The 57671-nt window shown below is 62.4% G+C and carries 42 protein-coding genes and 1 pseudogene (2 of these 43 running past the window's edge); 18 read left to right on the top strand and 25 right to left on the bottom strand.

What is annotated here, in order from left to right:
• The 3 genes in view from C2H86_RS22810 to C2H86_RS22800 are tightly spaced (at most 11 nt apart) and all read left to right on the top strand, a layout consistent with a single transcriptional unit that may run on beyond the window.
• A protein-coding gene (locus C2H86_RS22810; RefSeq protein ID WP_159409944.1) for an MFS transporter crosses the window boundary here: on the top strand, window positions 1-1060 show its 3' portion. The gene continues 320 nt to the left of window position 1, outside the view; the window shows 1060 of its 1380 coding nt (coding positions 321-1380); its start codon lies beyond the left edge, outside the window; its stop codon occupies window positions 1058-1060.
• An 11-nt stretch (window positions 1061-1071) separates the two neighbouring features.
• A complete protein-coding gene (locus C2H86_RS22805; protein WP_159409943.1) occupies window positions 1072-1422 on the top strand; it encodes a cupin domain-containing protein in 351 nt (116 codons plus the stop codon).
• An 11-nt stretch (window positions 1423-1433) separates the two neighbouring features.
• Window positions 1434-1772 carry a RidA family protein gene (locus tag C2H86_RS22800; protein ID WP_159409942.1) on the top strand — a complete coding sequence of 113 codons (339 nt, stop codon included), beginning with the start codon at window positions 1434-1436 and terminating at the stop codon, window positions 1770-1772.
• Window positions 1773-1878: 106 nt separating this feature from the next.
• On the opposite strand, the gene C2H86_RS22795 is transcribed toward C2H86_RS22800, so the two are convergent.
• The 5 genes from C2H86_RS22795 to C2H86_RS22775 all read right to left on the bottom strand — a co-directional run bounded on the left by C2H86_RS22795 (window position 1879) and on the right by C2H86_RS22775 (window position 21496).
• Complete coding sequence (locus C2H86_RS22795; RefSeq protein WP_159409941.1) at window positions 1879-6966, bottom strand: SpvB/TcaC N-terminal domain-containing protein; 5088 nt, start codon at window positions 6964-6966, stop codon at window positions 1879-1881.
• A gap of 86 nt (window positions 6967-7052) precedes the next feature.
• On the bottom strand, window positions 7053-10997 hold the full coding sequence (locus C2H86_RS22790) for a hypothetical protein (RefSeq protein WP_159409940.1): 3945 nt from the start codon (window positions 10995-10997) through the stop codon (window positions 7053-7055).
• A 24-nt stretch (window positions 10998-11021) separates the two neighbouring features.
• On the bottom strand, window positions 11022-15545 hold the full coding sequence (locus C2H86_RS22785) for a neuraminidase-like domain-containing protein (protein ID WP_346266725.1): 4524 nt from the start codon (window positions 15543-15545) through the stop codon (window positions 11022-11024).
• Between the two features lie 43 nt (window positions 15546-15588).
• Complete coding sequence (locus tag C2H86_RS22780; RefSeq protein ID WP_159409938.1) at window positions 15589-20295, bottom strand: Ig-like domain-containing protein; 4707 nt, start codon at window positions 20293-20295, stop codon at window positions 15589-15591.
• 145 nt (window positions 20296-20440) lie between these two features.
• Window positions 20441-21496 carry a GlxA family transcriptional regulator gene (locus C2H86_RS22775; RefSeq protein WP_159409937.1) on the bottom strand — a complete coding sequence of 352 codons (1056 nt, stop codon included), beginning with the start codon at window positions 21494-21496 and terminating at the stop codon, window positions 20441-20443.
• Window positions 21497-21693: 197 nt separating this feature from the next.
• On the opposite strand from C2H86_RS22775, the gene C2H86_RS22770 reads away from it, so the two are divergent.
• Genes C2H86_RS22770 through C2H86_RS22760 form a run of 3 tightly spaced genes read left to right on the top strand, consistent with a single transcriptional unit; the run spans window position 21694 to window position 25512 of the window.
• Window positions 21694-23085, top strand: coding sequence for an NAD(P)/FAD-dependent oxidoreductase (locus C2H86_RS22770; RefSeq protein ID WP_159409936.1), 1392 nt, complete (start codon window positions 21694-21696; stop codon window positions 23083-23085).
• A gap of 10 nt (window positions 23086-23095) precedes the next feature.
• Window positions 23096-24064 (top strand): NAD(P)-dependent oxidoreductase, encoded by a 969-nt coding sequence (locus C2H86_RS22765; RefSeq protein ID WP_159409935.1) that lies wholly within the window; start codon window positions 23096-23098, stop codon window positions 24062-24064.
• Window positions 24061-25512, top strand: coding sequence for an aldehyde dehydrogenase family protein (locus C2H86_RS22760; RefSeq protein WP_159409934.1), 1452 nt, complete (start codon window positions 24061-24063; stop codon window positions 25510-25512). The genes C2H86_RS22765 and C2H86_RS22760 overlap by 4 nt, the downstream gene beginning before the upstream one ends.
• Before the next feature lie 129 nt (window positions 25513-25641).
• Here C2H86_RS22760 and C2H86_RS22755 read toward each other — a convergent pair whose 3' ends face one another.
• Complete coding sequence (locus C2H86_RS22755; RefSeq protein WP_159409933.1) at window positions 25642-26520, bottom strand: DMT family transporter; 879 nt, start codon at window positions 26518-26520, stop codon at window positions 25642-25644.
• A 225-nt stretch (window positions 26521-26745) separates the two neighbouring features.
• Here C2H86_RS22755 and C2H86_RS22750 point away from each other — a divergent pair, with 225 nt between their 5' ends.
• Window positions 26746-27570 (top strand): aldo/keto reductase, encoded by an 825-nt coding sequence (locus C2H86_RS22750; protein WP_159409932.1) that lies wholly within the window; start codon window positions 26746-26748, stop codon window positions 27568-27570.
• Between the two features lie 42 nt (window positions 27571-27612).
• Here C2H86_RS22750 and C2H86_RS22745 read toward each other — a convergent pair whose 3' ends face one another.
• From C2H86_RS22745 to C2H86_RS22735, 3 genes are all read right to left on the bottom strand, one after another.
• Complete coding sequence (locus C2H86_RS22745) at window positions 27613-29703, bottom strand: sensor domain-containing protein (RefSeq protein ID WP_159409931.1); 2091 nt, start codon at window positions 29701-29703, stop codon at window positions 27613-27615.
• Between the two features lie 139 nt (window positions 29704-29842).
• Complete coding sequence (locus tag C2H86_RS22740; RefSeq protein ID WP_159409930.1) at window positions 29843-30337, bottom strand: GNAT family N-acetyltransferase; 495 nt, start codon at window positions 30335-30337, stop codon at window positions 29843-29845.
• A 74-nt stretch (window positions 30338-30411) separates the two neighbouring features.
• Complete coding sequence (locus C2H86_RS22735) at window positions 30412-30819, bottom strand: RidA family protein (protein ID WP_159409929.1); 408 nt, start codon at window positions 30817-30819, stop codon at window positions 30412-30414.
• A 371-nt stretch (window positions 30820-31190) separates the two neighbouring features.
• Here C2H86_RS22735 and C2H86_RS28420 point away from each other — a divergent pair, with 371 nt between their 5' ends.
• Window positions 31191-31340 (top strand): hypothetical protein, encoded by a 150-nt coding sequence (locus C2H86_RS28420; RefSeq protein WP_240349630.1) that lies wholly within the window; start codon window positions 31191-31193, stop codon window positions 31338-31340.
• A gap of 45 nt (window positions 31341-31385) precedes the next feature.
• Here C2H86_RS28420 and C2H86_RS22725 read toward each other — a convergent pair whose 3' ends face one another.
• Together C2H86_RS22725 and C2H86_RS22720 are read right to left on the bottom strand one after the other, a co-directional pair.
• Window positions 31386-31598: a PLDc N-terminal domain-containing protein gene (locus C2H86_RS22725; protein ID WP_159409928.1), complete on the bottom strand. Its 213-nt coding sequence runs from the start codon at window positions 31596-31598 to the stop codon at window positions 31386-31388.
• A gap of 76 nt (window positions 31599-31674) precedes the next feature.
• A complete protein-coding gene (locus C2H86_RS22720; RefSeq protein ID WP_159409927.1) occupies window positions 31675-33006 on the bottom strand; it encodes a serine hydrolase domain-containing protein in 1332 nt (443 codons plus the stop codon).
• A 118-nt stretch (window positions 33007-33124) separates the two neighbouring features.
• Here C2H86_RS22720 and C2H86_RS22715 point away from each other — a divergent pair, with 118 nt between their 5' ends.
• Window positions 33125-34024, top strand: coding sequence for a LysR substrate-binding domain-containing protein (locus C2H86_RS22715; RefSeq protein WP_159409926.1), 900 nt, complete (start codon window positions 33125-33127; stop codon window positions 34022-34024).
• 46 nt (window positions 34025-34070) lie between these two features.
• On the opposite strand, the gene C2H86_RS22710 is transcribed toward C2H86_RS22715, so the two are convergent.
• Window positions 34071-34541 carry an FAD/FMN-containing dehydrogenase gene (locus C2H86_RS22710; protein ID WP_159409925.1) on the bottom strand — a complete coding sequence of 157 codons (471 nt, stop codon included), beginning with the start codon at window positions 34539-34541 and terminating at the stop codon, window positions 34071-34073.
• 139 nt (window positions 34542-34680) lie between these two features.
• Between C2H86_RS22710 and C2H86_RS22705 the strand changes: the two genes are divergently transcribed.
• Complete coding sequence (locus C2H86_RS22705; protein WP_103447900.1) at window positions 34681-35688, top strand: GlxA family transcriptional regulator; 1008 nt, start codon at window positions 34681-34683, stop codon at window positions 35686-35688.
• A 6-nt stretch (window positions 35689-35694) separates the two neighbouring features.
• Here the strand turns inward: C2H86_RS22705 and C2H86_RS22700 are convergent, their stop codons facing one another.
• Window positions 35695-36366: a TetR/AcrR family transcriptional regulator gene (locus tag C2H86_RS22700; RefSeq protein ID WP_159409924.1), complete on the bottom strand. Its 672-nt coding sequence runs from the start codon at window positions 36364-36366 to the stop codon at window positions 35695-35697.
• Window positions 36367-36538: 172 nt separating this feature from the next.
• Between C2H86_RS22700 and C2H86_RS22695 the strand changes: the two genes are divergently transcribed.
• Entirely contained in the window at window positions 36539-36787 is a 249-nt protein-coding gene (locus C2H86_RS22695; protein ID WP_159409923.1) for a CsbD family protein, read from the top strand.
• Window positions 36788-37067: 280 nt separating this feature from the next.
• A pseudogene (locus tag C2H86_RS22690) lies at window positions 37068-39149 on the top strand (TonB-dependent siderophore receptor); the annotation flags it as partial.
• A 41-nt stretch (window positions 39150-39190) separates the two neighbouring features.
• Here C2H86_RS22690 and C2H86_RS22685 read toward each other — a convergent pair.
• The 4 genes from C2H86_RS22685 to quiC all read right to left on the bottom strand — a co-directional run bounded on the left by C2H86_RS22685 (window position 39191) and on the right by quiC (window position 43226).
• Window positions 39191-39754, bottom strand: a complete 564-nt coding sequence (locus C2H86_RS22685) for a DUF3833 domain-containing protein (RefSeq protein ID WP_159409922.1) — start codon at window positions 39752-39754, stop codon at window positions 39191-39193.
• Between the two features lie 3 nt (window positions 39755-39757).
• Window positions 39758-40318: a chalcone isomerase family protein gene (locus C2H86_RS22680; RefSeq protein WP_430738562.1), complete on the bottom strand. Its 561-nt coding sequence runs from the start codon at window positions 40316-40318 to the stop codon at window positions 39758-39760.
• Window positions 40305-40943 (bottom strand): dihydrofolate reductase family protein, encoded by a 639-nt coding sequence (locus C2H86_RS22675; protein ID WP_159409921.1) that lies wholly within the window; start codon window positions 40941-40943, stop codon window positions 40305-40307. Before C2H86_RS22675 ends, C2H86_RS22680 begins: the two co-directional genes overlap by 14 nt.
• A 375-nt stretch (window positions 40944-41318) precedes the next feature.
• On the bottom strand, window positions 41319-43226 hold the full coding sequence (quiC, locus tag C2H86_RS22670) for a 3-dehydroshikimate dehydratase QuiC (protein ID WP_159409920.1): 1908 nt from the start codon (window positions 43224-43226) through the stop codon (window positions 41319-41321).
• Between the two features lie 475 nt (window positions 43227-43701).
• Between quiC and C2H86_RS22665 the strand changes: the two genes are divergently transcribed.
• Window positions 43702-45075 carry an MFS transporter gene (locus C2H86_RS22665; RefSeq protein WP_159409919.1) on the top strand — a complete coding sequence of 458 codons (1374 nt, stop codon included), beginning with the start codon at window positions 43702-43704 and terminating at the stop codon, window positions 45073-45075.
• A 36-nt stretch (window positions 45076-45111) separates the two neighbouring features.
• On the opposite strand, the gene C2H86_RS22660 is transcribed toward C2H86_RS22665, so the two are convergent.
• The 4 genes from C2H86_RS22660 to C2H86_RS22645 all read right to left on the bottom strand — a co-directional run bounded on the left by C2H86_RS22660 (window position 45112) and on the right by C2H86_RS22645 (window position 49826).
• A complete protein-coding gene (locus C2H86_RS22660; RefSeq protein ID WP_159409918.1) occupies window positions 45112-46524 on the bottom strand; it encodes a DOPA decarboxylase in 1413 nt (470 codons plus the stop codon).
• An 81-nt stretch (window positions 46525-46605) separates the two neighbouring features.
• Window positions 46606-47550 (bottom strand): LysR family transcriptional regulator, encoded by a 945-nt coding sequence (locus C2H86_RS22655; RefSeq protein WP_159409917.1) that lies wholly within the window; start codon window positions 47548-47550, stop codon window positions 46606-46608.
• A 123-nt stretch (window positions 47551-47673) separates the two neighbouring features.
• Window positions 47674-48384 carry a YebC/PmpR family DNA-binding transcriptional regulator gene (locus tag C2H86_RS22650; RefSeq protein WP_060513203.1) on the bottom strand — a complete coding sequence of 237 codons (711 nt, stop codon included), beginning with the start codon at window positions 48382-48384 and terminating at the stop codon, window positions 47674-47676.
• A gap of 125 nt (window positions 48385-48509) precedes the next feature.
• The gene (locus tag C2H86_RS22645; RefSeq protein WP_159409916.1) at window positions 48510-49826 is read right to left on the bottom strand and encodes an MFS transporter; all 1317 of its coding nucleotides are present in this window, start codon (window positions 49824-49826) and stop codon (window positions 48510-48512) included.
• Between the two features lie 243 nt (window positions 49827-50069).
• Here C2H86_RS22645 and C2H86_RS22640 point away from each other — a divergent pair, with 243 nt between their 5' ends.
• Both C2H86_RS22640 and C2H86_RS22635 read left to right on the top strand, forming a co-directional pair.
• Complete coding sequence (locus C2H86_RS22640) at window positions 50070-50939, top strand: LysR substrate-binding domain-containing protein (RefSeq protein ID WP_159409915.1); 870 nt, start codon at window positions 50070-50072, stop codon at window positions 50937-50939.
• A 141-nt stretch (window positions 50940-51080) separates the two neighbouring features.
• Window positions 51081-51446, top strand: a complete 366-nt coding sequence (locus C2H86_RS22635; protein ID WP_159412979.1) for a DUF2784 domain-containing protein — start codon at window positions 51081-51083, stop codon at window positions 51444-51446.
• On the opposite strand, the gene tam is transcribed toward C2H86_RS22635, so the two are convergent.
• Window positions 51443-52219, bottom strand: coding sequence for a trans-aconitate 2-methyltransferase (gene tam, locus C2H86_RS22630; RefSeq protein WP_159409914.1), 777 nt, complete (start codon window positions 52217-52219; stop codon window positions 51443-51445). The genes C2H86_RS22635 and tam overlap by 4 nt on opposite strands.
• 97 nt (window positions 52220-52316) lie before the next feature.
• Here tam and C2H86_RS22625 point away from each other — a divergent pair, with 97 nt between their 5' ends.
• On the top strand, window positions 52317-52496 hold the full coding sequence (locus C2H86_RS22625; RefSeq protein ID WP_159412978.1) for a hypothetical protein: 180 nt from the start codon (window positions 52317-52319) through the stop codon (window positions 52494-52496).
• Window positions 52497-52499: 3 nt separating this feature from the next.
• On the opposite strand, the gene C2H86_RS22620 is transcribed toward C2H86_RS22625, so the two are convergent.
• On the bottom strand, window positions 52500-53912 hold the full coding sequence (locus C2H86_RS22620) for an amino acid permease (protein ID WP_159409913.1): 1413 nt from the start codon (window positions 53910-53912) through the stop codon (window positions 52500-52502).
• A 325-nt stretch (window positions 53913-54237) separates the two neighbouring features.
• Between C2H86_RS22620 and C2H86_RS22615 the strand changes: the two genes are divergently transcribed.
• Complete coding sequence (locus C2H86_RS22615) at window positions 54238-55662, top strand: PLP-dependent aminotransferase family protein (protein ID WP_159409912.1); 1425 nt, start codon at window positions 54238-54240, stop codon at window positions 55660-55662.
• 314 nt (window positions 55663-55976) lie between these two features.
• On the opposite strand, the gene C2H86_RS22610 is transcribed toward C2H86_RS22615, so the two are convergent.
• Window positions 55977-56264 (bottom strand): hypothetical protein, encoded by a 288-nt coding sequence (locus C2H86_RS22610; RefSeq protein ID WP_159409911.1) that lies wholly within the window; start codon window positions 56262-56264, stop codon window positions 55977-55979.
• 406 nt (window positions 56265-56670) lie between these two features.
• Here C2H86_RS22610 and C2H86_RS22605 point away from each other — a divergent pair, with 406 nt between their 5' ends.
• Window positions 56671-57297 carry a hypothetical protein gene (locus C2H86_RS22605; RefSeq protein WP_159409910.1) on the top strand — a complete coding sequence of 209 codons (627 nt, stop codon included), beginning with the start codon at window positions 56671-56673 and terminating at the stop codon, window positions 57295-57297.
• A gap of 88 nt (window positions 57298-57385) precedes the next feature.
• On the opposite strand, the gene C2H86_RS22600 is transcribed toward C2H86_RS22605, so the two are convergent.
• Window positions 57386-57671 carry the final stretch of a histone deacetylase family protein gene (locus tag C2H86_RS22600; RefSeq protein ID WP_159409909.1) on the bottom strand. It continues 722 nt past the right edge of the window, so only the last 286 of its 1008 coding nucleotides appear in the window; its start codon lies off the right edge, out of view — the gene reads right to left on this strand; it ends in the stop codon at window positions 57386-57388.

The following is a 57671-nucleotide window of genomic DNA, read 5'->3' as shown; positions in this document are numbered from 1 at the left end:
CTGGGCGCTGTTCGCCTGGCGCTTGCTGATCGGTGTCGCGGTCGGTGCCGACTATCCGATCGCCACGTCGCTGCTGGCCGAGTTCCTCCCGCGCAAGCAGCGCGGCCCGCTGCTGGCAGCCATGGTGCTGATGTGGTTTGCCGGTGCTGCCGTAGCCTACGTGGTCGGCGAGTTGCTGCTGCGCGTGGGCGGTGACGACGGCTGGCGCTGGGTGCTGGCCAGTGCGCTGGTGCCGGGAGCACTGTTCCTGATTGCCCGCAGCGGCACGCCGGAATCGCCACGCTGGTTGCTGAGCAAGGGCCGCAAGGCCGAAGCCGACGCGGTCATCAAGAAGGTCTACGGCCCGGACTACTCGATTGCCGACCTGCCTGAGCAGAGCAGCGGCAAACCGGTGTCGCTGTGGTCGCTGTTCCACTCCGGCTACGGCAAGCGCATGGCCTTCGTCACGCTGTTCTGGACCTGCGCCATCGTGCCCCTGTTCGCCATTTATGCCTTCGCACCGAAGGTGCTGCAGGCGCTGAAACTGACCGGCGACTGGGCCGCCTACGGCTCGATCGCCATCACCTTCCTGTTCACCCTCGGCTGCCTGTTGGCGACCCTGCTGATCAACCGCCTGGGCCGGCGCAAGATGCTGATCCACAGCTTCCTCTGGTCGGGTTTGTCGCTGGTGCTGCTGGGCGTGTTCCCCGAAGCGTCGCCAACCACCGTGCTGGTCCTGTTCGGCGCCTATGCGGTGCTGATCGGCGGTGCTCAGGTGCTGGAATACGTGTACCCCAACGAACTGTTCCCTACCGAGATCCGTGCCTCTGCTGTAGGCCTGGCCACGTCGCTGTCGCGCATTGGCGCCGCCGTGGGCACCTACCTGGTGCCGATCTCCCTGGCCAGTTATGGCGTGGCCAACACCATGTTCGCCGCTGCGCTGATCTCGCTGTTCGGTGCGCTGATTTCCTGGTGGCTGGCCCCCGAAACCAGCAAGCTCGACCTGCAGCAGGCCGCTGCCCTCGGCGGGCAAGCCGCATCGGCTTCGCCAACCTATAAATCTGTCGCTCGTAAAGCCTGAAGGAACCCGTCATGAGCCAAGTCCTTACTGTTGTCCGCAATGCCCCTGCCTCGCTGCTGGGCGAGCCGGCCCCTGCCCGCCTGCCGATTGGCGAACCTGTCGCCCATGCCGCGTCTGCCCAGGACCAGACCGATCAAGCGGTGGGCGCCAGCATCGGCGTGTGGGAAAGCAGCCCGGGGGTATTCCGCCGCTTCCTCAAGAACCGCGAGTTCAGCCATATCGTCAGCGGTCGTTGCACCTTCACCCCTGATGGTGGCGAACCGGTGGAGCTGCGTGCCGGCGATGCGGTGCTGTTTCCGGAAAACTGCGAGGGCGTGTGGCATATCCACGAAACCCTGCGCAAGACCTACGTGCTGTTCTGAGGAGCCGGCAGATGATCGAACGGATCAACCCTGGCCCACGGGCCAGCCAGATGGTGCTGGTGGATGGGCGCATCGAGACTTCGGGGATCGTTGCGCTGGAATCGGGTGATATCGCTGCCCAGACCCGCTGTGTGCTGGCGCAGCTGGAGCAATGGCTGGCGCAGATCGGGGCAGGCAAGCAGCACCTTACGCGCATGCAGATCTGGCTGGCGGACATGGGCGAGTTTGCGGCCATGAACGAGGTGTATGACGCCTGGGTGGGGAGTCAGCCGCCAGTGCGGGCGTGTGTGGGTGCTGCGTTGGCGACGCCTGAATATCGGATCGAGATTCAGGCTTTCGGGCAGCTTTGAGATTCCCGGGGCCGCTTGCGGCCCCTTGTTACTACCTGACCAAAACTCCGGCGTGCCGTCATGCTGGAGGGCTAACGAGGTGACTACCATAGAGGGCCTCCTGCCTTCAGTGCAACGTCCGCCTGGCCCTGGCCCGCGCCAGCTCGATCACCTCGGCCCAAGTGTCGTTCTCGTCCTCCGACACGGTGAACCACGGGTACACCTGCACCCGCCGTTCGTAGTTGGCCCACTCACCTTCCACATCTTCGCCATTGGCGCACACCACCTTGTACTCACGGCCCAGGGCATCGTAGTAGTGGGTGTCGGCGTAGATGCCCTCGCGCGCGCTGTCGTCGCTGACCCAACGCCAGTCGTCCAGATAGAACGGTAGCCACACGCGCACCGCCTGGCCTTTGTTGTCGAACTCGGTCTTGCCGGTCACCGCCCAGCGCACCTCGGTGTCGCGGGTGACGGCCTGCTGCTTGTCGTCGGTCTCCAACCCACCCTTTTCAGTCCGCACAAAGGCTTCGCCCGGCGGGTTGAGAATGGCGGTCTGCAAGATCTGGCCACCGCCGTTGAGCACCACCTTGACCCTGACCTGCTGTTCGGGATCGCTGTCATAGCGGTCGGTCTGGATCTGGATCACATGGGGCGGCGTGCGCCCATCCATGATCGATGGCACGGCCAGCCCATCACGGCTCAGGTGCCGGGCAACGCGGCGCCAGGCCATTTCGCCACACCGTCGTGTGCCATCGACACTGCCATCGGCGTTCAGCGCCAGCGGCATCCAGCTGTCGGCGATGACGGTGAACGCCTGGGCCACCGGGACCTTCTTGCTCAGGTTCAGCGCAACCGCAGCTTCGACCGAGACAGGTGGGTCGAAGGGCACCTCCGGGGTGTAGCCGCTCATCACCGCTTCATCACTGCCACCAGGCGTCTCGGTGCCGTAGAAGCGCGTATGCCGTACCCGGCCGAGGGCATCAAGCTCGACGGTGCTGGTGTTGTCGTTGGCGTCCTTGATCTGGATCGGCATGAGAAAACGCCAGTCATGCGCCTCGACCGTCGTGGTCAGGCCTGCAGCGTCGGTGACCAGGCGCAGCGCCAGGCCATGGGCGGTGTATTCCAGCTGGATGGGCCCGGTGACCGTGTTCTCCTGTACCGTCCTGGCCAGCCAGAACTGCGCGGCACCGTGGTAGAGGCTGATACCGTGGTGCCCGCAATAGGCCTCCTCGACCAAGGGTTCGCCCAGGATACCCGGCGTACCGATACCCTCCGGGTCGTGGGGGTCGGCCAGCTCCGGCGCATCAGGAGCGCGATGCATGGCAACATAGCCACCGCGCTTGAGCAGCTCAGCCAGCGATTCGGCTTGCACGCGGCTGTTCAGCAACGTCTGGACTGCACCCAGCCAGGCTTGGTTGGCCTGCGGCAATTGCACGTCATCGACACGTGGTTGCAAGGCGTTCAGTACAGCACGCCAGAACACAGATGAGGCATTGGCGCGACCCAGGGCTTCATCGACCTTGCCGTGCAACAGGGCCAGGTCCGTGCTGCCTTCTTCCTCATAGCTGGCAAACCAGGTCAGCACCGCCCACAGCGCCGTATCCGCTACGCGGCTTTGCTTGTATACCGCTTCTTGCAGGCCGTCGGGCAAGTGAGCCGGGTCGGCATAGAGCAGACGCAGGCGTAGTGCATCCACCGAAATCACCGATTTCAAGGCTTCACGCAATATGCCACTGGCGGCTTGATCGTCTGGCGCAGTCTTCAGGTAAGCGAGCAACACCGGATAAAGCGACTCATCCTTATCCAGGGCTGGCAAGCGCTGGCGCACCCGCTGCAAGACCTCCGGGTGGTTGTCAGGCGCCTTGAGTGCTTGCTCCACCAGGTCCTGCAAGGTCTGCTCGAAGGTGGGGCGCAAGACATCCAGCGAGGCCTTGTCGAGCATCGCGGTGCGGGTATAGGCCACCAACGCCTGGGGTGACGGCATGTTGGCGACACCGCTGCCGTCGGCATCGCGCCAGACCACTTTCTCGTAGCCGGCCAGGGTGGTCTTGCCCGGGTCGGCCAGCGGCAGCCCGTTTTCCAGCAGGTACTCAAGGGTGAAACCAGCGGCCGGCTCATCGCTGAGCGCAAGGCGCACCACATCCTTGCGCTGGGTATCGGGCAAGCCGATCACCCAGCTGTCGTCGTCGACCAGATTGTGCACCGTGGTGCGCGTAAGGTTGACCCAGCAATCGTATTGCTGGGGATCGCAACTGGCGGTGATCAGCCCTTCCGGCAGCGACTTCGGATAGATCGCCCGGTCTCGCTCTTCTGCCTCGAGTGCCTCAGGCGAGAGGCGCCGCGGGTAATGGATGCTGACGCTCTCCAGCACCGTGCCGTAGGCATCCTGGCGCAGCACGATGTCCTGCTTGATCTGCGGGTCTTCGGATATGCGTTCGCAGCTAACCGTCAGGGCCTGAACGGGCGTCACCAGCGCCGCCGGGCGCTGTGGGTCGGCCGTCGCACAGGCGCGCACCTGCAAACGTGGCCGCGCCACGCTGTAGGGCCGGTCGGCGCGCTCATGGCCGTCCTCACCGTAGACTTCCACGCGCATCAGCTGCCCGCGCAGGGCGCGGAACAACCAGGCACGCTCGGCCGGCTCGGGCTCGAACGCCTGCTCACCTTCTGCCTGCCACTGGGTGAAGCGCACCGCGCCAGGGTCGAAGCCGTGCTCGGCCTCGGTATGGGCCCCTTGGGCAAATTGATCATGCGCTTCGATGCCGGAATGGAACCAGCTGCACGTGCGCGCAGGCGGCGACAGGTGCGCGGCGCCCTTGCTGGCCAGTGCATGGGTATCGGTCTGCAGCAACCGGGTGAAACCCGCGAACTCGCGCTCTTTGCCGTCCCATATCCCCCCCAGGTAAGTGGTCTGGCTGCCCAGGCACAAGCCGGTGGTGTCGTTGTAGCGGGTGATCTGGCTGACCGTGTGCACCGGGAACGGCAGGTAACTGACCGGGGTCTTGCCGGTGGCTGCGATCACCGCCGCCTTCTCGTCCAGCCAGGCCTGCGCCGAGCTGCGATAGGCCAGCTGCGTACGGCCACCGGCGTTGTCCACCACGGTGTCCAGCAACCAGGGGCGCTTTTCGTTGAAGCGGTACAGCCAGCTGCACGGTCGCAGGCCCGGGCCATGATGAGGGCTGGTAAGCAGCAGGTCCGCCGTGCCCTGGCCGAGCATGTCCGCGACCTGCAGGAAACAGGTCGCATCCAGCGTCACCCCGTGTGGTGCGGGGATGAGAGCGCCCTCCTGGTAGCGGTTGCCGCTTTGGCTGACGAACACCCGAATGCCATCAGGCTGCAGATAAAGGATATCGGTGGTACCGGCGCCATCGGTGTCGGCCAGGAACACCCTTGAGGCATTGAAGTCTTCGACTTCGAAGCCAGGGATCGCGATGGCGTCGGCGAAACGGCCATAGCCAAGTGAAGGCCACAGGGTCACCCCCTCGCCCGTGATGCGCATCAGGTGGGCCTGGCCACTGCCGGCGGGGTCGGCGAAAGCGACCAGCTGGCGCTCGGAAGGCTCAACGGAAGGCAATGGCTCGCTGCCTTCGTTCGTGAGCGCGGCCAACCAACCTGCGGTGCCGTTCGAGGGGTAAAGGCGCACACTCTTTGGCCCCAGGGCACGCAACAGCACGACATCCTGTTGACTATCGCCGGTCAGGTCGGTCATCAGCGCCTGGGGGTGATCAAACTCGGTCGGCAAGGCGCTCAAAGGCACAAGGCCGCCCCAGGTGCCATCGGGGGCCAGGGTGAAGCTGCCGCACAAGCCCGCGGTGACCAGCCACTCCGGGCGACCATCGCCGTCCAGGTCCATCAGCCTGCCAGTCGTGCTGTCTGGTTGAATCCGCAGGGGTTGAGGCTTGCCCCAGGTGATCGCGTCCTGTTCGCCGCCTTTGCGCCGTTGCGGTGCCCGGTAGTGCCAGGCGCCCTGATCGAGGTACAGCAGGCCGGGGATCCCTTCACCATACAGGTCCGCCAATTGCCAGGCCGGCGACCAGAAACCGTCCAGTTCCTCCAGCGCCTGCCAAGCCGGCTCGTTACGGCCTGGCCGGCTCAGCTCGAACTCCAGCGGCGGCATGTGGCTGCTGGTTTCATGCGTAACCTGTTGCGCCGACGCCAGCACACTGGTGACCGCACTGCTGTCGTAATCCAGGTGCACGCGGGCCACCAGGGTGGGTGTGTCGTCGCCCTCACCTTTCATGCGTGCAGTGCGGTGCCAGAGCAACACGTCGCGGCACAGGCGGCGAACGCGCACGTTGAAGCCGTAGCGCCAGAACGAGAAACGGTCCTCGCGCAGCGGCCAGGGTTTTTGGGGATCGAGCGGTGGCGGTGTGCCGGGGTTGGCGCCGCGTTCGCCGTAGTCGAACAGGGTGAAGCTGAGGAAGTCGCTTTCCTCGAAGGCGCCCTGCGGGATCAGCAAGGCGGTCGAGGGTGTGACATTCATGGCATGCACTGACGCGGGGTAGACGTGAGTGACCACGGGGTGGGCCGCCAGCTCATCGTCGCTGCAGCCCTCGGCATCCTCACCGCGATAGCGATACACCACATGCTCGCCCCGGGCGGAAACCGTCTCTTCGAGGTACCAGCAGGCGACATGCCCGGCCTGGGCCGGGTCTTGCAGCCGGGCCGACGGCGACCAGCCGTACAACGACAAGCTGCCGTCACCGGGGTAGTGCAGCCAGAAGCCCGCCGGCTGGTCGCCAGCGTCCTCCACCCAGTGCTCCAGGCGCTCCGCCGCGCTGCCACGGCGCGACTGCCACGGCGTCACGGTGTAGTTTCCCGGGGTATCGGCCAACGGCAAGCGGCTGGCCTGGCGAGGCGCGCCTGCACGCAGGATCTCCTCGCCCGACGGGCCGGCCAGGCGGTCGCTGGCGTCGTACTTCGGGAAGCCGAAACGGGTCATGCGCACCACGGCCGGCAACGCGCAGTCCCAGCCGGCGCCGAACGCGCCATTGCCGCCGCCGGAGGAGTACTGCAGGGTCAGTTCGGCGGACAGGGCGCGGCCTGCTGGCGAGGGCAGCGGCAGTTGCCAACCGGCGGCGCCGTCCGGGCCACCGGCGCTGAGCATGCCGCCGCCGATGGAGACGGTGCCGCCGCCTTTGGGTAGCGAAGGCGAAGAGAAAAACGGAGTGCGGCTCTCATCTGGCGATGGGGTTGAGGAAGATGATGGTTCAAACATTGAAACACTCCATTCAACTAGTGACTACCACTCCTACACTTACCTTTTCGCCAAGCCAAAGCCAGCCCTCGGCGTGTCCTGAAGTGTCAACCGGTATACTTGACTCGTAAAAATGCCTTGTCCGAAAAATTGACCGACTGCCCATCGATAGAAAAAGAGAAATTAATAGTCCAGGTCCTGATCCTCCATATATCTGAAGCCACCGAGTAAGAGACGCTCCCGCCAAACACACGAGGAGCAGCAGGTAATATATAAATTTTATCTTGCTCCCCTTCGACGGTGTAACTTATTTTGCAGTCATTCCCCGTGAGCGCCGACGAGACAGCCTCTATAGCCAACGCCTTCTGGGCATTAAACATTGCCTCCGAACCCCACTGATCAGCAGGGATAAGCTGCCCTCCAAAACGAATGCGAATCTCATCCTTCGCAGACTTTGAGTGGACCCTGTAGGAGACAGATTTGCCGTTTCCGCGCATGAATTTCGACATCACACTGATACTTCGTTTACCACTATTAGTGCCAGAGGCAGTCACCTGCCACGCCGCACTTCCCGCCGAAGTCATTTTAATTCTCTGACCAACCTGAGGTGCGGTTGCCAGGCAATCAACATTACCCGATGCATCGAGAAAAAGTTCATCTCCCAATTCAATCAATGGACTGCTAGCTGACCACTTCACCACGAAAGAACTGGTATCTGACTCGCCTCGTACCATCAGCTTATTTGAGGAACCCGGGTCCACCAAGGTTAATTCGTCCGCCGGATTACTGGATATCAGGAAGCATTTAGGCACATCCAGCACGCCTTGCAGTCCTTCAACCTTGACCTCTATCCCAAACTTCCCACTCTTGCCGGATGTATTCAATCTCCATTTTAACCCCTTTTCTGTCATAGGCTGCGACGTATTGAATGCCGGGGTAAATGAAACGTCGGATTGCGCTAAGCCTCCAGCGCTCTTGAACGTCAAGGTCCCGCTAAAATTGGTTGCTTTCCCGAGTGGGCTACCCGGCTTGGGTTGCAGCATCAAGTCGTCATATCCGTAATCTCTATAAAGCACAAAAGGCGCTGACCACACATTTCCACTCAGCCTGAGTTCCGCTTCATCCGCCAGCAATTTGGAAAGGACTATCCCCACTTCCAACTTCAGCGACCCGGAAAACTTGCCCACACTTATCTCTAATGCAAAAGCGCCACTGACATCCGCCGGTAACAAGCTCCACTTGCTCCCTGACACTGCAATGGGCTGTGGCTCCTTGTAGTTTGGTGTTGCAGGCAACTGTGCCTGCGTAATACCACCTGCGACCGGAACGAACATCAGCGTGGCTTTGAGCGCACTTCCCGCCAATGGGCTGCCACTTTTGGGCACAAGCCGGACCTCCCCAGACGTCTTACGCCAGAAATGCCCCACTCCGCCAGCGCTGGAACCTGTGACTTGAAGTTCAGCCTCTTCACTCAAGTCTTCCGCTAGAACCAGGCAATCCTTGATGATCAACCCTTGATCGCGGAACCCTCTCATGTACAGCTGCAAATCAAATTTTCTACTTGAGTCAGGGGCGGTCACCTCCCATTTCAGGCCATTGGGTGTTATCTCTCGCTCGACCGATACTTCGGGCTCAGAAGGCAGGGAGGTGCCTGACCACCCTTTCAAGCGGGAAAGACCGAGAGGGCTGCCGGTTTTGGGTACGAGTTCGACTTTGTAAGTCTTTTTCCGATTGAACACCACCGTGTCGTCGGGTACCGAACCCTCAATCTTAATATCGGCCTCATCGCTGAGCGTAGTCGACATCAGCAGTGCCTTTCCGACGTCTAGCCGTAATGGCCAGTTGAAATCCTTTACAGAAATCTCAAACCCAAAGGTGCCACTGACATCGCCCCCTGTTAGCACCCAGGTTAGTTTTCCATCGGATGTCAATGGGTTCAAACTGCCGAACCCAGGCTGAGCGGACATGTTCGCCTGCTTGACAGTGCCATCAAGAAACTCCATGACCCCCTTGAATCCAAGCCCCGTCAACGGACTACCATCCTTCACAGCGACAGTGACCAGTTGATAGACCTTACGCTCAAATAACATCGGCGACTGAAGTAACTGTATCTCGGCCTCATCGTTCAAGTTTTTCGACAGCAAGACGGCTTTCGACACAACCCACGGCTTGGTGAAACCTTCGACATGAATCTCCAGGCCAAAGACCCCGCTGGATGCCGCCCATCCCGTCAACGACCATTGCAAGCCCGCTGCCATCAAGGAACGCTTAGCCTCATAGGCCGGAGACGCAGGTATGCTGCTTTGCTCCAGGTTGACTTTGACGAATCTCAACCAGGTTTCAAGCCCAAGGTCAGCCAAAGGACTTTCCTTTTTGGGCAAGAGGGCGACGCTTCCGGCCTGTGTACGCCAGAACAGTGGTGCACCGCTCGGGGTGGCATCCGATACTGTCAGGTCAGCCTCATCCGACAGGTTTTGCGACATCTGCACACCTTTCAAAACGAATGGCGCGCTCAAGCCTGTCGCTTTGGCCTCGAAGGTAAAAAGTCCGCTGGTGCTTCCCCCCTCTATCAGCCATTCCAAGCCACTTTCAGGCATTTTTCGCGCTGTTGAAGGCTCAAAACTGATGCCCAGCTTCCCAGCACTGTCCCCCGGTGAAGCCAGCATCACATCCCGGCCAATAAAGAAGTTCCCCGGGATCGCCTTGGGTTTTAAAACCAGCTTGCGCGCCTTGTCGCCGCGACTCAGGTGCAGCCCGAGGTTCTTGAGGTCCACCTCCTTGCCATCAAGCAACACCTGAACCTGATCCAACCAAGGGCTGGTGGTGAACACCCTCAGGTTTTTGACCTGCCGACTGGCCTCGCCCAATTCATTCTTGACAATTGCCGTGATCTCGGCCTGATTGGCATCCCCCTCGTCCCCCTTCTCGGGCTTGTAATCAATCTGCGACTGCCCTTGCTGATCGACGGGGACCGTGCCGAGCAAACGGCCATTGACCCACCACTCGACCGGGATCTTCTCCACTTTTCGCTCAGGTGCGAAATGGTTGGACACGGTAGTGGTGAGCGTCGCCTTGTTGGCGCTCTCGTCGTCGATGATCAGCGCGCTATCGCCCCCCACGATCGCGCTCAAGTCATTTACGTAGTCGCCAACACTCGCAGCAACCTCCCGTATCTCCGCTTGCCAATAGCTACTGATGCCTAGCGCTAAAACGCCTGAGTTCGTGTCCGGTTTGGCGGTAGAAGACACCAACCAGGCCGTGGCGTCCTCGAGTTGCTGGAAGCTTTCTTCATCCGGTGCTCCCCGGTTAAAGGGTGGATTTGCCTGTAATGCGTATTCACGGGGCAACGTCTCGCCATGCCAGCTCAAGCTCGCTTTCTGGTGCAGCCAACTGTCAGTCTCTACCTCTGAAATGCCAAACCGATGCACTGCCCCATGACAGAACTTGTAAGGGGGGGCTGTCTGCTCGATTTTCAAACCGTCCGGATCAACGACCAGCCTCAGCGTGGCGGCCAACGCGGGTAAGCGCACATCCAGATCGGTATTGCGCAAATTCAGGCGATTGCTGCCTTTGCCCGCAATGAATTTGATGCGAATAACTTTGATCGTGCTGGCCAGATCCTTGATACGCAGCAAGGGCAAGGTGGTCCAGTTCACCAGTGCGTCAGACGCCTCCGACTCCTCCGGCTGGATCCCTTCCATTGCACGTGAATGCAGCAGGTTCCCTGGTTCATCACCGGTGATGTCATAGACATGCAGCCAGCAGTCAGTCAGGCGGCCGGTATCGTACTCGCAGCCCAGCCAATAATCGGGCCGGCCATTCTCGACTGGGTTTGCCGTCACCGGCAAGGTGATGTCTTGCCAGAGAGACGCCCCGGGCGCCAGCCCCACATAAGGGTGGCCGTCTTCCTCGTAATGTTCGTAGTCGCCCTCGACCTGCCAGGACTTGCCCTTACCAATACTGCCAAGTGGGAAAGAGGGTTCCTTGACCAGATCATGGCTCTTGGACTCCTGCGCTTTGCTGCCTGCACCCGGTTCGTTACGTTTGACCATGATCATCTCCAGCCTGAGGCCGTTTCAAAAAGAGGAAGGCGAATGTTCATTGCCTACCGGGCTCAATAGCGCCTGGACCTCACGTGCGAACTGCGCACCACCCGGCAGGGCGTAATAACGTATGTCGAGGACAATATCGCTGAGCCCTTCAAGCAACTGGGTTTGCATCTTGGGAAGCGGGAACTGCAGGCGCCAGCTTGAAACCGCCCCGGTGCCTTCGAACGGCAGGTAGCGATCATCCGCCTCGGCGGCGGTCACCAGCCCCAGGTCCTGGCTGCCAGTAGACAGGCACACTTGCTGGTGCGGGCGCAGGCTCATCATCACGTTGCTGCCGTCACCGTTGCGTTGGGCCTGCGGTGTCAGGAAGTACACGCCCTCGATGTCAGGCCTGATCAGCAGTCTGCTTTGTGTCTGGGTCAAGGTGGCGCGGATATTCTGATAGGGCCCCAGCAGCGCTGGGAGCGAGACGGCCACACTGTGCAGGCGGCGCATGTAATGGCCGGGGTAGTCCTGGTCGTACAGGGATTGCGACAGGTTGAACGCCAGCTCGCCGTCTTCGCCCAACACGTCGAGCAAGTCGAGCCAGTTCTTGATCGGCTCGCCGCGTTTATCGAACAGCAGCGGCTCATCGCCCACCAACAGTGCCTGCAACGAGACGGTCTTGCGTATCTCAAGGTGCCGCTCGTTGCGTAGCAGTGCTTCGGCCTCCAGGCGTTGCAGGTCCAGGCGCAATTCTGCGCCTGCATTGAGGCCCCAGCGGTCGGCCTGCCACACAGGCGTGCGGATGATGCGCTTGTCGTAGTTGCCGGTTTCATACTGCCAGCAGGCTTCGGCGCTGTTGCAGAGGCTGACGGCCACATCGAACAGGGTCGCAAGCCAAGCGCGGGCTTGGGATCGCAGCCAGCTGTACAGGTCTTCGCTGGTCGACTTGGTCTGGTAGAACCTATACATCTCCAGGGCCTGGGCCATGACCTTCCAGCTGTGTTGCTCCGCTGCAAAGGCTGCCGACGTGGCGTGTATCTGGGCTTCGAGCTGCTTGTCCAGCACATCCTTTTCCTTCATGGCCAGCTTGTACTGCAAATCCCATTCTTGACGGCGACGGCGGTACATCTCGGAGTCTTGAATGGTTTTCGCGATGAGCTCCCCTGCACTTCCTGCCGCGTACATTTTGGTCCCTAACGCGATCATTGGATTGCCCGGCTGATGGCCGCCATTAGACATGCCGTAAATAACCGGCGGGGTATTCGCCAGATAGCCTGACCCTATCAACGCGCTGCCGACGGTGGTAGCAATGGAGCTCGCGCCATGCACAACCATCGCCGAGATCTCCCTGGCCGAGACATTCTCGTCATACAGCGCCTTATAATGCTTACAACGCAGTTCACTGGCAGCATGCTGCTCCGTCAGCACTTCAAGGTTCTTCGACTGCTGCAGATGCAGCTGCTGCTGTATGTTGATGGCGAAGATGGCGATGTTCGCTGCGTGTTTGAACTGCAGCTCCTCTTGCTCGCTGCGGTCTCGCATTTCCATGAAACCGCGCAACTGCTCGCCGAACTGGATCAGAGTGGCCACCGTTTCCTGTGCCTTGGCGACCAGGGTGCGGAAGCGGTACGGCGGCACAACCGTGCGGTAGCCCTGCAGGTGCGCCAGGCTGGCGTTGCCGCCCATGCGCGCGAGCAGCAGGTCGAAGGGGTTGGCTGGCGCCTCGTAAAGCGGCAACTGCATCGGGTTGCCTTCGAGGGTCAGAAAATGCCGCAGATTATGGAAGCGTCGAGCCAGCACGCCCCAGGTGTCCAACAGTTGCTGGTTGACCGGCGCACGGAAGGCCGGGTGCGCCGCGACGCCTGCCCAGACGAACGTTTCCAGCTGCTTGGGCAGGTCGGCCGGCTGCACGACGTGGGCATGTTCGAGCAGCCTCAATTCACCGGCTCGCGAGCCTTGCAGCAGCTCCTCGACGGGCTTGGGCTGCCAGGTATCGATAGCCCTGGCGGTCGGCGCCTCCCCCATCAGGTCGGCTGCCATGTTGTAGAGCAACCAGGCATTGGCCAGGCTGTCACGGGTCTGACGCCGATAGAGCAGATCGGCCTCGCCGATCAACAACTGCACCTGCTGCATGAACACCGCCTTGCGGTAGTGGGACGGTGCATGCAGGGCAATCGCGTGGGGGTCGGCCAATTCGTGCTCCAGGCCGGCGGCCTGGGTGTCGTCCTGCAGCAGCCAGGCACAACTCCAGTAGTCGACACCGGCCTGCTCGGTCTGCGCCTGCTTGCCTTGCGGGTCGAACACCAGCCCCAGCCAACGGCGTGCGTCCTCGAAGCGCTCTTCTTCCTGGAGCCGTGAGGCGATCAGGTGCGGAACATGGAAGAACAGTTCGCGCAGGTACAGGCCATTGGCGTCGAAAAACTCCAGCTTGGGATCATCGTCCGCACGTTGCCATCCTTGATAGATCCCACTGCCGCCTTTGGGGTCAAAGGCTGGCTCTTGCAGCAGCTGGGCATCCCAGGCAAAAACAGCCTGGGGCGAGGCCTGCGCCCGGTTGATCAGGTCGGTGACATGCTGGGAATTCAAGCGTGAGGTAACGGTACGATATTCACTCCCCGCCTTGTGCAAGTTGACGACCAGGAAATCCGTACCGCTGGTCTGCCGAGCGATAGTCGGCGGCTTACCGTCATTGATCATGCTGCCCAGTCCGACCTCAAACTGCGCAGATTCGTCGCTGGCACTTGCAAACTTGACTTTGATGCTGCTGGCCTCTTTATCCAGCTCCAGGCTTCGCCAGGCACTGGTGGCTCTCCCGTTCAGCGTCAGTTGCTGCGCAGCAAAGGCGGTGTCCCCAATGGTAACCGTCATATCTCTGGTGGCCATTTTCTCGGCCAGCCCGGTGATGAAGTTGCCAGGGTACGCCAGCGCCCGGGTTGAACTGCCATCGACGCTGAAGGTGAAGCCGGCACCTTGGCGAATAGTGCTGGCTTCATAGCCGAGTAATTGGATATCAAATGCGGCGAGATCAACCTGCGCCTCGTACCAGCCAAAATTGCGCATTTTGAAAGCGTTACTCAACAAGGACGTGACCGGCTTGCCCTCGTGCTGCAACGCCAACTCCTCGAACGTTGGCTTTGAAGCAGTAATGCAACGCAGCAACAACGCGCCTGAAGGACCGGTGCGCACGTCCACGCGCATCCAATTCAAGTTGACGAGTGCTCCACCATTGGAAAGATAGACCGCCGCAGGCACCGGAACGGGTAGGACCTTCGTACTGCGGCCTCGCACATGAAGTGTGTAAGTCTCCCCAGGGTGGGCCTCAAGCAATACGACCACGCTCAAATAGGGGTCGTTGCCAGGTTGTGGCTTGACCGACACGGGCTCCTTGCGCGCATTGGTGATTCGGCGCTGGAAAGCCAAACCGCCGTCGGGGTCTGCAAAGACATCGAGCAGCTTTTCAAGGTCATCCGTATCAATGGCTTCAGTCGCAGCGCGCTTCAAGACATCACGTTGCACCTGCCCGATCAGTGTTTTGTCGTTCACCCATGCGACATACAACTGGTCGTCACTGCCATGCGCCTTGCCAACGGCCAAGGCCAACAAACGATGCGTCGTATTCTCCAAGGGGTCCTTGCCCTTATCGACGTCCGAGTCCTTGCTGATCAACAGCTCCGGTGTCGACCACTGGTTGTCCAGCCCCAGATACATCAACTGCACTTTGAAGGCATAGCGCTCCTTGTCAACCTCCTCGTCAACTTGCTGGATTTCTCGCGGTGCCTCGTATTGCAGCCACACCAGATGCAGGCGCCCACAGAGCAGCACCAACCTGGCCTCAACCACCTGTGCAGCCGCCGGCATGCCGATGGCTTTCCATTCGCTCCAGGCATCGGGTTGCATGTAGGTGGACTCTTGGTCCAGGCGTGCCTTGACTTTGCGCCAGTAATACTTCGGCGGTGAGGCAGCATCGTGCCCCAGCAGGTAATAATCCGAGTTGGCGAAGGTATAGCCGGGGAACTTGCCTTCATCCTGTTGTGGGCCGGCATAGTCGATGTAAGCGGACTGCACGCGGATACTGTTCTGGAACTCGTAACCGTTCAGGTAGTTCACCAGCGCTTTCTGCGCCGCCGCGTCGGTGATCTTGCCCTGCGCCAGTTCGTTTTCCAGCCCCTGGAACAGCTCGGTCTTGTCCAGGCGCAGCTCCGGCCGAATGTAGTTCTCCGGGTAGTCTTCGAGCATCTGGTAGGCCGCCCAGATCGAGTAGTTGGCCATGCCCTGTTGCCAGAACGTACGCAGTGCCGATGGCCACGGCGCGTCGTAACCGGGCTCGATATTATTGAAAATACCGTTGATATACGTTTGTACACAGGCCAGCGCTTCAGCCAGGCCAGATGTGGTCACCGCCGAGGTGACCTGAGTATCCAGCAACAGGTACTTGCTCAGGTGTTCGGCTGTCACCATGTTCAGGGCCGAAGCCTGCAGCACATCGGGCAACACATGGTGAATGCTGTAGGCAGACAACGCATCCCGCCATTGTTCGGCCAGTTGATTGCTCAGTGCAGCGTTCATGATCACCTCGCTAACGGCGATGTAAGTACGTTCTGGAAAAGAATTAACGGGGTGGATGAACCTTGACCGGAGTCTGGATACCGTCAACGGCGTGTTCGTACATCAGCCTGAACTCACCATTGCCGGGCTGGATCAGCGCCGTGGATTCGCAATTGATGGTCCATTGCACCTTGCCACCGTCAAAGGATTGCTCCTTCCCGAGTGCAGGGTCGACTGACAGCCCCAGCGAATAGGCCGAATGGCGACCGAAATAGCGCAGGTGCACCGGCATGTTCAGGAGTGGATGGTCTGTCAGGTGATAGGTCAGGGTATGTTGGGTTCTCCCTGACGACGGCTGAACAATCTCGATGGTTTCCTCCACGCGCTTGCCATCGAATTCGATATCAACTGCCAGTGCCGGCATGAACTGGACGGCCTCGAACGGATGTGTATTACCCGCCCAGCTGGCAACCACGTTGAAGGTTTTCGGCTCCTTGCTCTTGAGCGCGAAACGGCTGACACCCTCTTCCCCCGTCACCACGACTTGGGACAAGGTGTCGTCCTCCTGCACTTTCCAGGTCACCGGATAACGCGCCACCGGCTCTCCTTCGGAACTGCAGATTGTCACTTCGAACTCCGCAGCCATGACGCCGTCAGCCATTGGCCAGTCCCAGGACTGGTGGGTTACGTACTGATCGGCATCGGCCAACACCTTGAACTCCAGTTCCTTGCTGACATAGTCCTGGCCTTCGGTGGTCAGCAGAGCAGTGACCCGCATGAGACCAGTGCCGGCATCCTTGAAGGTGGCATGGGCCATGCCCTTTTCATCAGTCTGTTCATCCGCCTGGTCCTCCACGGCCTCCTCGCAATTCCAGAGCAGCGGCTGGTTGGCGGCCGGCTTGCCGTCCAGGCCGAATACCCAGGCGGTGACGCTGATGGGCTGGCCGGCCACTGCCGCAGAAGTGAGCTTCAATGCGCTGATGAAGGGTCTGTTGGCGAAACCAATACTGCCGACAACCGGGGGCAAATTGCCGAACCAGACCAACACGCGTCCCTCGCCCGCCTCCATGCTCCGCACCTTCATGGTGCTGATGCCGTCACGATCGGTCGTGCTGTTGCCATCGCTGTCGACGAGGTGGCCAATACTGGTAGACCAGGACACAAGACGATCGCCCCCCAGGTTTCCAAGCTGATCCCTGAGTTGAAACTTCAGGGTGTAGGTTCCCTGGTTGCCCGCTGGAAGCCAGGGCTCTTCGGGCTTGTTACCCAGCCGCCAAAGGTCGAACGTCAAGTCATCGCAATCGATCACTACCGGTGGGGCGTAGGCCTCACTGTCGAGCAGATAACTGGCTTTGACATTCGCCACGCCCTGCGCGTCTCCCGCCTGCAAGGTCACGTTGGCTCGCCCCTGTTCATCGGTGTAACTGAAGCGATCCAGCAAATCGCCCTGATCGGTGGACCAGTTCACCCGGATGCCCGGCACGGGCTGGTTGTCCATGTCCAGCAAGGTCAGCGTCAGAATCGAGCGCTTTTCATGCTCCTCGTACTGGTCTTCATCAGCTGCCTTGGCAATCAGCCGCAGAGAACTGGCGATGCAGCGTGTGGACAAACTCTGACGCAGTTCCTCATCGTCCCTGGGCGCTTCGACCGTATGCCTGAGGCTGCTGAGCATTTCTTCCGCCGTCGCCCGATAGGCACTGGTATCGGAGCCAGGGCCAAGCTGGCTGAGCTTCATCAGCGAGGCTGCGCTCAAGCCGGTCTTCTTGCACAATTCCCGGGTATCGAGCAGCGCACAGAATTGGGCCAGGTTGCGGATGATGCCGTCGGCCGACACCAGTTTCGCCACATCCAGTACTTCGCGAATGCCGCACCCGAGAAGATTGGCAACCTTCTCGGCGGCAGCATCCTTGACCAGTCGGCGTTCGTTGTCGCTCATCTCACCCAAGGCTTCGACCAACGAGAAGTAGCCGAGCAATTGTGCTTCCGACTGCCTGGCCATACGCAGCAGGCGCGTGTAGCGCTCCAGGTAGTACAGCGTCGGTAAGGTCAGTTCAGGGGTCTGGATACTGAAGCGCTGGCGCTGGGTGCGTACCAACAGGCTGGAGAATAACGCCGGGCTCAGTGCAAACTGCCTGACCACTTCGGCGCGGCGCTGCATTTGCCGCTCCAGCGGCAGGATGGCCTTGAGCTGTATCGAGTCCAATTGTTGCGGGTCGAAGCCGATGGCGCTTTGCATCCACTTATGCACATTGGACTCGGCCCAGTAGATCACCGGGATGACCATGCTGGACTCAAGTTCGAGCAGCTGCGCCAGTTGCTCCTGCACCGCCCCCCACTGTTGCGAGCGCACACGCAGTACCACCCCAAGAATCAGACTGGCCAAGCGCTCGGCTTCATCGTCGGTCAATGCAGGCAGTTCAGGCTCCTCGGCTGCACGGACCTTCGATACCGCAGTACGGTCCGGTTCCTGCGGCTGCAACTGCTCGATCACTGCCACGATTTCCCGCCTGGCAAAGTCTTCATACAGCGCAGGGTCGAAGTCCTCTTCCGGGTTACCGCTGTCAGTGATCAAACCGTCACCGTCAACGATCTGCAGCAGATAGCTTTGCCAGTTGCCCCTGTTGAGCGGGGTCACTCCGGATTCCTCGAGCAGGGCGTTGAACGCCCGGAAGGGCTGCAGCTTGCTCGCCAGCTCGGTCAGCAGGGTCCTGACTTCCATGGAGGCTACATCCGAACGCTCGTGGGGCAGTAATTGCCGCACCAGCCAGGCGATCGGAATTTCCTGCTCCCGACACCACAGCACGCTCGTCGCGAGGGCATGAACGACGTTGATCACATCGGTCTGTGTGGTATCGCTGCGGTACGTCGCAACCTGCGGTTTGCCAGCCAAGCGCAGCGCGTACAGGCCTTCCGGGTTGAGCACTTCCAGCAGCGACAGCAGCTCTACGGGGGTGATCGCCAGCAGGCGGGCCAGCCATACCAGCCGGAAGAAAGCCGAAACCACCGGCAGCGAACGCGTCAGGCTTCCCTGGGCCTGCATGATCACGCGCGCCAGGGGCCGGAAGGTTTCCATGTTGATGCCCAGGCCACTGCACAACAGGTCGATGAAACGTTTACTTTTTTCATCGTTATCGGTCAGGCTGAGTGGCTCTTGATCCAGCCACAGAACGTTGGGGCTGTTGCTGTTGAACACCTGATCGAACTGGCTGGGTGCCTTGCTGGTACCATAGATGGACATGTCAGCAAGCAGAACGGAAAAGTCGTCGGTATAACGGGCCAGGCGCTCCGGCGTGTCCACCAGCGCAAAACGCTCGCGCAGAAACTGGAACAGCCCCAGGCTCCTCAGCGTATCGGACGTGATCACCATCGGCCTGTCGGCACTGCTCAGGCGCCCTCGGCTGCGTTCGATCACGGTATGCGTCTCGCCGTCGATGGCGGCGCAGAGCAGCCGGTCAGCGTCCGCGTATTCCAGGCCAAGGGCATTGGCCACACGCACCAGGCGGTTGACCCGGTCGCACCGGGCAGCCGTGAGGAAGAGGAACTCGTGCTGTTTCTCATCCCCGTCCTGATTGCCGACCGCAACCGGATCAGTGCCACCACTGTTGATGAAACGAGCACCGGCCAGGCTGGCGCTGGCCCATTTCACCGTGGCCTCCGGCACATTGGCAGAGCGCAGCGGCGTATGCTCAGCCAAGGCAAACAACCGCTGCATGCCTGCCTGGTCGACTTGCAATGCCTGGCAGAAAATGACCACGTTCTGCAGGTCCGGGTACCCCTGGACACCAAAATTGTGCTGAAAGAAATCTGCTTCAGCCTCGGCATCACTCAGGCCAGCCTGCCCTTCCCCACGCGTCGTCAGGGCCTGCAGCTCAGCTGTCAGCCGAGTAAATTGAACCGCTGTGCCTTCTTGGAAATACGGCGGCTCAAGCAGAAGCTTGCGCAGCAGCGGCCCCATTGCAGAGTCTTGCAGCAGGGCATCGTCAGAGTGCGATGAATGGGCGCCTGGGCGGATGAAGTACGGGGCCTGGATGTCACTGAGGCGTGAGACTTCGCTCAGGTGCACCTTGTTGTGTGCCAGTACGGTACGGATTTGCTGCCAGTAGGCTTCGTAGGGAAACAACCGGGGTGGATAGCGAACTTCAAGCAGTCTGTCTTCGACTTGCGTAAGGTCTTGCGGTGTTTGCTGGCGCTGCGTTTCGATCAAGTGCTGCAACGCCCGGATAACAACCTCGACCTGAGTGACCTCCTGGTTCATGGTTTGCGCATCGAGCATGAGCTTGAACACATCTGGCCGGCGATTTCGCAGGGTCAGCGCGCGCTCGGCAACGGCCTCGGGCTCCAGATGTTGCTCGATGAACAGGAGCAAGTCGATCAGGTAGGCGGCGGGGGACATGGAGGCGTCTACCGCCTGGGGATCAGCGTTGTTGCCCCAGGTCGGGTCAAACTGGTTTTCAAATGTAGGCCCGGTCGACTGTGCGAGGGGGCCTTTGAGTTCCTCCGCTGAACGCCTGCCGCCGTCGCTCAGGCGCTTCTCGCGGAACGCCCGCATCATGGCTGCAGTGGTGACATCCAGGCGCGCCTTGAGCTGCTTCGCTTGCGCGTGGGTCAGGGACGGGAACTGCGCCATCAGCGCAGTTGGGCGCATGCGCTGCAGGCCGGTCAGCAAATCGTCGGACAGCGGCACCGCTTCGAGATTGAGCTTGATCCCGGGCTCGGTACCGAGCAGCCTTTCGAACAGCGATACAGCTTTGGTCGATCTGCGTTTTGCCATTGTCCTCTCCCGATTACACGCCTGTTGTCCTGCTCGGTGATACGGCGTCGGGAGAAAGTTAACTGGGCTACTGCAACTGCGAAACTGGTAGAAATGTCAGGTGCGGGCGGCCGGCGGGTATGCAAAAATCGGCGCTTTCAAAAGGCTACAACTCCGGGTCCAACCCCACCTTGTCACCGTGCCAGTCAAACCGCTCCACCTCATGCCGGCGCTTGCGGAAACTGTACGGTGTCTCGCCATACTGCTTGCGGAACCACAGGATGAAGTGCGAGGCATCGGAAAACCCGCAGGCCAAGGCGATGGTGGTGATGTTCTGGCTGGTGTTCACCAGCAGGCGCCGCGCGTGGTCCAGGCGCAACTTGCGCCAGTAGTTGGCCGGCGCCTCCTGGGTGTTGGCAACGAACTCGCGGTGCAGCTGCCGCGGGTGGGTGCCTACCGCCTCGGCCACCGCCTTGAGCGTCATCGACGCATCGAGGTTGGCACGCATGAAGGCAATTGCCCGCTGCACCCGGTCGTTCTGGTACACGCATTCGCTGGCAGCCTTGTCGCTTTCCTCCTCCGCCCGCTCATCCACCAGCAGGTATTCCAGGCCCTTCTGCGCCCGCACCGCGCCGCAGTGGCGGCGGATCAGGTTGGCGGCGAGGTCGATGGCGGTGCCACCCGGGCAAGTGATGATGCCGCGGTCATCGACGTAGCTCTTGTCGATCACCATGGTCGACAGCGGGAAGCGCTCGCGGAACTCGTCGCGCAGGGTGAAGTGCACCGCGCACCGGCGACCGTCGAGCAGCCCGGCCTTGCCCAGCACGAACGAAGCCGAGCACAGGGCGATGATCGGGATGTTGGCCGCATGCACGTCGCGCAAGGCATCCAGTAGCCAGTCTGGCGGATTGCGGGTCTCGCCGAGCAGGCCGCCGGCGACCACGATGTAGTCGTATTGGGCGAACAGGTTGAGGGGTTTGGTCGGCGAAATCGGCATGCCGCAACTGGCGGCGATCGGCTGGTCGTCGAGGGTCATCCAGTCCCACTGGCAATACACTTGCTGGCTGCGGAACGACTTGTCGGCGGCGAAGCGCAGCGAATCCACCAGGCCGGCGACGGGCACCAGGGTGAACTGGTTGAGCAGCACGAAGCCGACGCGCAGTTCGGGTTTGATCTGTGCCGGGGGTTGTAGTTGTTGTTCTTCTTGTAGTTGCGCAACCATGAAAGTCGGCCTCATGACATGCTGAATAGCGCCATTGTAGGGCGCAACTGGCGTCCGGCATATCATATGCCGCACGACAAATAGTAAGTCCATGACAAAACGCGCCGCCGTTCTATCAATTGTCATGGCTGTAATATCGGGCCGCCGGGCGCGCTGAGCATCATGTAGCCACAACAACATGCTCAGAGGCACCCCTCATGTACCGCGGATTCTGGTATGCCCAGGCACTCGACCTGGACAGCGACCTGGCCCCTGCCCTGCAGGACTCGATTCAAGCCGACGTGTGTATCGTCGGCGGTGGCTTCCTTGGCCTGTGGTCGGCCATCCGCCTGAAACAGGCACATCCCGAAAAGACCATCGTCATCGTCGAACGCGACCGCTGCGGTTCCGGCGCCAGCGGCCGCAATGGCGGCATCGCCACCAACTGGTGGGGCAAGTACCTGTCGGTGCGCACCATCTGCGGCGACGTCGAGGCGCGGCGCATCTGCGAGGCGGCGGAGTCGGCGATCGACGAGATCGGCAGCTTCTGCCAGGAGCACGGTATCGATGCCCAGTACCGCAAGGATGGCTGGCTGTGGACCGCGACCAACCAGCGGCAGATGAACTCCTGGCGGGTGCTCACCGACGGGCTGCAGAAGCTCGACGTCAACCCGTTCCAGGACCTGGACCGCGAAACCATTCGCGGCCGCGTCGGCTCGCCGCTGGTGCTCGGCGGCATCTTCGACCCCAACGCCGCCACCGTGCAGCCGGCCATGCTCGCCCGTGGCCTGCGCCGGGTGGCGCTGAAGCTGGGAGTGAAGATTTTCGAGAAGTCGCCGTTCACCCATTTGGTACGTGGCAAGCACCCCGTCGTGCACACCGCCAAAGGCCACGTGAAGGCCAACCACGTGGTACTGGCGCTCAATGCCTGGGGCGCGCAGTTCCCGGAATTGCGCCGGATGATCGCGATCATGTCCAGCGACATGGTGGCCACCGCGCCGGTCAAGGCCAAGCTCGATGCCATCGGTTTCAGCCGTGGCGAGTGCATGACCGACTCGCGCACCGTGCTCAACTACTGGCGCAACACCCCGGATGGCCGTGTGGTGTTCGGCAAGCCACTGGGCCAGTTCGCCTATGCAGGACGCATCGGCAACCTCTATGAAAAGCCTTCGCCGGCTGCCGACAGGGTCGCCGCCGAACTGCGCCGCCTGTACCCGCAGCTGGAGGACGTGCCGGTGGTCAGCAGCTGGACCGGCCCGATCGACCGGGCCATGAAGGGCCTGCCCAACTTCGGTTACCTCGACCATCACCAGACGGTGAGCTACGGCATCGGCTTCTCGGGCAACGGCGTGGCTACCACCGTGTTCGCCAGTCGCATCATCAAGTCGCTGGCCACCCACGCCAATGACGAGTGGGCCAACTGCGGCCTGGTCAACCAGAAGATGAAGCTGCTGCCGCCAGAGCCGTTCCGCTTCTTCGGCGCGCACATGGTGCGCGATGCGCTGGTGCGCAAGGAGTCGCTGGAAGACCACGACCAGGACGCCGGTTTCGTTACCCGCCAGCTGGTCAGCATGGCCCCGGCCGGCTACGTGCCGGCGCAAAAAAAATAAGGAACACAGCATGAGCGAACATATCGTACTGCTCGACGACGAGGGCCTGGCGCCCTCCACCCGGCTCAAGCGCCCGGACTGCGAACACACCTGGCAGCAGTTTGCCTACACCCACCCGGAGCAGATGCTGGAACACCTGAAGGATGCCACCATCGCCTTCACCTGCAGCGTGCCACTGCGTGAAGAGCACCTGCGCCAGCTGCCCAGGTTGAAAATGATCTCGCTGGCCCTGACCGGCCGCGACATCGTCGATGTCGACTACTGCAATGCCCATGGCATCGAAGTGGCCAGCGTGCCGGGCTACGCCGCCAACACCGTGGCCGAACACACCCTGGCGATGATCCTCGAACTGTTCCGCCGCCCGGCCGCATTCACCCGGCTGATGCGCCAGGTGCATGCCGGCGAGGCCGAGTACAAGAACATCTACTTCGACCACCGCATCCGCGATGTGCGCGGCAAGCAGCTGGCGATCATCGGCAGCGGCCCGATTGCCGTGCGCCTGGCCGAGCTGGCGCGGGCCTTCGGCATGCAGGTGCTGTTCGAGGACCGTGGTGGCAAGCGCCGTGGTGCCGACTGCCGACCGTTGGCCGAACTGCTGCGCAGCTGCGACGTGCTGTCGATCAACTGCCCGTTGACGCCGGAAACCCACAACCTGATCGACGCCGACCGCCTGGCGCTGATGAAGCCGGATGCCATCGTGGTCAACACTGGCCGTGGTGGCGTGGTCAACGAGGCCGCGTTGATTGATGCCTTGCGCAACGGACGCCTGGGTGGCGTGGCGCTGGACGTGGTGGAAGTCGAGCCGCTGCACCCGAGCAACCCGCTGTTCCAGCTGATCGACCGCGACGACTTCCTGCTGAACCCGCACATCGCCTGGAGCAGCGAGGACGCCATGCAGCAACTGATGGACAGCGCCGTGGACAACATCAGCGAGTTCGTCGCCCGCCATAATTCCGCCAAAAGGATCCGTAGCGCATGACCCTGGTAACCAAGAGCAGTTACGTCGACGGCGCCTTCGTCGCGCTGGACAGCGGCAGCGACGTGCTGGAAAACCGCAACCCGTCCAACCCCGCTGAAGTGATCGAGCGCTTCGTGCGCGCCGACCAGGCGTTGACCGAACAAGCCCTCGCCGCCGCTCGCCGCGCCGCGCCCGGCTGGGCACGCAGCAACCCGCAGCAGCGCGCTGATGCGCTGGACTTCATCGGCAGCGAGATCCTCGCCCGCCGACAGGAGCTCGCCACCCTGCTCGCCCGCGAGGAAGGCAAGATCGTGCGCGAGGCATTGGGTGAAGTGGACCGCGCCGGGCGCTCGTTCAAGTTCTACGCCCAGGAGGCGCTGCGCGCCGAGGGTGAGAAATACCAGTCGGTGCGCCAGGACGTGGGCATCGACGTATTCACCCAGCCGCTGGGTGTGGTCGGCATCATTGCGCCGTGGAACTTCCCGATAGCCATCCCGGCCTGGAAAATCGCCCCGGCGCTGTGCTTCGGCAACTGCGTGGTGTTCAAGCCCGCCGAACTGGTGCCCTCTTCGGCCTGGGCGCTGGCCGAGATCATCGCCCGCGCCGGCCTGCCGGCGGGTGTGTTCAACATGCTGATCGGGCCGGGGCGCAGCGTCGGCGACACGATCATCCGCTCGCCGCTGATCGATGGCATCAGCTTTACCGGTTCGGAAAACACTGGCCGGCAGATCGCCCGGCTGGCGGCGGAAGGCATGAAGAAAGTGCAGCTGGAAATGGGCGGCAAGAACCCGCTGATCGTGCTCGACGATGCCGACCTGGAACAGGCTGTGGACGTGGCGCTGAACGGTTCGTTCTTCAGCACCGGGCAGCGTTGCACGGCGAGTTCGCGGGTGATCGTTACCGCGGGCATCCACGATGCCTTCGTCGCCCGCCTGGCCGAGCGTACCCGTGCGCTGACGGTAGGTGACGCGCTGCAGGCCAGTACCGATATCGGCCCGGTGGTCGATGGCCGGCAGTTGGAGCAGAACCTGGCATACGTAGCCAGCGGCCGTGAGCAAGGGGCAAAACTGGTGTGCGGTGGCGAGACGGTGGAGAACGCTGCAGGGGCGTATCTGTTCACCCCGGCGCTGTTCACCGAGGTGACGCCGGACATGCGCATCTACCGCGAAGAGATCTTCGGGCCGGTGCTGAGCGTGCTCAAGGTGAGTGACTACGACGAAGCCTTTGCCGCTGCCGAGGACACGGCATTCGGATTGTCGGCGGGGATCGTCACCACCTCGCTGCGCCATGCCGAGCACTTCAAGCGAAATAGTTCGGCGGGCATGGTGATGGTCAACCTGCCGACGGCGGGGGTGGATTACCACGTGCCGTTTGGTGGCAATGGGGCTTCGAGCCTGGGGTCGCGGGAGCAAGGCACCCATGCGCGGCAGTTCTTTACCCGGGTGAAGACCACCTATCAGTTAGCCTGACAGGGCCATGGGGCCGCTTCGCGGCCCATCGCCGGCAAGCGCGGCTCCCACATGGAACTGCATCCTCCTGTAGGAGCGGCCTTGCGCCGCGAATGGGCTGCGCAGCAGCCCCGGCCATCTCAAGCCCTTTTACTTCTTGCGCTGCATCCACGCAGCGCCCAGGCCGCTCATGCAGATGATGGCGATACCCAGCAGGCTCGCACTGTCGGGCACCTGGCCGTAGATAAGCAGCCCCAGCAACCCGGCAAACACGATCTGGCAGTAGCTGAACGGCGCCAGCAGCGCCGGTGCGGCATGGCGGAAGGCCTGGGTCAGCAGCAGGTGCGCGCTCATGCCGAAACCGCCCAGGGCCAGCATCAACAACGCATGTTCCCAGCGCGGCACTTCCCAGAAGAACGGCACCAAGGCACTCATCACCAGGGTGTTGCACAGCCCGGCGTAGAAGTTGCTGGTGGTCGGGCTGTCGTAGGCTGCCAGGATGCGCGTGAGCAGCTGATAGAAGCAGAAGCCCAGTGCCGAACCGAACGGATAAAGGATCGCCGGGGTGAACATCGCGCCACCGGGGTGCACCACCACCAGCACACCGATGAAGCCCAGCACCACCGCCACCCACTGACCAGGCGTCACCCGCTCCTTGAGCAAGGGCGCCGACAGCGCGGTGACCAGCACCGGGGCAAGGAAGTTGACCGAGGTCGCCTCGGCAAGCGGCAGGTACTGCAGGCCGGTGGTGAACAGCAGGCTGGTACTCAGCAGGCTCAGCGCCCGCAAGGTCTGCAGCACCGGGCGGCGGGTGCGCAGCACATTGAGGCCCGACTTGGGCAGGAAGATCCCGGCCATCAGCAGCGTGTGCACCACGTAGCGGGCCCACACCACCATGACGATCGGGTACAGCCCACCGAGGAACTTGGACAAGGCATCGTGACTGGCAAACAGGAACGTCGCCACCACCACCAGGGCGATGCCGCGCAGGGGTTGGTTGACTCCGGACAGCGGTGTGCTGGAACTCATGGCGTTCTCGACGGCGGCGCGGCTGCATGCTGCGCCAGGGGAAGGTGCGACAGCACGAATTCTAGAAGAGATACGACAACTTGAGGAAGTTCATTTCCAGGCTTTGCATGGCACGTTTGCCATTCCGTTCGCTGATCGACCACTTTGCGCCCCGGCTGCATGGTCCGTGCCCGGCAAAGCGCGCACCATCGATGGCGGACCCTCGACCTCGAACAAGGAGTTTTCATGCAACGGCTCACCACCCGCAACGGCCTCGACCTGCCCTGCATCGGCCTGGGCACCTGGCCGATGACCGGCGATGCCTGCACCCGTGCCGTGCACCAGGCGCTGGAACTGGGTTACCGGCACATCGACACGGCCACTGCCTACGACAACGAGGCTGCCGTCGGCCAGGCCCTGCGCGACAGCAGTGTGCCCCGCGAGCAGATCCATCTGACCACCAAGGTCTGGTGGGACCGCCTGGCGCCCAAGGCCATGCGCCAGTCGCTGGAAGACAGCCTGCGCGCGCTGGGCACCGAACAGGTCGATCTGTTCCACATCCACTGGCCCGGCAAGGATTGGGACCTGGCCCGCAGCATCGAAACCCTGGTAGCCCTGCGTGATGAAGGCAAGGCGCGCAGCATTGGCGTGGCCAACTTTCCGCTTGGCCTGCTGCGCCGGGTGATCGAGGAGCTGGGCGCGCCGCTGTCGGCGATCCAGGTCGAGTACCACGTGTTGCTCAGCCAGCAACCGCTGCTCGACTACGCCCGCCAGCATGACCTGCTGCTGACCGCCTATACCCCGTTGGCCCGGGGCCGTGCGGCGGAGCAGGCGGTGATTCGCGAGATTGCGCGCAAGCATGGTGTGCTGCCGAGCCAGGTGGCGTTGAAGTGGTTGCTGGACCAGGATGGGGTGGCGGTGATTCCCAAGGCCAGCAGCCGGGAGAACCAGCTGGCCAACCTGGCGGCGCTGGAGGTGCAACTGGATGATGCCGACCGGGCATTGATAGCCGGGCTGCCGAAGGATCAGCGGGTGGTCAGCCCGGACTTCGCGCCTGACTGGAACAGCTGAGAAACCAGGGGGCCGCTTTGCGGCCCCAGGGCCCTCGAACGGTTACACGCAGACCTGCTTCAGGCGCTCGCTGGCCGGCGCCGGCCGCCCATAAAGATAGCCCTGGAAGTGCGAGCACCCTTCCGCCCGCAGCCGCTGCATCTGCTCCTCCGACTCCACCCCTTCGGCCGTGGTCTTGATCATCAGGCTGTTGGACAGCTCGGTAATCGCGCGGATGATCGACATCGCCTCGCGGCTGTCGCACATGTCATGCACGAACGACTTGTCGATCTTGATTCGGTCGAACGGGAACGAACGCAGGTAGCCCAGCGACGAATAGCCCGTACCAAAGTCATCCAGCGAGATCGATACGCCCAGGTCCTTCAGCGCCCGCAGGGTGCGCACGTTCTCTTCGCTGTTGCCGAGCAGCACCGACTCGGTGATCTCCAGCTCCAGGCGCTGCGGTGCCAGCCCCGAGTCGGCCAGGGCCAGGGTCACGGTGTGGACCAGGTTGGCGTTCTTGAACTGCACCGGCGACAGGTTCACCGACACGGTCTGCTCGGTCCCCCAGCTGGCTGCCTCCTGGCACGCCAGGTTCAGCGCACGGGTGCCGAGCTCGTGGATCAGCCCGGTTTCCTCGGCAATCGGGATGAAGTCCATGGGCATGACCATGCCCCGGGTCGGGTGCTCCCAGCGCAACAGCGCTTCGTAGCCGGTCACGCTGCTGGTCTGCTGATCCACCACGGGTTGGTAGTGCAGCTGCAACTGCCCCAGGTGCAAGGCGGTGCGCAGGTCGGTTTCCACCAGGCGGCGCTGGCGGGCGGCGACATCCAGTTCGAGGTGGAAGCACTCGTAACGGTTGCGGCCATTGCGCTTGGCCTCGTACAGGGCCATGTCGGCGTAACCGAGCAGCTGCTCGGCCTGGTCGTTGTCGTCAGGGGCGATGGCGATACCGATGCTGACGCCCACCGAAAACTGGTGGCCTTCGATCTGGAACGGCGGGCAAATGGCCTCGATCAGGCGCCTGGCGGTGTTGCAGGCGGCTTCACGGCTGTCCAGGTGGGTCAGCACCACGGCGAATTCGTCGCCACCCAGCCGGGCCAGGGTGTCGTGCTCGCGCAGCTCACGGCGCAGGCGCTTGCCGAGCGCACGCAGCAGCTTGTCGCCGAAGGCATGGCCGAGGGAATCGTTGATGTTCTTGAAGTTATCCAGGTCCAGGCACAGTGCGGCGGTGAGTTTTTCGTTCTCGTGACCGCGCACCAGGGCCTGCTTGAGGCGCTCGTGGAACAAGGTGCGGTTGGGCAGCCCGGTGAGCGCGTCGTGGTGCGCCATGTGGTGGATCTGCGCGTGGGCGGCAAGCTCTTCGGTGGCGTCTTCGGCCACGAACAGCACGTAATCGGCCTGGCCCTCGCAGTTCTGGCTGAGCAGCGCGCGGCTACGCAAGGTGCGCGGGCCACAGGCGGTGTCGACCCGGGTTTCGGCGGCAAAACCCTTGCTGCTGCGCGCGCCTCGGCTGAGCTGGGTTTCCAGGTAATCAGCGGCGGCCGGTGCCAGGCACTCTCCAGGCGTATGGCCGATCATCGGCTTGCCGCCGCCACCGAACAAACGCTCGGCCTGCTGGTTGGCGAGCAGGATGCGCTGGCTTTCCAGGTCCTGGACGATGACGCTGGCGGGGATGTTGGCGATCACCGAGTCGAGGAACTGCGACAGGTTGGCCATTTCCTGGCTGTACTGCTCGGCCAGTTCCTTGGCCTGCAACAGCTCAAGCTCCTGCTGACGGCGCTCGGAAATGTCGCGGGTCACCTTGGCGAAGCCGACCAGCTGGCCGTTGTCATCGCGAACCGCATCGATCACCACATGGGCATCAAAAGCCGAGCCGTCCTTGCGCAGGCGCGAGCCGATCTCTTCGAAACGACCGGTGCTGCGCGCCTGCTCCAGATTCTGTTCGGGCAGGCCGGCCGCGCGTTCGTCTTCGCTGTAGAACAACGAGTAATGCTGGCCGACGATTTCCTCGGCGCGGTAGCCCTTGGCCCGCTGGGCGCCGGGGTTCCAGTTGGCGACAATACCGTCGGGGGTGAGCAGGTAGATGGCATAGTCCACCACGCTCTGGATCAACAGCCGGTACATGATGTCGGGGCTTGCGACTAGCGACATGAAATTTACCTGAACCTTCGACGCGCACGAAAGGAACCCCGGGCCAGAGCGGCCGGGTCTTGTAAAGCAGTGCTGGCATTATGCCTTGCGAGCGGATTTTGTGAAGTAGGTCACAAAATTTTGCTGCATCGACAGGCGCTCAGTGGCGGGTGGCGGTCACCTGGTAGGTGAGCAGGTCCGGATCATCGTTTGGGAAGATCTGTTGCACTGGCCGATGCAGGTCGGCCACCACCGCCTTGCAGAACGCCACTGCGACCGGGTCCAGAGCGTAGCAGCGCAGCAGCCAGTCACCTGGGCTGGCGAGGCATTCATTGGCCACGGCACGGCCGATGCCCTGGCGCCGATAACGCTTGAGGATGAACAGGTCGGCCAGTTCCAGCGCCTCGATGCCGGGTAACTCACTGCGTTCGACCAGCACGAAGCCAGCGATGAAACCGTCCACCAGCACCAGGCTGGCGCTCCAGCCTGGGGACTGCCAGTAGCGCTGCAGGTGCTCTTCGTGGATGTAGAAACGGCCGTCCACCTCGACATCTTCCTGCTCCCAGTCGGAGGACTCGTAGGCATAGAACTGATAGAGGTTACGGATCAGGTCGGCCTGGTCGGGGGTGGTGGGCAGCAGTTGGATGGGCAGCATGGCTGGGATGGCTCGGGGAAAAGGTCATTCTAAGGCTTTTGTAGTGCTTGTACTGGCCCTTTCGCGGGGCAGGCTTATGCAATAGCCGCCACAGCCTCGATCTCCACCAGCATTGCATCCAGCGCCAGGCGCGGCACCGGTATCAGCGTACAGGTCGGCTTCATGTGCCCTCCCCAGGCCCGATCCGCCTCAGCCACCCACTGCGCCAGGCGATCTTCACTGTGATCGACAATCAGCAACGTCAGCTTGAACACCTGTGCCAACTCGGCCCCCTTCGAAGCCAGCGCAGTCTGCAGATTGGCCAACGCCTGGCGGGCCTGCCCTGCAAATTCAGACGAAAGCTGCCCGTCGGCATCCTCCCCACCCTGCCCGGCGATAAACAGCAGACGGCTACCGGCGGTCACCTCGGCAACATGGGAATAGGCGTTGGCGCTGGGGTCGTACAGGCCTTGTGAATTGGACAGCTGGAATGCGCGGGTCATGGAACGCTCCTTCGTGTGAATGAGCGTCCGAGTCTGTTGGCTCGAGTTAGGTAGAGGTCAAGCGCTTGTAGGAAATTTCTTGATTGAAGTACAGAAGCCCAACACCGCGTATGTAGGCCTAAGCCGCGCAGTTCGTTAGATTCAAGTTCCCGGCAAGGAGGCCAGCAATAGCCTGAGCAGTATCAGGCACCTACACGAGGAGTCACTATGGCCCTGTATTCATTTCAGCTCGCCTATACCATAAGCCCACGCGGCGATCTTGATGACGACGCCGCAAGAGATGCACGCCGGCGCTTGAGAAACGTTGAATGGGAAACCATCAAACACATCGAAACCACCCTGCTGGGCGAGGTGGAACTCAACGAAGTACCTTGCCCGGTAGAATCAGCCAGGCTCAAGAGCTCGTCAGCGAGCGTATCAAAGATGAGCTGCGCGACTTGAAAGTGCTGTCGCGTATCAAGTTCCGTGGCAGCCTGATGGTCGATGGACTGGGCGAAGCCATCGGCTTCAGCCTAGCCTGATGGCGTTGCGACGTATCAGGCGCAATGTGCCTGATACGTCCCCGGTCATTTCTCCTGCAGCACCGCCCTGCCCTTCACCGCCCGCGGTCCCCGCCAGGCCCAGAACAGCAGCCCCGGGAACGGTGCATAGACCACGAACACGATCCACAGCATCTTGCGCTCTGCGCGCCGTTCGCTGCCGATGATGTGCCAGATGGCGAAGATCTCCAGCAGGATGATCAAGGCCGCGACAATGATCCAGATCGTTCCGATTTCCATGAGCATTCTCCCGTTGGCATGTACTGGTTTGGGTTGTTGCCGGCCGTGAGGGTTCATTTCAATTGGTTGCTTGCCGCTACTTACCGCCCAGCGCCTGCGACACCGCGTTCACGAAGACGGCTTGCTCGTCGTACAGGGAGCTTGGCGTTTCAGCGTTCTTCCAGGTCGACCACTGCACCATCACCAGTTTCTGCGCCGGGTTGATTGCGATGGTCTGACCGTAGATACCCAACGCCCAGAACGTCTGGTCGCTGGTCGCCGTCTTCTTCGGTTCAAGCTTAGCATCCGCTGCCGGTGCCGGTGCGTTGTACCACCACTGGTAGCCGTACTGCCCGTTCGGCGCTGCCTCCGTGACCGAGCCCTTGGCCTGTGTCCAGTGGGTGGAGCGGGCGATCCAGTCATCCGGCAACAGCTTTTCGCCACCTGGCAGCTGCCCGCCACTCATCACGAACTGGCCGAAGCGGCCCCAATCCCGCAGCGTGGCGTTGAAACCGTGCCCGCCCATGTCGACCTTGCCCGGCACCAGCGCATGCCAGACGCCGTCCTGCTGCATGCCGTAGCGGCTCCAGATCTGCGTTTCGAGGTTCTTCGCCAGGGTCTGGCCGGTGGCATTTTCCAGCACCCGACCGACCAGCCAGGCACCGCCGGTGTTGTATGACCAGACTTCGCCGGGTTTCACCCCAGGCTTGCGCTTCACCGACTTCACCAGGTTGAACACGCAGGTGTACGGGTCTGGTGTTGCTTCGCACTGCGTCATGTGGGAGAAGTCCGAATCCTTCGAGGCGTAGTTTTCGTCCCAGACCACGCCCGAAGTGTGCTGCAGCAACTGATGCAGGGTCACGTCCTGCCAGGCGGTGCCTTCCAGCTCGGGAATGTAGCGGGTGATCTTGTCGTCCACCGAATGGATCTTGCCCTGCTTGATCGCCACGCCGACCAGCACGCTGACTACCGACTTGGCCACCGAGCGGGAGGTCCAGAGGGTCTGCGGTGTATTGCCCTGGGCATAGTGCTCGTAGGCGATCTTGCCGTCCTTGAGGATCAGCAGGCCGGTGACGCTCTGGTTGCGCTCATAGTCGGCGATGCCTTGCGGTTTGCCATCCACGGTGTAGCGCACCTCGGCCAGCGGGTGGGCAGCTTCGGGCAGCGGGTACGGCTTGGCGCCCCGGGTGCTGAACACATCGCCGCCATACAGGCGGTAGGTATTGCGGAAACCGATCACCCGGGTGGCCTGGTCCCAGCTGAGCATGTCCTTGGCTGCAGGCAGCGTCTTGTCGAACGGTTGCGGGCAGGTTTTCAGGCCCGGCACGCCGCACGGTCCTTTGCCCTCTTCGGCGTGAGCCACACCATTCAGGGTGGCCACGATGGCCAAGGCAGTCAGGGATGTTCTTATTGTTGGAAATGCCGGCATGGGCCGCTCCTCGCAAGGTGTGGAAGTACGCCCAGCGAGTCTGGACAACTTGCCAGGCCCGGAAAAGCACAATAAATTGGCAGCCACTATTAAAAAAACTAACAAGGCAAGGTTGCCCATGACCCTTGACCGGCTCCCGCCCCTGAACGCCGTGCGTGCCTTTGAGGCTGCCGCTCGCCTGGGCAGCTACGTTGCTGCCGCCCAGGCCTTGCACGTCACCCAACCCGCCATCGGCCGACATGTGAAGATCCTTGAAGACTGGCTGGGCGTGCGCCTGCTCGACCGTTCGCCGCGGGGCGTGAGCCTGACCCAGGAAGGCGCCTACTACTACCAGAGCGCCTCGGAAGCCTTGAAGATGCTGGCCCATGCCGGGCAGGTGGTCAGCCGCCGGGTGCCCGAGCGCTGGCTGCGGATCCTGTGCGTGCCGGCCTTCGCCTCGCGCTGGCTGACTCCGCGCATCGGGGCGCTGAAAGCCCTGCGGCCAGAGCTGAAGATCGCCATCGAGCCCAACGCCACTTTTACCAGCGTTGACGCCCGCCAGGCGGACCTGGCCATCGCCTATGGCTTGCCGGGGGAATTGTCGGGTGTGCATGAAGTGCTGATCCGCCCGGAGGTGTTTGCCGTCTGCTCACCCGCCTTCAGGGCGACGCTGCCTTTGGCGCTGACGGTGGCCGACCTGCCCGGGTGCAAACTGATCCACGTCGACAGCGGCGGCTGGTGGAGCAGCTGGTTTGCCGCCCAGGGCGTGCGGCAATGCGTCAAGGCAGACACTTCCCATGTGAGCAACGACATCGTGCTGAACCTGGCCAAGGCGGGGCACGGCATCGCCTTGGCTACCGAGGTGCTGGTGGCAGACGAGCTGGCCGCAGGCAGCCTGGTGCGCTGCGTGGCACAAGGGGTACCACTTGAAAGCTACCAGGTGCTTACCCCGACACCCGCGCCCGGCGAAGATGCGCTGTGGTTCATGGCCTGGTTGCGGGAGAACCTGCGTGGCGACTTCCCGAACGCCGCGTGCTGAAGCCGGACCAGCGGCGGGCAGACGGCGAAATACAGTGCAGGCAAACTCAATGGCCAGGTGCCTTGGCCAAGGCAGCCTTGAGTGCCTCGGGATCGGCAAATGCCTGCTGGCTCACCAACACCCCATCCTGCAATTGCAACCACAACACCTGCCCTGCCTGCCCCGGATAGCGGCTGGCCACGCGGCCTTCGCGGTCGAGCATCACCCGATAGCTGTAATTGCGCATCGCCGGGATGGCGAACAGTTTGCTGATCAGCGCCGGCATACGCTGGATATCGGCGACGAACACCGCATCACGCGCCTCCAGATAGCCCTTGGGCGTGTCGGCCAGGGCGGCCTTGACCAGCTTGGCGCCATCCATGTCGCGAGCCACCAGTAGAAGGTGGGTATCGGCGCTCAGGCTATAAGGCTGGTCGTTCTGGTCAAGCAGTGTCCAGGGTGCCAACCGCTCGCCTGTCTCCAGGGCATGGGCCAGCGACGGCAGCAGACCGAACAGTAATGCGACGGCGTATTTCATCGAGGTTCTCCGGAAAAGGGCCGCCAGCTTAGCCCACTTGCCTCAACACGACCTGCAATACGACACGCGCCCACGGGAAGTTGTCTTTCCCGCACGCTCCCGCCACACTCTGCTGGCCAGCCAGGAAGCGGAGTCCAGAGTGCCCACCCCACGTCAGTTCAGCAAGAAGACCAGCACCAGCAACATGCTGCGGCTCAAGGCCAGCGCCGGTAGCCCCGAGGCCCCCTACCGCGTCGACTTCATCCTGCTCGAGCACTTCTCGATGGCCAGCTTCACCGTGGCCATGGACGTGCTGGTCACCGCCAACCTGCTGCGCGCCGACAGCTTCCGCTTCACTCCGCTGTCACTCAAGGGTGACCGGGTGCTCAGCGACCTGGGCCTGGAACTGGTCGCCAGCGAACTGTCTGCCAGCGAACTCAAGGAACTCGACCTGCTGATCGTCTGCGGCGGCCTGCGCACGCCGCTGAAATACCCCGAACTCGACCGCCTGCTGGACGACTGCGCCAGCCACGGCATGGCCCTGGGCGGGCTGTGGAATGGCGCCTGGTTCCTCGGCCGGGCCGGCGTGCTCGACGACTACGGCTGCAGCATCCACCCCGAACAGCGCGCCAGCCTTTCCGAGCGCAGCCCGCAAACCCGCATCACCCCGGCCAGCTTCACCCTCGACCGCGACCGCCTCAGCGCCGCCAGCCCCAACGGCGCCATGGAGCTGATGCTCGGCCTGGTGCGCCGCCTGTATGGCGACGGCCTGGCCGAAGGCGTGGAAGAAATCCTGTCGTTCTCCGGCGCTCGCTACCGCCAGGTCGGCCCCGGGGCGAAAAAGTCCATGAGCCTGCACCTGCGCACCATCGTCGAGCTGATGGAAAACAACCTCGAAGAGACCCTGAGCCTCGACCAGCTGGCGGCCTACAGCGGCCGCTCGCGTCGGCAGATCGACCGCCTGTTCCAGGCCCAGCTCGGCACTTCGCCGCGGCGCTACTACATGGAACTGCGCATCACCAAGAGCCGCCGCCTGTTGCAGTACTCCGACCTGTCGGTGATGGAGGTGGCAGTGGCCTGCGGCTTTGTCTCGGTGTCGCACTTCAGCAAGTGCTATGCCGCCTACTTTGGCTACCCGCCGTCGCGCGAGCAACGGCTGGGCGAATAAGCGGGTTCAGGCGCGGATGTAGCTGAGCACCACGTCGCAGATCATCTGCCGGTGGCGCTGCTTGACCTGCTCGTCGGCCAGGTCGATCTGGAAGATGTCACCGAAGGTGTGGCGGTTGGACACCCGGTAAAAGCAGAATGAACTCATCAGCATGTGCAGGTCGATGACCTCGATGCCTTCGCGGAACACGCCCTCTTCCACGCCGCGCGCCAGGGTGCTGCCCAATGCCTGCAGCACCAGGCTGCTCATCTCGCGAATGGCCGGCGACTTCTTGACGTACTCGCCGTAGTGGATGTTCTCGGTGCAAACCATGCGCACGAAATCGACGTTGCGGTCGTGGTGGTCGAAGGTGAACTCGGCCAGCCGGCGAATCGCCTGCTCGGCCGGCAGCGACTCGAGGTCCAGGCTCTGCTCGGTCTTGCGGATGTCGCCATAGAGCTTGACCAGGCACTCGACGTACAGCTGCTCCTTGCTGCCGAAGTAGTAGTAGATCATGCGCTTGGACGTGGCCGTGCGCTCGGCGATGGCGTCCACGCGCGCGCCGGCCAGGCCCTGCTGGACGAACTCGTTGATGGCGGCCTGGAGGATGTCCTCGCGGGTTTTCTCGGGGTTGTTCTTGCGCGGTTGGCGCGTAGCCGAGGGTTCAGGCGGGCTGAGGGGGGCTACGGGGTCGGTCATGGGGGCTCACGGGGTGTTTATTGGAATTGGAGAAGGATTATCCGTGAGTGGGCAGGTGCAGGGAAGTCATTGTGCAGCCGGGGTCAGCCGCGCGCAGCCGGTTTGAACTATTTCAACGTCATTGCGCCCTAACCCTCTGCCCATTGCAACCCAAAGGAAGGTTTGAGCAATCATGAAGCGCGAACAGATCGAAGGTGCGGCAGAGAAACTGGCTGGCAAGGCGCAGAGCGCGGCTGGGCAGTGGCTGGAAGACCCGGCACTGGAAGCCGAAGGTGATGCCCGTCAGGCGTCCGGACAACTGACTAAAAGCTATGGTGATGCCCTGGCCAACGTGTCCGGTTTTGTCAGAGAGAAGCCACTGACAGCGCTTGCAGTGGCTGCGGGGCTTGCACTGGTGGTCAGCCGTCTGTTGCGACGCTGATTGCTGACCGTGAGACATCGAGCGCCGCTCCCGCGGCGCTTCGTTGTCCATTGAGCTGTTTTTTGCAAAATATTCGCCTTTGTAAATCGTTCTCTGTTGGCGTTCTGTATCTTCCCGCCAACAGGAGTCAAGGATGTTTGCTCGTTTCACCGCTTCCGCCACCGGTATGCGCAGAGCCGCACTGGCGCTGACCGTCTCCGGCCCATTGCTGGCCAGTGCCACTGCCACGGCCGAAACCACTGCCCCTCACCGGACAGGCTCCCCCACCCTCGATATCACCCAGAATGAACCAATGGAGCTCGCTGAAACAACCGTCTCCAGCACGGGGTTGGGCGCCACCACCGAAGGCACTGGCAGCTACACCACCGGCTCGGCCAATACCGCGACCGGGCTACGACTCTCGACCCGTGAAACACCACAGTCGGTCAGCGTGGTCACCCGCCAGCAGATCGAAGACCAGAACCTGAACAGTGTTGCCCAGGTTCTTGAACAAACCCCTGGCGTCGTCGTCGACAGCATGGGCCCTGCCGGGAGTGACGCCAACCATATCTACGTGCGCGGCTTCGAGGTAGGCAACATTCAGGTGGATGGCATCAACAGACCCGATACCTACGGGTTTCGGGACGACCTCGCCGACATGGTGTCCTACGACCGGGTAGAAGTGGTACGTGGCGCCACCGGGCTGATGTCTGGCACGGGCGATCCGGGTGCGACGGTCAACCTGATTCGCAAGAAGCCTACGCTGGAAACGCAGCGAAAGCTGACACTCAAGGCGGGCTCCTGGGACGACTATCGCCAGGAACTGGACGTGTCCGGTAAGTTGTCCGACAGCGGTAACGTGCGAGGGCGCTTCGTAGCATCGAACACCAACAGCCAAAGCTACGTCGACCGCCAGTCCTTGGACAAGCAAGCGTTCTACGGGGTGGTGGAATGGGACATCACTGACAGTACGATGCTCACGGTCGGTGCGGAATACCAGGAGATGGACAACGAAGGTGCCGGCAACCATGGCTTCCCAATGTACAAGTCAGACGGTAGCCACTTCAGCCCTTCCCGCTCGTTCAACTCCGCCTCGGACTGGAGTTATCACAAGCGTCGCACCAAGACGGTGTTCACCACCCTGGAGCATCAGCTGGACAACGGCTGGCAGTTGAAACTCAATGCCGAGCACAACCGCCGCAGCTATGACGACGCCTTTGCCACTGCCGCCAGCGGCACAGTCAACCCCGATGGCAGTGGCATCAATACCTGGACAGGCCGTTGGGCGGGCGAGCCCCGGCAGACCTCGTTCGACCTGTCCGCAGCAGGCCCTTTCGAACTGTTTTCTCGCGAGCATCAGGCTTATCTCGGGGCCAGTCACTACAGGGCCTATTACCGTAACGACGGCTATCCGCTGTGGTCGTTCCAGGACATCGACAACATCAACACCTGGGACGGTTCATTGGCGATCCCGGACGCCATCTACACCAAGTCGTCGGAGGATGCCCTGGATGAAACCCAGGATGGCCTGGTCGCCTCGGTGCGCTGGAGCCTGGCCGATGACCTGTCATTGATCACCGGGGTCCGGGTGATTGACTGGCAACGTGACGAGACCTCCACCACCCTGTCGTCGGGCGAAACCAGCCGAACCTCGCGCAGCGAAACCGGGGTCGTGACCCCATACCTGGGGCTGGTGTATGACCTCAATGAGAACTGGTCGGCCTATGCCAGTTACACCACCATCTTCAAACCCCAGAGCAACAAAGATGTCGGGGGCACCTACCTCGATCCATTGGAAGGCGTGAACTACGAACTGGGTTTGAAGAGCGAGTTCTGGGACAAGCGTCTGACCACAGCTTTCAGCATATTTGAGGTTCATCAGGACAACCTGGCAGTGGCCGATGGCAGCAACCTGGCGCCGGACGGCAACCAGGCCTACCGTGCCGAATCGGGTACCAAGACGCGCGGTTTCGAGATGGAAGTGGCCGGCGAGATCCTGCCCGACTGGCAGGTATCGGCCAGCTATACCTACGCCGTTAGCAAAGATTCCGATGGCAACCGCCTGAACACTGAGGTACCGCGAGACACACTGAAACTGTTCACCACCTACCGTCTGCAGTCCTTGCAGCAGTTGAAAGTGGGTGGCGGTGTGCGCTGGCAGGGTACCGAATACTACAAAGACGCCGGACCCAACGACGAGACCTTCACCCAAGATCCCTACAGCGTGGTCGACCTGATGGCGCAATACGCCTTCACTCCGCAAACCAGCGTCTCGCTCAACCTGAATAACGTCTTTGACAAGACTTACTACACCGCTATCGGTTCACGGGGCTGGTATGGTACTCCGCGCAGTGCCACGGCCACCTTGGCCTTTGCGTTCTAGCGCAGCGCCATCGGCTTCGAGGGTGCCAAGGTGAGGTACGCCTACTCGGGCCCCTCAGCGGATGCTGCAGACGCGCCAATGCCCTGCGGCATGCGCCGGAAGAACAAGGTGATCTGCCCGACTTCCACACCCAGCTTGCTCATGCGCGTGCGGTTGATCAGGGTGTCCTGGTCCATCAGGTACATCCAGTCATCCATGTCCATGGTCCAGTGCCGGCCATCGACCGGCAGGTCCAGTTGGTAGCGCCATTGCAGGGCGTTGCCGGCCAAGACGCCAGTGGCCTCGCCGATCACATCGCCTGCCGTGCCGCGCCAGCGGTTGGGGCCGTCGGGGGTGAGGGTCCAGGTTCGCTGCTGGCGTGTGCCATCGCTGTACACGAAGTGTTCGTCGAGGATCAGTCGCTCACCTTCGCGGCGGCTGTCGATACGCACATGGAAGCGCTTTACCACCTCGCCCGAGCGCTTCTGGAACATGCCCCAGGCCTGCACCGGTTGGGAGAAGAACGCCGCCAGGTCCAGGTGCGGTTGTTCCTGGGCGTAGTGCTCGACCCCGACCTTGCAACTGCCCAACAGCAGGCAGGCGATCAACAGGATTGCCTTGTACATGCCTCAACCTCCTCGTTCGCTCCCGCCCACCCCTAGCAGACGCTCGCGCAGCTGTGCATCGCGGGCCCGGGGATCCAGCCAGATGGCAAAGAACGCACGGGCGAATGCCGGGTCGGCCACCTCCAGGCTGAGCTGGCCATCGACGTAGAAACGGCAACCCTGGCCGGGCAGATACAGGCCGGTGATGTTCATGCCCGGGCGCACGTCCACGAAGGCTTCAGCCATGACGGCTGACCAGCGTTTGACGGTGTCGGTGGGCAGTGGCTGCTTCGCCAGCCGTTGTATTTCATCGATGCTCGCCTGCACCAGCGTGTTCCGTGACAGCGACCGGTGGTAGACCAGTTCGAGGGCGAATGGCTCGTCCCAACTCCACGAGGCGTTGGCGTGCCACAGGCGGGCGGTGTACAGGCGCAGGCCGAACCAGGTGAAATCGCCACTGCCTGCCACCTGCGCGGCGGGCAGTGACGCGCGCCAATCCGCGCTTGCAGGCGTAGCCATCGTCAACAGGGCGACCAGCGCGAACACGCGGATAGCCAGGCTCGATATCCCCTCACGCTCGCACATAGCGCAGGTGCGTAGCATCGGGTGTATGGAATGCTTTTTCGACCCGAAACTTGGCCACGGGCTCATGGAGGTTGGCGAACAGGCGTCGTCCACAGCCAAAGAGCACCGGAGCAAGGGCAATTTCCAGTTCGTCGATGGCATCTATGCGCAAATACTGCTGGATCACGTCCGCGCCACCGGAGATGCGGATGTCACGGCTGCCTGCAACCGCCCTGGCCAGCTCCAGAGCTTTCGCCGGCCCCTCGTTGCAGAAGTGGAACGTCGTGCCGCCCGGGCGCACCCACGGTTCACGCTTTTCGTGGGTGAGCACATACACCGGGCAATGGAAAGGCGCTTCCTCCGGCCAACTGAGCTCGCCCTGCTCGAACATGCGCTTGCCCATGATGGCGGCGCCGGTACGCTCCAGGGTGTGGCGGAGCATGTCGTTGACCGGGCCGGTCTCGCCGCCCGAGGCGAACATGAGGTGCTCGCGGAAGTATTGCTGCTTGAGGATCCAGCTCATCAGCTCGCCCCACCTGGCGCCCCAGTGCTTGTACCCGGGGTTGTCCCAGTGCGCGATGTCCATGCCTTCCGGGGCCATGTAGCCGTCAAGGCTGAGGCCGATGTTGATGAATACCTTGCTCATGATTGCCCTCTTGCTTCGAAGATAAGAGCCTCATGAGCATAGATGAGAGGGTTCCGCAGCTTGGTTCAGGGGTGTGGCCGGTAGTGCATGCCGAAAGGTTTGCAGCGCCTATCCGATCGAGCGCCGCCCGCGCGGCGCATCGCGAGCTGCGCTCGCTCCTACGTTTGTTTCGGGCCAGTTAATCCTGGGGGATTTGCGCGCGAACGCCTTGGCGCATGGCGCGCTATCGCGTCGTACCAACAAGACGGCCGCGCGCGCCTGTCACAGGCGTTACTGGCCCGAAACAAACGTAGGAGCGAGCGCAGCTCGCGATGCGCCGCGCGGGCGGCGCTCGATCTCACAGGCGCTAAATACCTGTCGGCGAACGCTTTGTAATCACAACACCGGCTTGCGCGCCGCTCCACTGCGGCGCTTGGCCATCGCCGCCAGGCGCACCGCGACGTTCGCCGCGCCGTACCCGGCATAGCCGCCCTTGCGCTGGATGATCTCGAAGAAGAAGCGCTCCTCGAACGGTTCGGTGTACACGTGGAACAGCTCGCCACCTTGGGCATCACGGTCGTACAGCACGTTGTAGTACGCCAGTTCGCTTAGGAACTCGTCGTTGAAATCGAAACGCGCCGCGAGGTCGTCGTAGTAGTTCAGCGGGATTTCCAGCAGCGGCACCCCGGACTCCTTCGCCCGCGCCACTTCACTGAAGATGTCTGCGCAATCGAAGGCGATGTGATGCACGCCCGAGCCACGATAGCTGGACAGCGCATGGGCTATGGCAGTATTGCGGTTCTCCGAGATGTTCAGCGGCAAGCGCAAGCTGCCACACTGGCTGCGCAAGGCGCGGCTCTTGACCAGGCCGTACGGGTCGGGCAGCACCACTTCGTCGTCGGCGGCAAAGTCGAACAGGCTCTTGTAGAACAGCACCCAGCTGTCCAGCGACTCGGCCGGCAGCGCCAGGGCCATGTGGTCGATGCGCTGCAGGCCACCGGTGGCGCTGGCGGCCGGGTCGAGGCGGAAGTCGGTGTCGTACAGCGACGGCCCTTCCTTGCCCTGCTCCACCAGGTAGATCAGGCTGCCGTCCGGGGCACGCACGGCAGGCACTTCGCATTCGTTGGGGCCGACCAGACCGCGGAATGGCTGGCCACGGAAGTCCGTGGCGCGTTGCAGCGCGGCGTGCTCGTCCTTGACCCGCAGGGCGGTGGCGCACAGCGACGGGCCGTGGGCCTCGAAGAAGTTGTGGCCGAAGGAGTATGGCTCGGCGTTGAGCACGATGTTGATGTCGTTCTGGCGCAGCAGGCGCACATCCTTGCTGCGATGCTTGCCGGCTTCGGCAAAGCCCAGGCGCTTGAGCCAGCCGCCCAGGCGCGCGCCGACGGCTTCGTCGACGGCGAATTCGAGGAACTCCACGCCGTCGTAGGCGCTGGCGGCCGGCGGGGTGAACAGCACGCCCGGCTCGATCGCGGTGCCTTCCTGCTCCAGGCGCAGGCGGGTCTGCTCTTCGAGGTACAGCAGCGAGCGCAGGCCGTCGGCGGCATTCTGCCGTGGCGGTGCGGCGCGGAAGCCGTCGTTGAAGATTTCCAGCGACAGCGGCCCGCGGTAGCCGGTGGCGAGGATCGGCGCGAGGAAGCCGGCCAGGTCCATTTCGCCCTGCCCCGGGAAGTTGCGGAAGTGGCGGCTCCACTCCAGCACGTCCATGTTCAGGATCGGCGCGTCGGCCATCTGCACGAAGAAGATCTTGTCGCCGGGAATGTCGCGGATCGCCGCTGGGTCGCCTTTGAGCGACAAGGTGTGGAAGCTGTCGAGGATCACGCCCAGCGCCGGGTGGTCGGCCTGGCGCACCAGGTTCCAAACTTGCTGGTAAGTATTGACGTGACGGCCCCAGGCCAAGGCTTCGTAGCCAATGCGCAGGCCGCGCTTGCCAGCGTGCTCGCCGAGCAGGCGCAGGTCGTCCACCAGGAGCTGTTCATCGCCCAGGGCGTCGGCCTGGACGTTGCTGCACACCAGCACCAGGTCGGTGCCCAACTCTTGCATCAGGTCGAACTTGCGCTCGGCGCGGTCAAGGTTCTTCTGCAGGCGGTCGCGGCGGCAGCCTTCAAAATCGCGGAACGGCTGGAACAGGGTGATGGCAATGCCGAGGTCGGCGCACATCTGCCGCACTTCACGGGGGCTGCCAGCGTAATACAACAGGTCGTTCTCGAAGATCTCGACGCCGTCGAAACCGGCGGCGGCGATGGCTTCGAGCTTTTCCGGCAGGGTGCCGCTCAAGGACACGGTGGCTATCGAACGCTGCATGGGGAAGTTCCTTGTTATTGGAAGGACGACGGGCCGAAAACCTCTCAAGGTTCCTGGCACTGTCGATTATTCGCAGGTAAAGTCGGCCCGGCAATCTGTTTGTACGAAATGGTTAGTTTTGCGTTCGATTACCGCACAAAACCGATTCTGGCGAATTGATTCACTGCCAACCCTGGGCAAACATGAACCCAGACGCAGGCACACCGACCGCCCTCTTCTGCCCAGACGGGCGTTCGGCAGCACCTGCGCAGACAAGCCCAACGTCACGACATAATAAGTTCAATAAACCGGGTACCGACCTATGCACACCTCCATCGCCTTGCGATCCGCACCTGCTCGTTCGTCCTCCCTTTGCAGACACCGCCTGCGATCGTCAGCGCTATAACGCCCTACTCCCGACAAGCGATCGCACCCCTCTGGCCGCCCCCGGGCGACGCCAGCCGTGCGGCGACCTACAAGAACAACGGAGACAACGATGGCTCACTCAAGCTCTCAAGCCAAGAAAGCGACCGCCAGCGGATGGATTGGCTCGGCACTCGAATACTACGATTTCTTCATCTATGCCCAGGCTGCGGCGCTGATCTTCCCGCAGATCTTCTTCCCCAATACCGACCCGAAAATGGCCATCATCGCCTCGCTGGCCACCTACGGCGTGGGCTACCTGGCACGCCCGATCGGCGCCTTCGTGCTCGGCCACTGGGGTGACACCCGTGGGCGCAAGAACGTATTGCTGCTGTGCATGTTCCTGATGGGCCTGTCGACCATGGCCGTGGGCCTGCTGCCGACCTACCACGACATCGGCCTGCTGGCCCCGGCCTTGCTGGTGGTGCTGCGCCTGGTCCAGGGCTTTGCCGTGGCCGGTGAAATCTCCGGCGCAAGTTCCATGATCATGGAGCACGCCCCGTTCGGGCGGCGGGGTTACTACGCCAGCTTCACCTTGCAGGGCGTGCAGGCCGGCCAGGTGCTGGCAGCGGCGGTGTTCCTGCCACTGGCTTACTTCATGCCGAGCGACGCCTTCAATGACTGGGGCTGGCGTATTCCGTTCCTGATGAGCGCCTTCGTCCTGATCGCGGGCTTCATCATCCGCAAGGAAGTGCACGAAACCCCGGCGTTCGTGAAGGAAGAGAAGCAGGACAAGGTTGCCAAGTCGCCAATCAGCGAGGCCTTCCGCCACAGCTGGAAGCACATGGTGCTGGTGATGTTCATGGCCCTGATGAACGTGATCCCGGTGGTCGCCACCATCTTCGGCGCGGCCTACGCAGTGCAGCCGGCCTATGGCATCGGCTTCGACAAAAGCGTGTACCTGTGGATCCCGGTAGTGGGCAACATCGTCGCGGTGCTGGTGATCCCGTTCGTGGGCAACCTGTCCGACAAGATCGGCCGCCGCCCGACCATGATCGCCGGCTGCCTGGGCTCTGGCCTGCTGGCCTTTGTCTACCTGTACGCGATCAGCATCCAGAACGTGCCACTGGCCTTCGCCGCCTCGATCGTGATGTGGGGCATGGTCTATCAGGGCTATAACGCGGTATTCCCAAGCTTCTACCCGGAGCTGTTCCACACCCGCTACCGCGTATCGGCCATGGCCATCGCGCAGAACATCGGCACCATGCTCACCGCCATGCTGCCAGCGCTGTTCGCCCTGGTGGCGCCACCGGGTTCGGAGAACATTCCGCTGGTGATCGGTGGCCTGGCGTTCTTCATCACCTGCGTGTGTGCCCTGGCGGCCTACATTGCGCCGGAGACTCACCGGATGGCGATGGAAGACCTGGGTAATCCGAATGCCAAGCCGATGGAGAAAGAGGCCTTCGAGGCCAGCCGTAAAGGTAGCTTTCAGGCGGTGAGCAACTGATAGATTGCTGGGGGCCGCTTTGCGGCCCCAACATTTTCAGCCTTTAACCACTTCCTGCAAGTTCAGCCAAAGCTTCTCGACATGCTCCCGCTCGGTCGGCAGGGCCCCCACCGATACCCGCAACATCCACCGCCCTTCCAGCGTCGCCGGCGTCACATACGCCACCCCGGACGCATTCAACCGCCCAGCCCACGCCTTGGTATGCGCATCCAGCGCCTCCCCCTCCAGCCCCGCTGGCCGATGGCGAATGCACAATGTCTGTAACTGCACCGGCGCCAGCACGTCCCACTCCGCCGACGCACTCACCTGCTCCGCCAGCCAGCGGGCGTTGTCCAGGTCCCGGCGCAAGCGCTGCTGCAACGCCTCTACACCTTCGCTGCGCAACATGAACCACAGCTTCAGCGCACGGAACCGGCGACCCAGCGGAATCCCCCAGTCACGCAGGTTCTTCACCTCGCCATCCACCGCCGACTGCAGGTAGCTCGGATTGGTGCTCATCACCCGGATCAAGTGCTGCGGATCACGCACGTAGTAGATCGAGCAGTCGAACGCCACGCCCAGCCATTTGTGCGCATTGACCACGACAGAATCGGCCAGCTCGATGCCGTCCCACATCCAGCGGCATTCCGGCAGGATCATCGCCGAGCCGGCCATGGCCGAGTCGACATGCAGCCACAGCCCGTTGGCCTGGGCGATTTCGCCGATCGGGCGCAGTGGGTCGAGGGCGGTGGTGGTGGTGGTGCCGGTGGTGGCGACCACGGCACACGGTTGATTACCGGCGACCAGGTCTTGCTCGATGGCCGCCCGCAGCGCTTCCGGGCGCATGGCGAACTGCTCGTCGGTGGCGATCAGGCGAATGTTGGCGCGGCCAAAGCCGGCTAGCAGTGCGGCCTTGTCCACCGAGCTGTGGGCATGGGCGCTGACATAGACGATCAACGGCTTGGCCTCGGCCTGCAGGCCGCCGCGTACCAGCGCATAGTCGGTGGCGCGCTCACGGGCGCTGATCAGCGCCACCAAGGTACTGGTGGACGCGGTGTCCTGGATCACCCCGCTCCACTGGTCCGACAGGCCGAGCAACTGGCGCAGCCAATCGAGGGTGGTTTCTTCCAGTTCGCTCAACGCCGGGCTGGACTGCCACGACAGGCCGAGCACGCCAAGGCCGGTGCTGAGGAAATCGCCGAGCACCGACGACAGGGTGCCGTTGGACGGGAAGTAGCCGTAGAAGTCCGGGTGCTGCCAGTGCGACAGGCCGGGCATGACCAGTTGGTTGACGTCGTCGAGGATCGCCTCGAACGACTCACCCTGCTGCGGGGCGCCTTGGGGCAGCTGGGCCTTGAGGTAACCGGGCTCGACCTGGGCCATGACCGGGCGTTCGCCGACGGATTGACGGTAGTCGGCGATCAGGTCGATCAGCTGGTGGCCATACTGGCGGAATTGTTCTGGGGTCACGCGCGCTCTCCTGAGGATTGTCCAATGCCCCCAGTCTAGGCGCCTGCGCCCGCGCGAATAACCCCGCTTCGCGCATACCTGTTATGGCAAACCTGCAACCCCGCCCTGCACCCCGAACTGCGACTGCCGCCACAGCTCGAACACCCGGTTGCGCAACCAGCGGTGCTCGGCCGAGGCCTGCAAGCGCTGATGCCACACTACCCAATAGCGCTGGGTATGTTCGACAAACCCTAATGGCCGCCACGCCAGCCCATGCAGGCGGCACAGCTGGCGGGCGATGTGTTCGGGCACCGTGGCCAGCGCCTGGCTGTTGCCGATCACCTGTACGGTGGCCGAGAAGAACGGTACTTCCAGGCTGATGCGCCGTTGCAGGCCCTGTGCGCGCAGGTGGCGGTCGATGAAGCTGTCCTTGTCGCCACCACCGGAAATGCGCACGTGCTTGCAGGCCAGGTAGTCGTCCTGGCCAAGCACGTCCAGCGCGGTCAGCGGGTGATCCTGGCGCATCAGGCACACCGCGCGGTCTTCGCCGAGCAGTCGCCCATGCAGGTTGGGCGGCGACTCGTCGAACAAGGTCGTGGCCAGGTCGATCTCGCCGCTGGCGAGCAAGGCGTATTGCCCGGCCTGCCAGGTGCGGTAGTCGATGGACACGCCTGGGGCTTCCTGCTCCAAGGCAGCCACCAGCAGCGGCAGCATGTGCTCGGCCACGTAATCGGAGGCGGCCAGGCAGAAGCGCCGCTCGCAGCGAGCCGGGTCGAAGGCGGCGGGTTGGCGCAGGGCCTGGAGTTCTTCGAGCACCTGGCGCAGGGGTTCGACCAGGGCTTCGGCGTGTTCGCTGAGCACATAACCGCGGCCCTGGCGTACCAGCAGTGGGTCGTCGAAGGCTTCGCGCAGATGGGCCAGCTGGCGGCTCAGGGCCGATTGGCTGACACCCAGGCGGTCGGCGGCGTGGCTGAGGTTCTTCAGCTGCAGGAGGCAGTCGAGGGTACGCAGGTGGGCAAGGCTGAGGGAGGCGAAGGTGGGGTTCATGCAGGCTCCCTTCTATATGTTTTGCCGGCCCATTCGCGGGACAAGCCCGCTCCTACAGACAAACGCGTATTCCTGTAGGAGCGGGCTTGTCCCGCGAATGGGCCGCAAAGCGGCCCCAGCTTTTTAGTCAGTCAGGCCAACGTAGACGTTCTGCACATCATCGTTCTCGTCGATCGCCTCGAGGAACGCTTCCACCTCAGCCAGTGCTTCAGCGCTCAGGCTGGCAGCGCTCACCGGGTTCTTCGGGGTGTAACCGATCTTCGCCGAAGTCACGGTGAAACCATGATCTGGCAGCGCCTTCTGCACGGCATCCAGGTCGGTGGTGTCGGTGATGAACAGGGTCGAACCTTCTTCTTCACCTTCCTCGAAGTCCTGGGCACCGGCTTCGATGGCGGCCATTTCCGGGTCGGCATCGCCTTCCGGGGTGGCTTCGATCAGGCCGACGTGGTTGAAGTCCCAGGTCACCGAGCCGCTGGCGCCCAGCTGGCCCTTGCGGAACAGCACGCGAATCTGCGCCACGGTGCGGTTGACGTTGTCGGTCAGGCACTCGACGATCAGTGGCACCTGATGCGGGGCGAAGCCTTCATAGCTCACGGCATGGTACTGCACGGCCTCACCGTCCAGGCCAGCGCCTTTCTTGATGGCACGCTCAAGGGTCTCGCGGGTCATCGAGGCTTTCTTGGCCTGGACGATGGCCAGGCGCAGGCGCGGGTTCATGTCCGGGTCGGCGCCGGACTTGGCAGCGATCTGGATTTCCTTGGCCAGCTTGCCCATGATCTTGCCCTTGGCATTGGCAGCTGTTTCTCTATGTTTGGCTTTCCACTGTGCGCCCATGTCGACTCTCTTTGTTTCAGCGGCCGGTTCAGGAAGCGACCGGCCAAAAGTGGGAGCAGTTTATACGCCCTCGGGCAGTGGATCGACAAGTAATCTCACGGTTTGTCGGCCTTGCGCGCTTTCCTTCAGGTACGCAATGGCTTGATCGCCATGCTGGTGTTGGGTGCCACGTCCTCGGCCTGGGGCGCAGTGGCCGGGCGGCTGTTCCAGTGCGGCAGCAGCACCAGGGCCGAGAACAACGCGCAGCCAGCGAACACGATGAACACCGTGACGCTGTCGAAGTAGCCTGGCAGCAGGCCGCCGAGCACTGCCCCCACCGAGCCGCAGCCGTTAACGAAACCTGCCGCAGTGGCGCCGGCCTTGGCCGTGCCGAAGTCGATGGCCGCCGCGCCGCTGATCATCGAGTCCGGCCCGTACAGGGTCAGGCCCATGACGAACAGCAAGGCGACTACCAGCACGATGCTGCCGCTGTGCATCGCCCCCATGAACGCTGCCAGGGTCACGGTCAGCAGCACCAGGCTGATCACGCAGGCCGGCATGCGCCGGGCACCGAACAGCTTGTCCGAAGCCAGGCCAATGATGATCGGGCCCAGCAGCCCCGCCAGTTCGAAGGCGGTGGGGATGATCGCCGCGCCGACCTTGCCGACCGAAGGCATCTGCTCGAAGACGATCACCGGGCCCCACAGCAGGATGGCGTAGCGTGCCGGCTTCAACAAGAAGTACGCCATGCCCAGGGTCAGCACCGTGCGGTTGCGCAGGATCTCGCGCAGTGGCGCCCAGACGCTGCACAGGTTGCCGGCCGGGGCCATGCTCTGCGGCTCCGGTTCGACCGCTGCCAGGCCAACGTCTTCCGGCTTGTTGCGCTGCAGGAAAAAGAACAGCACCGCCACGCCGGTCACCACTGCGGCACTGGAGAAGAACGCGGCATGCCAGGTGCCGACCAGGGTATAGGCCCACCAGCCAGCGAACGGCGAAGCAACCAGGCCACCGAAGGCATAGCACGAACTCCACAGCCCCAGCACCCGCCCACGCTGCGACGCAGGGAAGAAGCTGCCGATGTTCTTGCACAGCCCTGCCCAGCCGGTGGATTGCGCCAGGCCCTGGATCAGCATGCAGGTGGCGAAGATCGGGAAGGTCGCGTAACTGCCCATCACCACCGCAGCCACTGCCGAAATCAGCAGCCCGCCCAGTACCACCACGCGCGGGCCAAAGCGGTCGGCGAGCATGCCCCAGGTGAACTGGCCCACGGCATAGGCGGCCAGGTAGATGGCGTCGAGGTTGGCCATGGCGGCCTTGTCGAGCATGAACGTCGGGTCTTCAGCGATGCCCAGCTTGGCCACCGAGAAGGCTTTGCGGGTGAAGTAGAAGGCGGCGTAGGCCAGCCAGGTGATAGCAAAAATCTGGATGCGCCAGCGTTTCAACGCGGCTAGTGATTGATTCATTGACTCTGACCTCTTGCTCAAGTGTGCCGGCAGATTGTTAAAAAACGCCTGTCTTGTTGTTGTGTTGCGCACTGCATGACGAAGGCTCGTCATCTGGTCAGATGGCACCGTGTGCGGGCCATGGCCCGGCCGCTGCTTGTGGCGACGGCTTCGGGTTGAAACGTATGGAAACAGTTGCTGACTGATAAATAAAATCGATTTATCGTATTTCACACATAAGTTCAGCTTGTTACTGGAGTCGGCATGTCGGTATCTCACGCTCAACTCAAGGCGTTCCATGCAGTGGCCGTGCACGGCAGCTTCACCCGCGCGGCGGAAAAGCTGTTTCTGACCCAACCAGCGGTGTCCGACCAGGTGCGCAAGCTCGAGGAACGCTTCGGCGTGCTGCTGTTCCAGCGCAACAAGCGCTCGGTGCAGCTGACCGACCTGGGCGAGCGCCTGCTGGGCATCAGCCAGCGCCTGTTCGCTTGCGAGGCCGAAGCCCATGACCTGTTGCAGGATTCCCGTGCCCTGCATACCGGCAGCCTGGTGCTGGCGGTGGATGCGCCCGTGCACGTGCTGCCGCAGATTGCGCGCTTCTGCCAGCGCTACCCGGGCATCCAGGTCAAGGTCGAGACCGGCAACACCGATGAGTCGCTGGCACGGCTGTTCAGCTACCAGGCCGACCTGGCGCTGCTCGGGCGCGATGTCGATGACGAGCGGCTGTTCTGCGTGCCGCTGCGCCGCGACCCGATGGTGGCGTTCGTCTCGCACAACCACCCATGGGCCAGCCGCGGGTCGATCAGCCTCGCAGACCTGGACGACACCCCACTGGTGCTGCGTGAGCCGGGGTCGGTGACGCGGCAGACGCTGGAGGAAGAGATGCAGCGCGCTGGCTTGCGGATTCGCCCGGCGATCCAGGTGGAAGGCCGCGAGGCGGCGCGTGAAGCGGTGGTGGTGGGGATTGGCGTGGGGGTGGTGTCGGCGGCCGAGTTTGGTGCGGATGCGCGGGTGTGTGCCTTGCCGATCGTCGATTGTCAGCGGCATCTGACCGAGACACTGGTGTGCCTGAGCGAGCAGCGATCGCGGCGGGTGGTGGCCACCTTCCTGCAGATGGTTCAGGAAGAGTTGTAGCGCCTGTACCGGCCTCTTCGCGGGACAAGCCCGCTCCTACAGAGACCCCGCTGTCCTGTAGGAGCGGGCTTGTCCCGCGAAGAGGCCGGTACAGGCAACACGACTATGCTGACAACACCCTACTTCCAGACGCTCGCCATCATGTTTTTCCGCCTGGCCGCCGACGCCCTGGTCCTGCTGCACCTGGCCTTCATCCTGCTGGTTCTGTTCGGCGGCCTGCTGGTGCTCAAGTGGCGCCCCGCCCTGCTCCTGCATCTCCCCGCCCTGGCCTGGGGCCTGGCGGTGGAAGGCCTGCACCTGCAATGCCCGCTCACCGACTGGGAAAACCGCATGCGCCTGGCCGCCGGTGACGCGGGCTACCACGGCGGCTTCGTCGAACACTACATCTGGCCACTGATCTACCCCGCCGGCCTGACGCCACAGATCCAGCTGCTGCTGGGCGGCGTCGTGCTGGTGCTGAACCTGGCCATCTACGCCTGCGTCATCTGGCGGTGGCGTCGCCCTTAGCGGGTGGCGACGACAAACAGCCGCGGGAACGGCAGCAGCACCTTGCCGTCGGTGGCAGGCGGATAGTCACGCTGCATGGCCTGCAGGTACATCTGCAGGAAGTCCGCCCGCTCCTGCTCGTCCAGCCTGGCCAGATAAGGCCGTAGCGCCGAGCCCTTGAACCATTCCACCACCGCCTCGGCACCGCCCGCCAAGGGGTGGTGATAGGTGGTGCGCCACACGTCCACCCGTGCGCACAACGGCGTGAGCAGGTCGTAGTAGAACGCTGCGTTGTGCCGTGGCGGCAGCTGGAAGTCGGCGAACTTGGCCGCCCACGGGCCCTGGCTGGCGATTTCGCGCAATTGCCGATGGGCCGGCTCGTCGAGGTTGTCCGGGGTCTGCACGGCCAGGCTGCCACCCTCGCTCAGCTGGCGTACCAGGTGCGGGTACAGTGAGCCGTGGTCAGGCACCCACTGCAGCGAAGCGTTGGCCAGAATCAGGTCTTGCGGCTCGGGCGCCGTCCAGTGGCTGATATCGGCAATTTCGCAACGTACCCGTGGAATGTGCAGGCGCTTGCGTTCGCGGGCCTTGTCGATCATGTCCTTGTCGCTGTCCAGCGCCGTTACCTGGGCATCCGGGCAGCGCTGCAGCAGCACTTCGGTCGAGTTGCCGGGGCCACAGCCCAGGTCGGTGGCATGGCGCACCGGCCGAGGTGGTACGGCGGCCAGCAAGTCGCGCACGGCGCGGGTGCGTTCATCTTCGAAGAGGGAATACTGGGTGGCGGACCAGGCCATGGGCGGCTCCTTTCTGGCGGGCAGTGGCTTGAGCATAAGCCATGTACCGTTTCCCATGAACCTGAACTGTCAGCCTATGCTTCAGGTCAGTCCCTACATGCGCATGCCGATGAAGATATCCCTGGCCCTCGCCATCCTGGCCCTGATCGCCGCCGCCGCCCTGCTGGGTTCGCCGTGGATGAACCAGCGCTTTCACATGCCCGAGGAAAAACACCCGCCCCAACAACGCGAAACGGCCGGGTCCCCAAGGGAGCCGGCCGTTTCCAACAGCAGGTGACGCTTAGTGCTGCTGCTTGCCAGAGCGGATCTGGTGCACCACGCCCATGGCCACCACGACAGCCGCGGCGATGCCGGTGGAGATCACCAGGATCTGGTAGTCAGGCATGAAGGCCATGGTCACCAGGGCGGCGATGATGAAACCGATCACCAGGTAGGTCAGCCACGGGAACAGCCACATCTGCAGGCGCACTTCCTTGCCTTCGGCAATCAGCTTGCGGCGCATGCGCAGCTGCGAGAAGGCGATTACCAGGTACACCAGCAGGGCGATCATGCCGGTGGTGTTCATCAGGGTTTCCAGCACGTCTTTCGGGCGCAGGGTCTCGCTGAAGTTGATCAGCGCGCAGACCACGGCCACGGCGCAGGAGCCGATGATCGCGTACACCGGTACGCCGGTGCCGGCGCGGGTGATCTTGAAGAACGACGGCGCGTCGCCACGCTGGGCCAGGGAGAACAGCATGCGCGAAGCGGTGTAGTGGCCCGAGATCAGGCAGCTGCTCACCGAGGTCAGCACCACGAAGTTCATCAGCAGCTCGGCGTGCGGCACGCCCAGCAGCTCCAGGGTACGGCGGTAGGCGCCATAACCGGAAACGCCCAGTTGCGGATCGTTCCACGGGACCAGGCAGACGATCAGGAAGATCGAGCCGACGTAGAACAGGCACACACGCCATACCACCGAGTTGGTGGCCTTGACGATCTGGGTGGCCGGGTCCTTGGCTTCGGAGGCGGCGATGGTGACGATCTCGGCGCCGAGGAAGGCAAACATCACACCCAGCAATGCACCAATGACCGTGGTGATGCCGTTGGGCATGAAGCCTTCGGCGGTCAAATGGGTGATACCGCGCACTTCACCGAACTGCCAGATGTTCATCACGGCAGCGCCGCACACGATCAGGAAGCAGACGATCGCCACCACCTTGATCAGCGCGAACCAGAATTCGAATTCACCGTAGTGCTTGACGTTGAAGAAGTTGACGGTGATCAGCAGCAGGGTCGTGGCCAGCACGAACACGTTGACGCTCACGTCGGGGAAAAAGCCATGCAGGATCTTGCCCGCCACATAGGCTTCCCAGGCCATCAGGATGACCCAGTACCACCAGTACAGCCAGCCGATGGTGAAACCGGCCCAGCGGCCGATCGCCCGGTCGGCGTAGGTGGAGAACGAGCCGGTGTCGGGCGAGGACGTCGCCATTTCACCCAGCATGCGCATGATCAGCACCACCAGGATGCCGCCAGCCAGGTAGGCCAGCACTGCGGCCGGGCCGGCGCTGTGGATCACGCTGCCGGAACCGACGAACAAGGCGCCGCCGATAACCCCGGCGATCGACATCATCGTCAGGTGGCGCGACTTGAGCGAGGCACTGAGCTTGCTCTCGTGCCCGCTTTTCGCGGTGGTGGTTGTGGATGTTGCGTCCATCAGTTGTGTACCCCGTGCTTCTTTTTATCCAAGGAAAACTGTGAAACCCCGATGGCTCTCGGTTTCACCTGTACATCAGTGCTAATGCGGGCAGGATGGTGTGCGCAAACACACGCAGGCCTTCCGTGGCGGCCTGCTGACGCGCCCCAGGGTTGGCACCTGGGGCGAACTGAACATGCTTTATGTGGCGATATCTGACACCTAATGTAAAAATGTCCGACGTAGAGAGCCATGCACAGTGGCATGAATCTCGCACTGCACTGTACAGGTCGCCGATGCAATACACCCCGCTGCGCCTGGCGTTCCGCACTCTTGAAGGCCCCGAATGTTCGAATTACATCCAGACTCTTCCACGCCGTTGGTCAACCAGATCATCGACGGCCTGCGCGAGCTGATCGACAACCAGACCCTCAAGCCGGGCGCCAAGGTGCCGTCGATCCGCGCCTTCGCGGCAAGCTATTCGGTGAGCACCTTCACCGTGGTCGAGGCGTACGACCGCCTGGTCGCCCAGGGGTTGCTGGTGAGCAAGGGCAATGCGGGGTTCTTTGTCAATCGTGCAGCGAACGAGCTGCTGGAAAGCCAGAACAGCGAGGCCGAAAGCGGCCGCCCGACGTTCAATTCCGAGTGGTACCTGCAGCAGATCTTCGAAACCCGCCAACTGCCGTACAAGCCCGGCTGCGGCTGGCTGCCCAACGACTGGATGTACGAAGAAGGCCTGCGCCGCGGTCTGCGCCAGGTCGCCGGCAGCCCGCTGGAGCTATCTGGCTACGGCGACCCGATGGGCCTGCCGGAGCTGCGCGCGCTGACCGCGCAGAACCTGCAGCAGGAGCTGTCGATCGTCTGCAACCCGGCGCAGCTGATGCTGACCCACGGCGCCAGCCAGGCACTGGACCTGGCCGTGCGCACGTTGGTTCGGCCCGGTGACGTGGTACTGGTGGACGATCCGGGTTACCCCAACCTGATGAGCATCCTGCGCACCCAGGGCGCAACGCTGATCGGCGTACCGCGCACGCCGAACGGTTATGACCTCAATCACCTCGAGCAACTGCTGGCGCACCACCGCCCTACTGCCTTCTTCACCCAGCCGCACCTGCACAGCCCGACCTGTTCACGCACCCCGCTGCCGCAGCTGCACCGCCTGCTGCAGCTGGCCAGCCAGCACGGCTTCCGCTTGGTGGAAAACAACCTGTACGCCGACATGGTCGCCGAACCGCAGCCGTGCCTGGCCAGCCTCGACCACCTGCAGCAGGTGGTGTACGTGGGCAGCTACTCGAAGAGCATTTCGCCGAACGTGCGGGTCGGCTACCTGCTGGCCAACCCGGAACTGATGCAGAAGTTGCTGCACCTGAAGATGCGCTCGGGGCTGACCACCTCGCAGGTGATGGAGCGGGTGGTATATGCGGCGATCATCGACGGGCGCTGGCGCAAGCACCTCAAACGCCTGCGCCAGCGCCTGGCCGAGGCGCATCAGGAAGTTGGCCGGCATCTGCATCGATTGGGCTTTGAACTGTTCATCGAATCGGATGAAGGAATGTATATCTGGACCCGCCACCCGGCGATTCCGGACAGCGCAGCGTTGCTGGATGATGCGTTGGAGAAGGGCATCATGCTTGGGCCTGGGCAGTTGTTCATGGTCGATGCCAAGGCAACCGGGTGGATGCGCTTCAATGTGGCATTCAGTACTGATCCGGCGATGTGGGAGTTGTTGGAGAAAGTGCTGGTGAAGCATGTGCGGCGGGGTGGGATTTAGGGATTGGGGTGTGGCCGGGGTGTTCGCCTTGGCACTTTCAGCGCCTGCGAGATCGAGCGCCGCCCGCGCGGCGCATCGCGAGCTGCGCTCGCTCCTACGTTTGTTTCGGGCCAGTAATGCCTGTGACAGGCGCGCGCGACCGCCTTGTTGGTACGACGCGACATTGAGCCATGCGCCAAGGCGTTCGCGCGCAAATCCCCCAGGAATAATTGGCCCTAAACAAACGTAGGAGCGAGCGCAGCTCGCGATGCGCCGCGCGGGCGGCGCTCGGTTTCACAGGCGCTGAAGATGTCGTGACAAACACCTCTCAGCCGTTATGCAATCCCCCGCCCTCCCTTGCGCTCCAACGCCGAAGCAAGCGCATCCGCCTGCCCCCAGGCAATCTGTATCGCCCTTAGCCCATGCAGCAACAACTGCCGAGTCTCTTCATCCTCGACACGCTCAAGCGCCCGGCGACTGTCGCTATAAGCGAAGGTCAGGTAATTGGAGACATTCAGCAGCACATATTCCATGGGAACGATGTCATCGCTGATTGCGCGGGACAGGGATCTGTCACCCGGATGACCGAAAGTGTGAGGTGGATCTGGAACGAGCTTTTTCATATCGACACCATACTGATGATCTGTCACCCGTCCGTTTCCACACATTAGGGTGACAGCTGCACACGGGGTGGAAAACCAGGCGTATGGTGAACCCGGCAGGCCCGAAAGCCTCCCGTGCACAGCTGGCCCAACGGAAACCCGCGTGGTTGCGATAAAGCTGCTCAAGATGATATCAATTACACACTATTTGATATCTGCGGGGGTACACATGGATGTAGCACGCTGCACCATCGACAATCGAAACTATGACATACCTGCGTTTGAATCCTTAGGCAATCAGCTGGTAGGCCACTACAGAAGGCACTTGGTATGCCCTGAATGTGCTGGCCCAGGATTTTACAGAAGAGAGTCCCGAAGCGGTCAGGCCGCATGCTTTGGAGCTCGCCCCCACGCCGAAAATTGCGCCATGGCTGCAGCCGAAGCCCGCCGTGGAGGAGCCATGGGAGCCGGCCAAGAAGAGCTTGTTAATCTCGGAGAAAGAATCGAAGTAGATTTCGACTATGGTGCCAATCCGCGAGTTAATCCTGATCCTCTTGAACCAGCAGATCCGGGGGGCCGAGGGGGCAGATATCGAGGAGGGAACGGCAGACGAGGTGCCGTTATGCATCGAAGGCTGAGTACAATTCTTCGAAACCTTATACATAGCGAAGACTTTAGAATCTCTGACCAACTGATTGCCATGCCTGAGGGTGAATTCAGAGTTAGAAATTTTTTCGTACCATTCTCAGATGTTCAGGAGGAGCATGAAGATCAGTATCGCGGCTACTGGGGCATCATCGCAGATGCAGCATTATCAAGGGACGACCCTCCTAGCCTTTGGTTGAACACTGGCGGTAGGGACAACGTCAGCATCGTTGTAGGCGATGAGCAGTCTGATGATTTTTTAGCTCGTTTCCCTTTCGAGGACACGGAAGAATTGGCGGGTGCATACGTACTAGTTTTTGGCGAATTACAATTATCACGCAATGGAAAACTCTACATTAGAGCACATGACATTTCGAGATTTACATTGAGCTTCCCAGACAATCCCTGAGCATGCCTCAAACTTTTGCTTATCAAAACACTTGCTCTAAAAAAGAAAGGGGGTGCGTAAGTAGCAAGCCCCCTCACTGTTACAACTATTACTGTCCAAAAAACGCCCGAGCATTCACTTCCAGACTCTCCAGGTGATACCCCCCCTCCTGCACAATCACACAAGGCAACCGCAACGCCCGAATCCGCTCGCCCAGCGCCGCAAACCCTGCCATCGTCACCGCCACCTTGCTCTGCGGATCCAGCTCGTAGATATCGAACCCGAGCGACAACACCAGCACCTCGGCCCCAAAGTCCTTCACTGCATCCAGCGCAATCTCCAGCTGCCCCATGAAATCCGCCTCGCTGGCCCCATGGGCCATCGGCAGGTTGAGG

The sequence above is a fragment of the Pseudomonas putida genome (genome assembly GCF_009883635.2).
GTDB lineage: Bacteria > Pseudomonadota > Gammaproteobacteria > Pseudomonadales > Pseudomonadaceae > Aquipseudomonas > Aquipseudomonas putida_W.
Note: the sequence above shows the minus strand (reverse complement) of the source record. Positions and strands in the feature narration are given on the sequence as shown.

What these genes read in the sequence shown, in the direction of transcription:
- C2H86_RS22805 (WP_159409943.1), top strand. Translation starts at nt 1,072, where the DNA reads ATGAGCCAAGTCCTTACTGTTGTCCGCAATGCCCCTGCCTCGCTGCTG.
- C2H86_RS22800 (WP_159409942.1), top strand. Translation starts at nt 1,434, where the DNA reads ATGATCGAACGGATCAACCCTGGCCCACGGGCCAGCCAGATGGTGCTG.
- C2H86_RS22795 (WP_159409941.1), bottom strand. Translation starts at nt 6,966, where the DNA reads ATGTTTGAACCATCATCTTCCTCAACCCCATCGCCAGATGAGAGCCGC.
- C2H86_RS22790 (WP_159409940.1), bottom strand. Translation starts at nt 10,997, where the DNA reads ATGGTCAAACGTAACGAACCGGGTGCAGGCAGCAAAGCGCAGGAGTCC.
- C2H86_RS22785 (WP_346266725.1), bottom strand. Translation starts at nt 15,545, where the DNA reads ATGAACGCTGCACTGAGCAATCAACTGGCCGAACAATGGCGGGATGCG.
- C2H86_RS22780 (WP_159409938.1), bottom strand. Translation starts at nt 20,295, where the DNA reads ATGGCAAAACGCAGATCGACCAAAGCTGTATCGCTGTTCGAAAGGCTG.
- C2H86_RS22775 (WP_159409937.1), bottom strand. Translation starts at nt 21,496, where the DNA reads ATGGTTGCGCAACTACAAGAAGAACAACAACTACAACCCCCGGCACAG.
- C2H86_RS22770 (WP_159409936.1), top strand. Translation starts at nt 21,694, where the DNA reads ATGTACCGCGGATTCTGGTATGCCCAGGCACTCGACCTGGACAGCGAC.
- C2H86_RS22765 (WP_159409935.1), top strand. Translation starts at nt 23,096, where the DNA reads ATGAGCGAACATATCGTACTGCTCGACGACGAGGGCCTGGCGCCCTCC.
- C2H86_RS22760 (WP_159409934.1), top strand. Translation starts at nt 24,061, where the DNA reads ATGACCCTGGTAACCAAGAGCAGTTACGTCGACGGCGCCTTCGTCGCG.
- C2H86_RS22755 (WP_159409933.1), bottom strand. Translation starts at nt 26,520, where the DNA reads ATGAGTTCCAGCACACCGCTGTCCGGAGTCAACCAACCCCTGCGCGGC.
- C2H86_RS22750 (WP_159409932.1), top strand. Translation starts at nt 26,746, where the DNA reads ATGCAACGGCTCACCACCCGCAACGGCCTCGACCTGCCCTGCATCGGC.
- C2H86_RS22745 (WP_159409931.1), bottom strand. Translation starts at nt 29,703, where the DNA reads ATGTCGCTAGTCGCAAGCCCCGACATCATGTACCGGCTGTTGATCCAG.
- C2H86_RS22740 (WP_159409930.1), bottom strand. Translation starts at nt 30,337, where the DNA reads ATGCTGCCCATCCAACTGCTGCCCACCACCCCCGACCAGGCCGACCTG.
- C2H86_RS22735 (WP_159409929.1), bottom strand. Translation starts at nt 30,819, where the DNA reads ATGACCCGCGCATTCCAGCTGTCCAATTCACAAGGCCTGTACGACCCC.
- C2H86_RS22725 (WP_159409928.1), bottom strand. Translation starts at nt 31,598, where the DNA reads ATGGAAATCGGAACGATCTGGATCATTGTCGCGGCCTTGATCATCCTG.
- C2H86_RS22720 (WP_159409927.1), bottom strand. Translation starts at nt 33,006, where the DNA reads ATGCCGGCATTTCCAACAATAAGAACATCCCTGACTGCCTTGGCCATC.
- C2H86_RS22715 (WP_159409926.1), top strand. Translation starts at nt 33,125, where the DNA reads ATGACCCTTGACCGGCTCCCGCCCCTGAACGCCGTGCGTGCCTTTGAG.
- C2H86_RS22710 (WP_159409925.1), bottom strand. Translation starts at nt 34,541, where the DNA reads ATGAAATACGCCGTCGCATTACTGTTCGGTCTGCTGCCGTCGCTGGCC.
- C2H86_RS22700 (WP_159409924.1), bottom strand. Translation starts at nt 36,366, where the DNA reads ATGACCGACCCCGTAGCCCCCCTCAGCCCGCCTGAACCCTCGGCTACG.
- C2H86_RS22695 (WP_159409923.1), top strand. Translation starts at nt 36,539, where the DNA reads ATGAAGCGCGAACAGATCGAAGGTGCGGCAGAGAAACTGGCTGGCAAG.
- C2H86_RS22685 (WP_159409922.1), bottom strand. Translation starts at nt 39,754, where the DNA reads ATGTACAAGGCAATCCTGTTGATCGCCTGCCTGCTGTTGGGCAGTTGC.
- C2H86_RS22680 (WP_430738562.1), bottom strand. Translation starts at nt 40,318, where the DNA reads ATGTGCGAGCGTGAGGGGATATCGAGCCTGGCTATCCGCGTGTTCGCG.
- C2H86_RS22675 (WP_159409921.1), bottom strand. Translation starts at nt 40,943, where the DNA reads ATGAGCAAGGTATTCATCAACATCGGCCTCAGCCTTGACGGCTACATG.
- quiC (WP_159409920.1), bottom strand. Translation starts at nt 43,226, where the DNA reads ATGCAGCGTTCGATAGCCACCGTGTCCTTGAGCGGCACCCTGCCGGAA.
- C2H86_RS22665 (WP_159409919.1), top strand. Translation starts at nt 43,702, where the DNA reads ATGGCTCACTCAAGCTCTCAAGCCAAGAAAGCGACCGCCAGCGGATGG.
- C2H86_RS22655 (WP_159409917.1), bottom strand. Translation starts at nt 47,550, where the DNA reads ATGAACCCCACCTTCGCCTCCCTCAGCCTTGCCCACCTGCGTACCCTC.
- C2H86_RS22650 (WP_060513203.1), bottom strand. Translation starts at nt 48,384, where the DNA reads ATGGGCGCACAGTGGAAAGCCAAACATAGAGAAACAGCTGCCAATGCC.
- C2H86_RS22645 (WP_159409916.1), bottom strand. Translation starts at nt 49,826, where the DNA reads ATGAATCAATCACTAGCCGCGTTGAAACGCTGGCGCATCCAGATTTTT.
- C2H86_RS22640 (WP_159409915.1), top strand. Translation starts at nt 50,070, where the DNA reads ATGTCGGTATCTCACGCTCAACTCAAGGCGTTCCATGCAGTGGCCGTG.
- C2H86_RS22635 (WP_159412979.1), top strand. Translation starts at nt 51,081, where the DNA reads ATGTTTTTCCGCCTGGCCGCCGACGCCCTGGTCCTGCTGCACCTGGCC.
- tam (WP_159409914.1), bottom strand. Translation starts at nt 52,219, where the DNA reads ATGGCCTGGTCCGCCACCCAGTATTCCCTCTTCGAAGATGAACGCACC.
- C2H86_RS22625 (WP_159412978.1), top strand. Translation starts at nt 52,317, where the DNA reads ATGCGCATGCCGATGAAGATATCCCTGGCCCTCGCCATCCTGGCCCTG.
- C2H86_RS22620 (WP_159409913.1), bottom strand. Translation starts at nt 53,912, where the DNA reads ATGGACGCAACATCCACAACCACCACCGCGAAAAGCGGGCACGAGAGC.
- C2H86_RS22615 (WP_159409912.1), top strand. Translation starts at nt 54,238, where the DNA reads ATGTTCGAATTACATCCAGACTCTTCCACGCCGTTGGTCAACCAGATC.
- C2H86_RS22610 (WP_159409911.1), bottom strand. Translation starts at nt 56,264, where the DNA reads ATGAAAAAGCTCGTTCCAGATCCACCTCACACTTTCGGTCATCCGGGT.
- C2H86_RS22605 (WP_159409910.1), top strand. Translation starts at nt 56,671, where the DNA reads ATGGCTGCAGCCGAAGCCCGCCGTGGAGGAGCCATGGGAGCCGGCCAA.